52 protein-coding genes, 1 tRNA gene, 1 other RNA gene and 1 pseudogene (1 of these 55 cut by a window edge) are annotated in these 56,869 nt (G+C 48.5%); 27 read left to right on the forward strand and 28 right to left on the reverse strand.

Annotation, left to right across the window (positions count from 1 at the left end; genetic code table 11):
- The first annotated feature begins 22 nt into the window (after positions 1-22).
- Positions 23-99 (forward strand) — tRNA-Met (locus GOB58_RS10205).
- A gap of 79 nt (positions 100-178) precedes the next feature.
- Here the strand turns inward: GOB58_RS10205 and GOB58_RS10210 are convergent.
- Positions 179-538: a hypothetical protein gene (locus GOB58_RS10210; RefSeq protein ID WP_173560134.1), complete on the reverse strand. Its 360-nt coding sequence runs from the start codon at positions 536-538 to the stop codon at positions 179-181.
- 204 nt (positions 539-742) lie between these two features.
- Here GOB58_RS10210 and GOB58_RS10215 point away from each other — a divergent pair, with 204 nt between their 5' ends.
- Positions 743-1,399: a 2OG-Fe(II) oxygenase gene (locus GOB58_RS10215; protein ID WP_173560185.1), complete on the forward strand. Its 657-nt coding sequence runs from the start codon at positions 743-745 to the stop codon at positions 1,397-1,399.
- An 84-nt stretch (positions 1,400-1,483) separates the two neighbouring features.
- Positions 1,484-4,249: a M16 family metallopeptidase gene (locus GOB58_RS10220; RefSeq protein WP_173560135.1), complete on the forward strand. Its 2,766-nt coding sequence runs from the start codon at positions 1,484-1,486 to the stop codon at positions 4,247-4,249.
- 63 nt (positions 4,250-4,312) lie between these two features.
- Here the strand turns inward: GOB58_RS10220 and GOB58_RS10225 are convergent, their stop codons facing one another.
- Both GOB58_RS10225 and GOB58_RS10230 read right to left on the reverse strand, forming a co-directional pair.
- Positions 4,313-5,146, reverse strand: a complete 834-nt coding sequence (locus GOB58_RS10225) for a glycosyltransferase family 2 protein (protein WP_173560136.1) — start codon at positions 5,144-5,146, stop codon at positions 4,313-4,315.
- Positions 5,143-6,693: a CgeB family protein gene (locus GOB58_RS10230; RefSeq protein WP_173560137.1), complete on the reverse strand. Its 1,551-nt coding sequence runs from the start codon at positions 6,691-6,693 to the stop codon at positions 5,143-5,145. Before GOB58_RS10230 ends, GOB58_RS10225 begins: the two co-directional genes overlap by 4 nt.
- Before the next feature lie 349 nt (positions 6,694-7,042).
- Between GOB58_RS10230 and GOB58_RS10235 the strand changes: the two genes are divergently transcribed.
- A complete protein-coding gene (locus tag GOB58_RS10235; RefSeq protein WP_143216392.1) occupies positions 7,043-7,507 on the forward strand; it encodes a hypothetical protein in 465 nt (154 codons plus the stop codon).
- Positions 7,508-7,769: 262 nt separating this feature from the next.
- Here GOB58_RS10235 and GOB58_RS10240 read toward each other — a convergent pair whose 3' ends face one another.
- A complete protein-coding gene (locus tag GOB58_RS10240) occupies positions 7,770-9,278 on the reverse strand; it encodes an amino acid permease (RefSeq protein WP_143216393.1) in 1,509 nt (502 codons plus the stop codon).
- Positions 9,279-9,655: 377 nt separating this feature from the next.
- Here GOB58_RS10240 and GOB58_RS10245 point away from each other — a divergent pair, with 377 nt between their 5' ends.
- Entirely contained in the window at positions 9,656-10,864 is a 1,209-nt protein-coding gene (locus GOB58_RS10245; protein WP_173560138.1) for a hypothetical protein, read from the forward strand.
- On the opposite strand, the gene GOB58_RS10250 is transcribed toward GOB58_RS10245, so the two are convergent.
- Positions 10,861-11,460: a hypothetical protein gene (locus GOB58_RS10250; RefSeq protein ID WP_086555372.1), complete on the reverse strand. Its 600-nt coding sequence runs from the start codon at positions 11,458-11,460 to the stop codon at positions 10,861-10,863. The two genes, GOB58_RS10245 and GOB58_RS10250, sit on opposite strands and share 4 nt — an antisense overlap.
- 160 nt (positions 11,461-11,620) lie before the next feature.
- Between GOB58_RS10250 and GOB58_RS10255 the strand changes: the two genes are divergently transcribed.
- Positions 11,621-12,694 (forward strand): quinone-dependent dihydroorotate dehydrogenase, encoded by a 1,074-nt coding sequence (locus GOB58_RS10255; RefSeq protein ID WP_086555373.1) that lies wholly within the window; start codon positions 11,621-11,623, stop codon positions 12,692-12,694.
- Between the two features lie 28 nt (positions 12,695-12,722).
- Positions 12,723-13,565 (forward strand): TIGR01459 family HAD-type hydrolase, encoded by an 843-nt coding sequence (locus GOB58_RS10260; protein WP_173560139.1) that lies wholly within the window; start codon positions 12,723-12,725, stop codon positions 13,563-13,565.
- A 30-nt stretch (positions 13,566-13,595) separates the two neighbouring features.
- On the opposite strand, the gene GOB58_RS10265 is transcribed toward GOB58_RS10260, so the two are convergent.
- The 5 genes and pseudogenes from GOB58_RS10265 to GOB58_RS10285 form a co-directional block, all read right to left on the reverse strand.
- On the reverse strand, positions 13,596-14,432 hold the full coding sequence (locus tag GOB58_RS10265; RefSeq protein ID WP_086555375.1) for a TIGR00282 family metallophosphoesterase: 837 nt from the start codon (positions 14,430-14,432) through the stop codon (positions 13,596-13,598).
- A gap of 24 nt (positions 14,433-14,456) precedes the next feature.
- Entirely contained in the window at positions 14,457-15,044 is a 588-nt protein-coding gene (locus GOB58_RS10270; protein ID WP_173560140.1) for a 5-formyltetrahydrofolate cyclo-ligase, read from the reverse strand.
- Positions 15,031-15,186: non-coding RNA, 6S RNA (gene ssrS / locus GOB58_RS10275), on the reverse strand. The genes GOB58_RS10270 and ssrS overlap by 14 nt, the downstream gene beginning before the upstream one ends.
- A 57-nt stretch (positions 15,187-15,243) precedes the next feature.
- A pseudogene (locus tag GOB58_RS10280) lies at positions 15,244-15,534 on the reverse strand (cell division protein ZapA); the annotation flags it as partial.
- Between the two features lie 3 nt (positions 15,535-15,537).
- Positions 15,538-15,789: a hypothetical protein gene (locus tag GOB58_RS10285; protein ID WP_173560141.1), complete on the reverse strand. Its 252-nt coding sequence runs from the start codon at positions 15,787-15,789 to the stop codon at positions 15,538-15,540.
- A 236-nt stretch (positions 15,790-16,025) separates the two neighbouring features.
- On the opposite strand from GOB58_RS10285, the gene GOB58_RS12980 reads away from it, so the two are divergent.
- From GOB58_RS12980 to GOB58_RS10300, 3 genes are all read left to right on the forward strand, one after another.
- The gene (locus tag GOB58_RS12980; RefSeq protein ID WP_206752257.1) at positions 16,026-16,283 is read left to right on the forward strand and encodes a hypothetical protein; all 258 of its coding nucleotides are present in this window, start codon (positions 16,026-16,028) and stop codon (positions 16,281-16,283) included.
- A gap of 93 nt (positions 16,284-16,376) precedes the next feature.
- A complete protein-coding gene (locus GOB58_RS10295; RefSeq protein WP_086636198.1) occupies positions 16,377-17,291 on the forward strand; it encodes a class I fructose-bisphosphate aldolase in 915 nt (304 codons plus the stop codon).
- Between the two features lie 28 nt (positions 17,292-17,319).
- Positions 17,320-17,916 (forward strand): thiamine phosphate synthase, encoded by a 597-nt coding sequence (locus tag GOB58_RS10300; RefSeq protein WP_173560143.1) that lies wholly within the window; start codon positions 17,320-17,322, stop codon positions 17,914-17,916.
- Between the two features lie 18 nt (positions 17,917-17,934).
- On the opposite strand, the gene GOB58_RS10305 is transcribed toward GOB58_RS10300, so the two are convergent.
- From GOB58_RS10305 to epmA, 3 genes are all read right to left on the reverse strand, one after another.
- Entirely contained in the window at positions 17,935-19,134 is a 1,200-nt protein-coding gene (locus GOB58_RS10305) for a fasciclin domain-containing protein (protein ID WP_173560144.1), read from the reverse strand.
- Between the two features lie 92 nt (positions 19,135-19,226).
- Positions 19,227-19,643: a hypothetical protein gene (locus tag GOB58_RS10310; RefSeq protein WP_086636195.1), complete on the reverse strand. Its 417-nt coding sequence runs from the start codon at positions 19,641-19,643 to the stop codon at positions 19,227-19,229.
- Positions 19,644-19,729: 86 nt separating this feature from the next.
- Entirely contained in the window at positions 19,730-20,782 is a 1,053-nt protein-coding gene (gene epmA, locus GOB58_RS10315) for an EF-P lysine aminoacylase EpmA (protein WP_242005312.1), read from the reverse strand.
- Between the two features lie 20 nt (positions 20,783-20,802).
- Between epmA and GOB58_RS10320 the strand changes: the two genes are divergently transcribed.
- Positions 20,803-21,852 (forward strand): lysine-2,3-aminomutase-like protein, encoded by a 1,050-nt coding sequence (locus GOB58_RS10320; RefSeq protein WP_173560145.1) that lies wholly within the window; start codon positions 20,803-20,805, stop codon positions 21,850-21,852.
- 16 nt (positions 21,853-21,868) lie between these two features.
- Here the strand turns inward: GOB58_RS10320 and GOB58_RS10325 are convergent, their stop codons facing one another.
- The 4 genes from GOB58_RS10325 to GOB58_RS10340 all read right to left on the reverse strand — a co-directional run bounded on the left by GOB58_RS10325 (position 21,869) and on the right by GOB58_RS10340 (position 25,981).
- On the reverse strand, positions 21,869-22,519 hold the full coding sequence (locus tag GOB58_RS10325; RefSeq protein ID WP_173560146.1) for a DUF799 domain-containing protein: 651 nt from the start codon (positions 22,517-22,519) through the stop codon (positions 21,869-21,871).
- A complete protein-coding gene (locus tag GOB58_RS10330; RefSeq protein ID WP_173560147.1) occupies positions 22,516-22,887 on the reverse strand; it encodes a DUF4810 domain-containing protein in 372 nt (123 codons plus the stop codon). Before GOB58_RS10330 ends, GOB58_RS10325 begins: the two co-directional genes overlap by 4 nt.
- Positions 22,888-22,913: 26 nt before the next feature.
- Positions 22,914-23,576, reverse strand: coding sequence for a CsgG/HfaB family protein (locus GOB58_RS10335; RefSeq protein WP_173560148.1), 663 nt, complete (start codon positions 23,574-23,576; stop codon positions 22,914-22,916).
- Positions 23,577-23,899: 323 nt separating this feature from the next.
- Positions 23,900-25,981, reverse strand: coding sequence for a glycosyltransferase 61 family protein (locus tag GOB58_RS10340; RefSeq protein WP_173560149.1), 2,082 nt, complete (start codon positions 25,979-25,981; stop codon positions 23,900-23,902).
- Between the two features lie 849 nt (positions 25,982-26,830).
- Between GOB58_RS10340 and GOB58_RS10345 the strand changes: the two genes are divergently transcribed.
- Positions 26,831-27,241, forward strand: coding sequence for a hypothetical protein (locus GOB58_RS10345; protein WP_173560150.1), 411 nt, complete (start codon positions 26,831-26,833; stop codon positions 27,239-27,241).
- 488 nt (positions 27,242-27,729) lie between these two features.
- Here the strand turns inward: GOB58_RS10345 and ggt are convergent, their stop codons facing one another.
- The 3 genes from ggt to GOB58_RS10360 form a co-directional block, all read right to left on the reverse strand.
- Positions 27,730-29,520, reverse strand: a complete 1,791-nt coding sequence (gene ggt / locus GOB58_RS10350; protein ID WP_173560151.1) for a gamma-glutamyltransferase — start codon at positions 29,518-29,520, stop codon at positions 27,730-27,732.
- A 6-nt stretch (positions 29,521-29,526) separates the two neighbouring features.
- Positions 29,527-30,327, reverse strand: coding sequence for a type I methionyl aminopeptidase (gene map, locus GOB58_RS10355; RefSeq protein WP_086555477.1), 801 nt, complete (start codon positions 30,325-30,327; stop codon positions 29,527-29,529).
- 101 nt (positions 30,328-30,428) lie between these two features.
- Positions 30,429-31,583: a D-alanyl-D-alanine carboxypeptidase family protein gene (locus GOB58_RS10360; protein WP_173560152.1), complete on the reverse strand. Its 1,155-nt coding sequence runs from the start codon at positions 31,581-31,583 to the stop codon at positions 30,429-30,431.
- 155 nt (positions 31,584-31,738) lie between these two features.
- Between GOB58_RS10360 and clpS the strand changes: the two genes are divergently transcribed.
- Both clpS and clpA read left to right on the forward strand, forming a co-directional pair.
- On the forward strand, positions 31,739-32,119 hold the full coding sequence (clpS, locus tag GOB58_RS10365; protein ID WP_086555475.1) for an ATP-dependent Clp protease adapter ClpS: 381 nt from the start codon (positions 31,739-31,741) through the stop codon (positions 32,117-32,119).
- Between the two features lie 170 nt (positions 32,120-32,289).
- Positions 32,290-34,668, forward strand: a complete 2,379-nt coding sequence (gene clpA / locus GOB58_RS10370) for an ATP-dependent Clp protease ATP-binding subunit ClpA (RefSeq protein WP_173560153.1) — start codon at positions 32,290-32,292, stop codon at positions 34,666-34,668.
- Positions 34,669-34,712: 44 nt separating this feature from the next.
- Here the strand turns inward: clpA and GOB58_RS10375 are convergent, their stop codons facing one another.
- Together GOB58_RS10375 and GOB58_RS10380 are read right to left on the reverse strand one after the other, a co-directional pair.
- Entirely contained in the window at positions 34,713-35,195 is a 483-nt protein-coding gene (locus GOB58_RS10375; RefSeq protein WP_173560154.1) for a DUF3465 domain-containing protein, read from the reverse strand.
- A 4-nt stretch (positions 35,196-35,199) separates the two neighbouring features.
- Entirely contained in the window at positions 35,200-36,147 is a 948-nt protein-coding gene (locus tag GOB58_RS10380) for a PPK2 family polyphosphate kinase (protein WP_194299694.1), read from the reverse strand.
- 96 nt (positions 36,148-36,243) lie between these two features.
- Between GOB58_RS10380 and GOB58_RS10385 the strand changes: the two genes are divergently transcribed.
- Complete coding sequence (locus tag GOB58_RS10385) at positions 36,244-36,852, forward strand: YqgE/AlgH family protein (protein WP_369822960.1); 609 nt, start codon at positions 36,244-36,246, stop codon at positions 36,850-36,852.
- A 24-nt stretch (positions 36,853-36,876) separates the two neighbouring features.
- On the opposite strand, the gene GOB58_RS10390 is transcribed toward GOB58_RS10385, so the two are convergent.
- Positions 36,877-38,388, reverse strand: coding sequence for an alginate export family protein (locus tag GOB58_RS10390; RefSeq protein WP_194299698.1), 1,512 nt, complete (start codon positions 38,386-38,388; stop codon positions 36,877-36,879).
- A 519-nt stretch (positions 38,389-38,907) separates the two neighbouring features.
- Between GOB58_RS10390 and GOB58_RS10395 the strand changes: the two genes are divergently transcribed.
- Positions 38,908-39,936: a sulfate ABC transporter substrate-binding protein gene (locus tag GOB58_RS10395; protein ID WP_407651762.1), complete on the forward strand. Its 1,029-nt coding sequence runs from the start codon at positions 38,908-38,910 to the stop codon at positions 39,934-39,936.
- 16 nt (positions 39,937-39,952) lie between these two features.
- Here GOB58_RS10395 and GOB58_RS10400 read toward each other — a convergent pair whose 3' ends face one another.
- Both GOB58_RS10400 and rapZ read right to left on the reverse strand, forming a co-directional pair.
- Complete coding sequence (locus GOB58_RS10400) at positions 39,953-41,161, reverse strand: mechanosensitive ion channel family protein (protein ID WP_369824718.1); 1,209 nt, start codon at positions 41,159-41,161, stop codon at positions 39,953-39,955.
- A 271-nt stretch (positions 41,162-41,432) separates the two neighbouring features.
- On the reverse strand, positions 41,433-42,383 hold the full coding sequence (gene rapZ / locus GOB58_RS10405) for an RNase adapter RapZ (protein WP_086634903.1): 951 nt from the start codon (positions 42,381-42,383) through the stop codon (positions 41,433-41,435).
- A gap of 244 nt (positions 42,384-42,627) precedes the next feature.
- On the opposite strand from rapZ, the gene GOB58_RS10410 reads away from it, so the two are divergent.
- Positions 42,628-43,005 (forward strand): RidA family protein, encoded by a 378-nt coding sequence (locus tag GOB58_RS10410; protein WP_143216404.1) that lies wholly within the window; start codon positions 42,628-42,630, stop codon positions 43,003-43,005.
- Here the strand turns inward: GOB58_RS10410 and GOB58_RS10415 are convergent.
- Positions 42,959-44,776, reverse strand: a complete 1,818-nt coding sequence (locus tag GOB58_RS10415; RefSeq protein ID WP_407651761.1) for an ATP-binding protein — start codon at positions 44,774-44,776, stop codon at positions 42,959-42,961. The two genes, GOB58_RS10410 and GOB58_RS10415, sit on opposite strands and share 47 nt — an antisense overlap.
- Positions 44,777-44,787: 11 nt before the next feature.
- Positions 44,788-45,501 (reverse strand): response regulator transcription factor, encoded by a 714-nt coding sequence (locus GOB58_RS10420; RefSeq protein WP_086555466.1) that lies wholly within the window; start codon positions 45,499-45,501, stop codon positions 44,788-44,790.
- Positions 45,502-45,676: 175 nt separating this feature from the next.
- On the opposite strand from GOB58_RS10420, the gene GOB58_RS10425 reads away from it, so the two are divergent.
- From GOB58_RS10425 to GOB58_RS10470, 10 genes are all read left to right on the forward strand, one after another.
- Complete coding sequence (locus GOB58_RS10425; RefSeq protein WP_086555465.1) at positions 45,677-46,279, forward strand: nucleotide exchange factor GrpE; 603 nt, start codon at positions 45,677-45,679, stop codon at positions 46,277-46,279.
- 168 nt (positions 46,280-46,447) lie between these two features.
- On the forward strand, positions 46,448-48,352 hold the full coding sequence (dnaK, locus tag GOB58_RS10430; protein WP_086555464.1) for a molecular chaperone DnaK: 1,905 nt from the start codon (positions 46,448-46,450) through the stop codon (positions 48,350-48,352).
- A gap of 145 nt (positions 48,353-48,497) precedes the next feature.
- Entirely contained in the window at positions 48,498-49,643 is a 1,146-nt protein-coding gene (gene dnaJ / locus GOB58_RS10435) for a molecular chaperone DnaJ (RefSeq protein ID WP_086555463.1), read from the forward strand.
- Between the two features lie 99 nt (positions 49,644-49,742).
- On the forward strand, positions 49,743-50,537 hold the full coding sequence (gene dapB, locus GOB58_RS10440; protein WP_173560155.1) for a 4-hydroxy-tetrahydrodipicolinate reductase: 795 nt from the start codon (positions 49,743-49,745) through the stop codon (positions 50,535-50,537).
- A gap of 307 nt (positions 50,538-50,844) precedes the next feature.
- Positions 50,845-52,032, forward strand: coding sequence for a methionine adenosyltransferase (gene metK, locus GOB58_RS10445; RefSeq protein WP_086555481.1), 1,188 nt, complete (start codon positions 50,845-50,847; stop codon positions 52,030-52,032).
- Between the two features lie 19 nt (positions 52,033-52,051).
- On the forward strand, positions 52,052-52,768 hold the full coding sequence (gene trmB, locus GOB58_RS10450) for a tRNA (guanine(46)-N(7))-methyltransferase TrmB (protein WP_086634899.1): 717 nt from the start codon (positions 52,052-52,054) through the stop codon (positions 52,766-52,768).
- A 99-nt stretch (positions 52,769-52,867) separates the two neighbouring features.
- Positions 52,868-54,445: a bifunctional phosphoribosylaminoimidazolecarboxamide formyltransferase/IMP cyclohydrolase gene (purH, locus tag GOB58_RS10455; RefSeq protein ID WP_173560156.1), complete on the forward strand. Its 1,578-nt coding sequence runs from the start codon at positions 52,868-52,870 to the stop codon at positions 54,443-54,445.
- A 43-nt stretch (positions 54,446-54,488) separates the two neighbouring features.
- Positions 54,489-55,313, forward strand: coding sequence for a hypothetical protein (locus tag GOB58_RS10460; RefSeq protein WP_233133466.1), 825 nt, complete (start codon positions 54,489-54,491; stop codon positions 55,311-55,313).
- Positions 55,314-55,341: 28 nt separating this feature from the next.
- The gene (locus tag GOB58_RS10465) at positions 55,342-55,674 is read left to right on the forward strand and encodes a tRNA-binding protein (protein ID WP_173560157.1); all 333 of its coding nucleotides are present in this window, start codon (positions 55,342-55,344) and stop codon (positions 55,672-55,674) included.
- 114 nt (positions 55,675-55,788) lie between these two features.
- A complete protein-coding gene (locus GOB58_RS10470) occupies positions 55,789-56,472 on the forward strand; it encodes a Fe2+-dependent dioxygenase (protein ID WP_086555458.1) in 684 nt (227 codons plus the stop codon).
- A gap of 53 nt (positions 56,473-56,525) precedes the next feature.
- On the opposite strand, the gene GOB58_RS10475 is transcribed toward GOB58_RS10470, so the two are convergent.
- A protein-coding gene (locus GOB58_RS10475; protein ID WP_086634896.1) for an Ivy family c-type lysozyme inhibitor crosses the window boundary here: on the reverse strand, positions 56,526-56,869 show its 3' portion. It continues 85 nt past the right edge of the window; the window shows 344 of its 429 coding nt (coding positions 86-429); its start codon lies beyond the right edge, outside the window; it ends in the stop codon at positions 56,526-56,528.

Raw genomic sequence — 56,869 nt, forward strand, 5'->3', positions numbered from 1 at the left:
GTCTTCCAAACTACCTCACCTCCGCGGGGTGGAGCAGCCCGGTAGCTCGTCAGGCTCATAACCTGAAGGCCGCAGGTTCAAATCCTGCCCCCGCAACCAAATCATATAAATCAGCGCAAAAAATGCTCCGGTTTTAAACCTCCGGAGCAATAAACGCGTCCAGCGCAATCCCCTCAGCCTATTTGCCCGATGAGGCAGCAGCAATAACGTTTAATGACCAGCAACGTGAGGTCGGTACATTCTGATCCGACTGAGAGTTCGGCGTTGTTAAGACACACAACACATGCTGCTTCTGAAAAGACAAAGTGAATAAAATACCCGAATTTGCATAACCAGATGTCGCTATAATCTGAAAGCCCTTGTTGAGTAATGTATCAAGAGAGTCTGACATCGGCTTAAGAGTGGTAGGAATATCCTGAGGACTATAGGGCGATTTTGCTCCTGCTTCAGGTAAAAAATCATTGGTTGTTTCAGCCATGCCTGATACTGGCGTGATAAGGCAACATGCTGCGATAAGAGAAAAAAGCTGTATTTTCATAAGAAAAATAAAATCCTTATAATTTGATTTAATCAGTATTTCCTGAAGTATCAGGATAACAGATAGTTTAGTTGTATATGATGAAAAATTACATCCTGTAACATATGGCATATAGCATGCAAAAATAGTGCAGAGCTTGTTTGATTTCTTTATTCCTTTTACCCTGCTCATGTTTAATTCATGGCAGGTTGAAAAACTATGATAATGTCTGCATCTTCAAACAGCGTGGAACCAGACTATGCAGCGCTGGAGAAAGCGTTAGTTGATACTGACCCGTTTCCTCATATTGTGGTGCCGCATTTTATTGGTAAGGAAGATCTGGCACGCCTGTTTCACGCCATGCCTGAAATTTCAGGAGGGGGGTCTTTCCCACCTTCGGCATTACGTTTATCGCCTCCTGTAGCGTCTCTTGTTGAGCAGATGCAGGGGCAGAAACTTAAGCAGATTATCGCAAAAAAGCTTAATCTTGATCTTGAAGATGCGCCTTCTATGCTGACGTTACGTGGCTGGACACGTGAGAAGGATGGTCGCATTCATACTGACTCGCTGACCAAAAGAGTGACAATCCTGCTGTATCTCAACCCGGCAGGAGAGAAATGGGAAAAGCAGGATGGTTGCCTTCGCCTGCTGCGCAGTCCGCATGATATTGAAAACTACAGCCAGGAGATTATGCCGGTGGATGGTACTCTGGTTATTTTTCCTAACAGTGCTGCGGCCTGGCATGGGCACAGGCAGTTTGTAGGGCAGCGTTATACAATTCAGCTTAATTATATGACGAAAGATTTTCGCGCCCGTGCTGAGCTTTGCCGTCATAAAATTTCGGCATTTGCTAAAAGATTTTCAAAATCTCATAGTAACTAACATGCATAGCCTGTCATAAAATAAGTGGAGAGATGTTATATGGCCCGGTCTTTTTTGTCAGACAGACAATTTAAGATAAATAAAATGCAGAATAAGCACAAAGCACCCTCTTTTTTATATCTTTTGACCGGTGCTGCACTTTGTTCGCTGACAGCGTTATCAACGGCCCAGGCTCAGACTGATGCAACGGCAGTGGCATCTCAGGCACAGGTTTCCTCCGTGCCAGAAATTGAAATGACCCCAATTCCTCCGGCACTTAATAGTGCGCAGGTTGTTCGTGCAACATTGCCTAACGGACTAAAGGTCGTAATTATTCCTGACCGTCTTGCTCCTGTTGTTACAACGCAGGTGAATTATCTGGTTGGTTCAGCTGAAGCTCCTGAAGGTTTCCCTGGTACAGCACATGCGCTTGAGCATATGATGTTTCGAGGTAGCAAAGGGCTTGATAAAGACCAGCTTGCAGCAATAGGCACACAGCTGGGTGGCGGATATAACGCGTTTACTACAGAAGATGTTACGCGTTATTTTTATACAGCACCGGCACGTGATCTCCCGGTTCTGCTCAGAATTGAAGCGTTACGTATGCGTGGTCTGACCCTGAGTGACAAAGACTGGGAAAAAGAACGCGGTGCGATAGAGCAGGAAGTGTCCCGCGATCTTTCCAGCCCTGCTTACCGTTATATGGAACAGCTTCAGTCTCTGGTGTTCTCAGGCACACCTTATGCTCACGATGCTTTGGGTACCCGGCCTTCGTTTGATAAAACTAATGCAGCTTTGCTGCGTAAATTTTATGATCAGTGGTATGCTCCTAATAATGCCGTTCTTATTATTGCCGGTGATGTAAATCCCGTGACGGCACTTGAGCAGGTCCGCGATATTTTCGGTCCGCTTGAAAAGCGCACTTTGCCAGAACGACAGAAAATTACACCAAAGCAGCCTTCGGCGCAGACCTTAACATTCCCCACCGATTATCCTGTTGGTCTGGCTACCCTGGCGTTTCCGATGCCGGGGCGCACAGCCCAGGATTTTGCTACAGCAGACATTCTTTCCGATGTGCTGAGCAGCCAGCGTGGAGCGTTATATGACCTGGTGCCTCAGGGTAAAGCACTTGAAACTGGTTTTGAATACTCTCCCAAAAAATATGGAGGTTTTGGTATAGCGCTTGCAGCTTTTCCTAAAGGAGGAGATTCTGCAAAAATTCTCGCTGAATTACGCAATGTTCTGAATAATATTCAGAAAAATGGAGTACCGGCGGAGCTTGTTGAAGCCGCTAAGAAGCGTGAAATTGCACAGTTGCAGTTTGCTGCCAATTCGGTCGAGGGGCTGGCGGGAATATGGTCAGATGCTCTGACTTTTAATGATCAGGATTCGCCCTGGGCAGCTGTGAAGGCTTATCAGGATGTTACACCTGAGGCGGTCAATAAGCTTGCGGCCTCATTACTGAACTCCGCGCACACTGTTGCTGCTATTCTGACACCTGAAAGTTCGGGGAAGGCAGTTTCGGAAAAAGGGTTTGGTGGTGCAGAGTCTTTTGCCTCACCGCCGGATAAACCCGTAAAATTGCCAGACTGGGCTGAACAGGCACTGTCTGCACTTGAGGCCCCGGTAGATGAACCCGCACCTTCAGTAAAAATTTTATCAAATGGTCTGAAGCTTATTGTCTGGCCGGCTCATGTTAGTCACACAGTGCAGCTTAGCGGTATGGTTGAACACACTCCAAGCCTGCAGCAGCCAAAGGGAAAAGAGGGTATCAGTGCTGTGACTAATGCACTTTTCTCATTTGGTACGATGCAGCATGATCGTCTTGCTTTTCAGAAAGCTCTGGATGATGTGCCTGCATGGGAAGACGCAGGCAGTAGCTTTTATGTTCAGACGCAGACCCGTGATTTTGAGAAAGGTGTTGCTCTTCTGGCTGAAAATGAGCTGCATCCTGCTTTTCCTGAAAAAGCTTTTCGTATTATTCAGGCTCAGACCGCGCAGACACAGGCAGGTGTATTGCTTTCACCGGGGTATCTCTTTTCAAGGGCAATTAAAAAAGCCCTTGTACCACACGATGACCCAACCTTACGTGAAGCAACGCCTGCAAGTATCATGAGTATTACTCATGAGGATGTTTTATCTTATTATCAGCACGCCTGGCGCCCTGATCTGACAACTATTGTTATTACGGGGGATATTACCCCCGAAAAAGCGCGTGAAGTAGTTGAGAGAGAGTTTGGTGCCTGGAAAAATGTCGGGCCGCGACCTGATCTTGATTTGCCTGCTATCCCTCTGAACAAGTCATCACGTGCAACTGTGCCGGATAAAAGTAATCTTCAGGATGAGGTTATACTGGCACAGACACTTGGTTTGCAGGTCAGAAACCCTGATCGTTATATGCTGTCTCTGGGCAATCAGGTTCTTGGTGATGGTGGCTTTTCTTCACTGCTTTATAAAGAGTTACGTGTTAAAACTGGCTATGTTTATTCGGTTGGCAGTCACTTCTCATGGGGCAGAACCAGAGCAAATTACAGTATAAATTATGGCTCAGACCCGGATAAAGTAGGCAAAGCTGCAAATCTGGCGTTAAAGAGTTTGCAGAATATGCAGACTTATCCCGTCACAGCAGAAGAGCTGGCTTTAGCTAAAGCAAGTCTTTTACGCAGTATTCCTCTGCAACGTGCCAGTCTGAGTGATATTGCTGATGAGTATCTGAGCCTTGAAGAGCTTGGTTTGCCGCTTGATACAGGTAACCGCGCTGCCAGAGCTTATTATAAAGCTACAGCTGCTGATGTGCAGAAAGCTTTTAAGAAATGGTTGCGTGTAGATGGTATGGCAGAAGTGGTTAAAGGGCCTCAGCCAACATGGTAAAATAACGTCAGATTATATAATCTGAAAAAAGGCCACATCAGGAATGATGCGGCCTTTTTTTAGTTAGTCAGCTTCGATAATCCTGAGTGTCGGACCTGAATGACGTTTAGGCGGCATATAAAGCTTCTGATCCGGTGGGGTTGGGTGGCGTAGCTCCATAATCAGTTCAAGATTATCGTGTGCGCTAAGGGCATCACGGACTGTTCTTGATTTATTGTGGACACGGTAACGGCAGAGAATTTCTGGCAGATAACCAGGTTCAAGGTTGTGGTCGATAAATTTTAGCCAGAAATCATAATCTTCCCAGCCACGATCAATGTCAGTAAAACCACCCAGCTCTGCCCATATGTTTTTTCGTATCAGGGCCATGACATCAACATAGTTATTTTTTTTGAGCAGTTCAGGGTTAAAAATATCTGCCCGTCCTATACCGCGGCGCTCTCCAAACTCTTCAAGCTGGCTATAGACAGCAGGAAACTGACCATTGTTCAGAGCCGCATAAAGCTTTTCAAGAGCGGTGGGGTAAAGTGTATTGTCAGCATCAATAATAAAGACACTCTCTCCTGCAGCGTGCTGAAAAGCCAGATTGCGTGAAAAAGAAGGGCCCTGGTTAAATGCGTTAGCCAGAAAGGTAATTTTGTAAAAGCGTTTTTTATGTTCTGTCAGCCATGACAAAATAATCTCATGCGTGTCAGCTTCGTCAGATGCATCATCTATAATAATCAGATCAAGTGCCTCATGTGTCTGTGCAGCCAGAGATTCGAGGCATTCTTTTATAAAGTTGGCATAATTATAGTTTGTCAGGCAAATGCTGATCAGGTCTGAAGGAACAGGTGTTGCTTTGCAGAAGGAAAAAATCTGGTTGGGAGCAGGGTCCCATGGTTTGGGAGAAATCATTGTACGGTGCTCCAGACAGAAGCAAGATAGCTTCTGATGTCGTTCAATTTGGAAAGAGCCAGAGATTTATTAGCAAAAACTCTGAAGCAGTTTTTTTGTATACGTGCAGCTTCAGCCATGCCGTCATCTGTATTCAGCAGCCATTCGATCAGATTAGGAATGTGTCGTGCAGATTCACTCAGATAATGTGTACCATTTTTATAAAGCGGATGAGGGAAGCATTCTTCGGTAACAACAACGGCTCCTGATGCCATATTCTGCTGGACGAGGCGGTGCCATTCAAAAAAACCAAAATCATCGCGGTGAATATTGAGTGCGATCTTGGAGCGTTCAGCGATGTAGCGTGGAAAATTTGCAGGAACAGAGTATTTATCAGAGTGGGTCAGTGGTCCATCTGTTTTTCTGTAGTATAAAAAGCAGGAGTATTCGGTAAAAAATTCTGTATTATGACTGAAGAAACGTTCTCTGTTACCAGAGGTGTTTCCAAAAAAGCTGATATCAAGAGGCCGCTCTTCTAATGGGCATAAGGGCGAGGATGAATTCTTAGTTTCTTCAGACAATACTCTGAAGAAAGGATGTTTTTTTTCTGTTTGTGTCAGTGTTGTTTTTTTGACAACTGGCAGAGGGTCGAAGTGAAAAACATTAAGCCCTGTATTTTTAAAAGATGCCATATTCTGATGGCAGATATCAATAACGCCAGCTGACATCAGACAGTAAATCAGTCCTCTGGTGAACCAGAGTGTATGTGGCTGCTCAGTATTGAACATAATTGATGACGTAAGAATATCCTCATTTTTCCAGTGTTCGCTTCCTCTTAGAAAGAAGAATTCATGAGGTGCGCAGAAAATGCATAGTTCCGGCCGTTCAGAAACGGGCGTTTTTTCAGTCATTAACTGCACATTTATTTTGCTTCTTTTGATGTAATTACAAAGTATTTCAGCTAGTTCCTGAATAAAGATGTTTCCTTCAGAGTGGTAAAAAACACCAACACTTTCTGGCAGAACAGCTTTCCCCGATGGTTTTGCGGGTGTGTAAGTCAGTTGCTGTTTACATTCCCAGCCCAGATGTTGCGCAATATGACGTGGTGAGAGAACGGTGCGCCCTTCACCAATGCCGTATAACAGAGCATGACGTGTTGCTGAGATACCTTCAAATTTTATATTGGGATTAGCAGCCTGATAATATTCAGGGTTAAAATATGGATATTTTTTAATTTTATTCAGGCAGTTTAAAAGAACTTCGTGAGAATTATTTTGTAATAATCCTTTTTCAAAGAAATAAAGATTTTCATTGTGTCTCAGGTAATGTGCAAATGGGTTTTCATCTTTTTCAAAAGTGCTCTGAAAAAGATTTTTATAAGTTTGTGTATTAAAGGTGTCATTAGGGTTTTTATTTTCATGACACCCAAAGAGAACGTAATGAATAATTGGATCTATTCCGGAATTTTTAACATCCGGGTAGCTGGTGAGATAAAATTCTGCATTAAATAACTGAGAACTAAGGATCGTTTGAATATCCTTTTTGTTCATAAGTGTTAGCGTGGTCATATGTATTCCTGCTGATCGTTTTATATCATCGTATCAGAATGACAGGAGTTTAGCATTTTTTAAGAGAATATCGGCATATTAAAGATATGCATCGGGTATTTGTCAGGATCTTCGGACTTCAGGATCAGTCTTGCTTTTTCATTACATTCATTAAATATTATTAATATAAAATACAAAAATTTAAAATTAGTTAATTAAATTACATTTATTAAATTAATTAACCAGTAATAAATAACTTTTTTATAATAATTAAGTTTTGAATAACTAAAATTATCTGGACATATATCATAAAAAAAGCCTAAAGGAGGCGCAGAGTTGCTCATTACATTTAGTCAGGTGAAAAATGAAAGTGATTAACAGTAAAGCCCGCGTTAAACAGCCTGCGAAGCAAGCGGTTAAACAGCCTGCTAAACGTAAAGCAACCGTTGCAGCTAAAAAGCCTGCGCGGAAAGATTTTGTGCCCGATAAAATTTCGAGCACAGCCGATTTATCAGATATTGCTTCTATGTCAGAAGTTTACTTTACTAATTTTTCTGATGATGACGATACAACTTTGCGTCATGTAAGCGAAGCAGAACGCGCTATCCATTTTGATAGCGTCTGGTATTTGTCAGCTTATCCGGATGTAAGAGATGCCGGTATTGAGCCTGTAGAGCATTTTCTTCAGCATGGTATGCTCGAAGGGCGTAGCCCTAATGCAGCATTTAATGCTGAAAGCTATGTTAATGCTAACCCTGATATTGCTGCATTTCCATTTGGTCCGTTTATGCACTATGTCTGCTTTGGTTATCGCGAGAAAAGAGCGTTACGCTAACCCTTTTTTTGTAACTAAGAGTGTTCGCCCGGATATCTTTCCGGACATTCTCTTTTTATACAAAGGTTTTTTGTAGTCTGCTTATCTGATTCTACACAGAGTAAGCAGGTATGAAAATGACTTCAGTCAGTTTGTTGCCGGATGATATCCCTCTGCTATTCAGTAGGGGGATATTTTTTTGATAATAATTCAGACTATTTTTTGATATATTATTTATAGACAGAGCAGTATCAACGCATATCGATAATGCTCTTTTTTATAATTATGGGTTTTTATTTGAAGAAGATTTTTCTGCCTCAGGAGCATCAATAAGATCTTCTGTGAGTTTAATAGAATAGGCAGTTTGAGGAACAGCCTCGTGAGGTGGAACTTTACGGAAAAATTTCCAGCCGATGGTAAGCAGGCCTGCAATTATGGGGATTGAGCAGAAACTGAAGGTGCCTTCAGGGTAGTTAAACGCCATAAGAAGTAACACAGCAATGAAAAATGCCAGAGTGATCCATGAGGTAAAGGGTGCACCAGGCATAGGGAATGATGTTGGCGGAATTTTACCAGCATTAATCGCCTGTCTGAGTTTGATCTGAGACAAAACAATAAAACACCATGTGCCCAGAATGCCGATGGAGGAAAGACTGATCACTATTTCAAAGATTTCTGACGGCAAAAGGTAATTCATAAAAACGCCGACAATATAAACCGCTACAGTTGTAAAAATAGCAGCAGCAGGCACGGCACGTTTATTCATTTTTGTCAGGTAACGTGGTGCTGAGCCATCAAGAGCCAGTGCTCTGAGGATGCGGCCTGTTGAGTAAAGACCTGAGTTGAGGCTGGAGAGAGCTGCTGTCATGACGACAACATTCATAAAACTGCCAATACCTGAAACACCCAGACTCGAGAAAAAAGTGACAAAGGGGCTGACACCGGCTTTATAGCGGCTCCAGGGCAGAAGCAGCACAAGCAGGGTAATCGTGCCAATATAAAATAAAGCGATGCGCCACATAACAGAGTTAATTGCTTTGGGGAGTATTGTTTTTACATCTTCACACTCACCTGCTGCTGTACCAATCAGCTCAATACCGGCATAGGCAAAAATAACACCCTGAACGAGTACAAGGGTTGGCATGACTCCATGAGGGAAAAAACCACCATTTTCTGTAATCAGATGCAGGCCGGTTGTCTGATGCTCTACCGGGATACGCAGCCCGAGTACAGCAGCGCCAACAATCAGAAAAATAATGAGCGAACTGACTTTTATAAGAGAAAACCAGAACTCCATTTCGCCAAACCAGCGCACTCCCACAAGGTTCATGCTTGTAATCAGCACAAGTGCCAGCAAAGCAAAGATCCATTGTGGCACACTGTGCATGGGCCCCCAGAAGCGCATATAAAGTGCGACGGCTGTAATGTCGCCAATACCTGACATGGCCCAGTTAAGAAAAGCCATAGACCCTGCGACGTAAGAGGCTTTAGGACCCAGAAATTCCTGTGCATAAGAGACAAAACTGCCGCTTGTGGGGCGATACATTACCAGCTCGCCCATAGCGCGCAGCATCATAAAGGCAAAGAAACCGCACACCAGATAAATAAGAGCCAGTGCCGGACCAACGGCCTCCAGCCTGGCGCCAGCGCCAAGAAAAAGCCCACTGCCAATGGCTCCCCCGATGGAGATCATCTGAATCTGTCGTTTATTCAGTCCGCGGTGATATCCTTCAGAGGTCAGTTTCCCTGAAGAAGGAGTAGCCTCATTCAGGTCAGGAGGTGATGCTGTCATCCGGTTGTCCTTAGGCTGTGATTTCTGATGATACAGGAATTTGTAATCTGAGGCTTTTAAAGCCCAATAGTAGAAAAATACAGATAGTGATGCAGTGGAGATGTGTTTTTCATGTCGTTAAAATCTTCTGAAACTGTTCACCTGTGGTGTTATTCTCTCATTGTTATTTGTATATGATTCTAAATGAAGGATATAAAATCATTTCTTTGTTTAAACGATAATGGAAACATTTAATTTTTTAAAGCATCTGAAAAATACATTCAGGCTTATATCATGGGCAGAATATCCGCATAAAACATGCATTCTCTGCGTGTGTCATATTATTATATTTTTTAGTTATCCGGGGAATAATGGCTTTATCAGAGAAAAAAACTGTCTTGTCGGTCATTATCCTGGCAGGTCTGATAACATTTTTGCGCTGGCCTGAAATTTTGTCTGATGCACAGTTCTGGGCTGAAGACGGTATGTTCTGGTGGCCTGAGGCCCGGGCAAAAGGGCTGGCTAGTCTCTGGTTGCCTCATACCGGCTATTTTCAAACGGATGATCGCCTGGTTGCCCTGCTTGCTGTGTTCTTTCCTCTGGCATGGGGTCCGGCTTTATTTGCCTGTGCCGCGTTGTTTTTTGAGGTGTTACCGCCTGCGTTCCTGGTATCATCACGCTGTGCCGTAATATGTCCGTCTCTGCTGCTTCGCAGTTGCCTCGCTCTGGCATGGTGTGCGCTTCCTAATACATGGGAGGTGCATGGCAATCTGACCAACAGTCAGTGGCATCTGGGGCTATTATCTTTTCTCATTGTTATGTCATCACCGCCGCAAACCCGCAGATCCTGGATATTTGATATCTTTTTTCTGGGAGTAAGTGCCGTTAGTGGTCCCTTTAGTATTCTGCTTACACCTGTTGCCGCGTTACGGGCCTGGTGGCTGCCTTCAAAAGCCAGCATAACGAGGGTGATAATTCTGGGGGCAGGGGCTCTGATTCAGGCCGTGTGTATTTATATGTCTCAAAGAGGGGTGCCACCTCTTCTGGGGGCTACGCCGATGAATTTTGTGCGTCTTATGTCAGGGCAGATTATTCTGGCAACTATAGTGGGGTGCCATCATTTGCCCCACTGGTACGGGCTGGCCATATGGCGGTATATGGTTTTGCCTTGCCTTCTTTTTATTGCTGCTGCCTGGTTGTGTCTTAATGCGGCATATCGCTGGTCTTCTTTTCGTTATGCGCTTTTCTTTACGGTGCTGATTCTGGGGGCTTGTCTTTCGCATCCGTTACCTCTGTCGCATGGCGAGCAGGTATGGGTCAGAATGAGAATGCCTGACACCGGTATGCGTTATCTTTTTTTACCCCTTGTTTTCTGGGTCAGTGTGGTGGTGGCTCAGGCTCTGGCCGCCCCCCGGGGCTGGACCAGAAATCTTGCTATCGTTTTTCTGTTTTTAATTATGTGTGTTGGTGTTCCGCGCGACTGGCGTTTTATGCCTGAGGCTGATCGTCAGTTTTATGACATCGCACACTATTTTGATCATGCACCGCCTGGCACCAGAGTCACTATTCCTGTGCGCCCTGGTGCAGAAGCTGTTCTGATTCGTTAGGGAGAGGCCATAGCCGGGTGAAATTCGTCAGTGACCGGCCAGTTTACCGTAACGGGCGAGGTGTCAGGCCTGTGCCAGCGTTGCCGGAGGGAGAGTGCTGCTCCACTGGTTATTCTGAGTTGTGAAATGGCCGCTGCAACGGGTGCTTTATTACTAAGCGGCGCAGGTCGGACAGCACGTGAAGAGAGCCAGTATCCAGACCCGGCCAGACATGCACTCAGGGTTGTCAGCGCAAACATCATTCGCTCGAGTACTGAAGGGAATGGTAAGAACGTGCGCAGCAGAGAGCGCGCTTCATGTTCGCGTTCGTTTTGCGTGGCCTCAGTCGCCAGCAGGAGTTTATTTTCTGTGGTAGTGAGGCTCAGTATATTGTCAGTGCGAATATCCAGAGCGGGTAATTTAAGAGCTGTCATGCCCGACAGAGCATCGCGAAAGGCTTGTGATACGGTCTGAAACTCCTGCTGGAAGCAGGGAAGGAAAAGGGTCGCAGGTCGTTTGCATGGTGTCGTGCTGCGACTGGTCAGGCGGCGAATGGCCCATACGGTCAGGCGCTCACTACTGGTCAGGTCCGTCAGATAAACTGCTGAATGTGTCATGGCGTTCTTTCTGAGGGCGGTCCCTCAGCCTCTGAAAACTGCGTCTGCTCTTTCTTAGATGATAATGATTATTAATTGCAATATAAAACTGACGCCGCCAGTGCTGTGAAATGTATTTTCTGCTTTTCTTGTTCACAGGCTTGAGGCAGTACATAGAGCTATGTCATTCCTTACACATCTCTCCCTTCCTCTTCTGCGCAGGCTTGATCCTGAAACCGCACATGACATTGCTCTCGATGCGCTTACGCTCGGGCTGTCCGTGCCGGTAAAACGCCCGGTGGATGACCAGGCACTGGCTACGCATGCTTTAGGTTATCGCTTTTCGAATCCGATCGGTATTGCCGCAGGTTTTGATAAAAATGCCAGGGTGATGCGCCCTCTTGCTCAGATGGGCTTTGGCTTTGTCGAGGCCGGAACTGTCACGCCTAAAGCGCAGCCAGGTAACCCCCGGCCTCGTCTGTTCAGGCTCACTGAAGACCGTGCCGTGATTAATCGCATGGGGTTTAACAATCAGGGGATTGATCGTTTTGTTATAAGGCTTGCACGTCTTCATCGTCCGCTGTCGTCCGGGCGTGCAGGTGGTGCAGGTGTTCCAGCTGGTGCAAATCTTGGTATCAATAAGACAGGAGCTGACCCTGAACGCGATTATCCGGCACTTGTCGGGCGGGTGAAGGCTTATGTTAATTATATTGTCATTAATGTTTCTTCTCCCAATACACCAGGCCTGCGCGGCCTGCAGGATGCGGCACGCCTGAAAAGCATTCTTGATGCGATTATGGAGCGACACCCCGACAGCCCGCCGCTGCTGGTAAAGCTCGCGCCAGACCTTGAGGATGATGCGATTGCTCCTGTAGTTGAAGCGGCTATTGCCGGTGGTGCCCGAGGGTTTATTATTTCAAACACGACGCTGGCGCGTCCTGAATCGTTGCAGAGTGAGTTTAAGGCCGAAAGTGGTGGTCTTTCAGGCCGTCCTTTGCGCTCACGTGCAACGGATATGCTGCGCCTTGTTGCTCAGGTTTCCGCAGGGCGCATGACACTTATCGCCTGTGGCGGTATAGAGAGCGGCGCTGACATTCTTCAGCGTATTCGCCTTGGAGCGCATCTGGTTCAGGTTTATTCAGCTTTCGCGTATGAAGGGCCACCTCTGATCAGCCGTCTGAAAAAAGAGATGCTGGAGCTTATGCAGGCTGAAGGTATCAGGTCGCTTGAGGAGATTCGGGGGCAGGACCTCTGATGGCACAGAAACAGTCCGGGAGTATAAAATGACAGGAATATCGTCTGTTGCTGACAGATACAACGGTTATGTTGTTGATTTGTGGGGCACCGTGCATGACGGGGTGCAGACTTACCCTGGTGTTATAGCCTGCCTTGAGGCGCTGCGCGCTGCAGGTAAACGGATTGTTCTGCTGTCAAATGCCCCCAGGCCTGCTGATGTTGTGCACCAGCAGTTGCAGAAATTTGGTGTGTGTGCCTCTCTTTACGACGGTATCGTGACCAGTGGTGAGGTCGCCCGGTCGCTGTTGCGTGAGCGCACAGACCCGTGGTGTGCCCGGCTGGGGCGCAAAGTGCTGCATTTAGGCGGTCTGCATGATCTGGGCCTGTATGACGGACTGAACCTTGAGCAGGTGAGTGATGTTGAAGAGGCCGATTTTATTCTTAATGCCGGGCCGGATATCGAGCGCGGGGTAGAGGCCATTGACCCTTATTTGCCTGAGCTGCGTGCTGCTTTGACACGTGGCCTGCCGATGCTGTGTGCTAACCCTGATATGACCGTTATTAAGGGCGGGCAGAGAATGATCTGCGCTGGTGCACTGGCTTTGTTTTATGAGCAGGAAGGAGGCAATGTGCGCTGGGTCGGCAAGCCGTATGCTGAGGTTTATGATCCTGTTTTTGAGCTTCTTAACGTACCTAAAGAGCGTATTCTGGCCGTTGGTGATGCACTGGCAACAGATATACGCGGTGCCACTGTTGCTGGTATTGATGGCGCCTGGATTCTGGGCGGCATTCACCAGGAGCTGCTCGACGCAGGTGATGAGCGGGTGGCAGAAATTGCCCGTGCGGCAGGTCTGGCCCCTGCCATTACGCTTAAACGTTTTACCTGGTAATTAGACTCGTATAATGTTGCACCTGCCGGTTCAGGCAGGTGCACATGCAGTTTTAAAATCAGGGAGTGTCTGAGCCAGAAGGCCGCCCTGTCGCAGTGGGGCAACCCGTCGTGCCAGACCTGTTGAATCATCTGTTTCAACCATAATGCCACAAATTGTTGCTTCACCCGTTGCAGGTTGCAGGCGCTCGCCCGGCATTTTGCGCATAAACCGTGTTACAGCCGCGTCTTTGGTCATGCCAATGATGCTGTCGTAGTCACCGCACATGCCGGCATCCGTCTGAAAGGCAGTTCCGGCAGGTAAAATCCGATGATCAGCTGTGGGTGTATGGGTGTGTGTACCAACGACGAGTGAGGCTCGTCCGTCCATTGCGTTGCCAAAAGCCCACTTTTCACTGGTGGCTTCAGCATGAATATCGATCACAATGGCCTGGGTTGTCACGCCCAGGCGGTGGCGTGTCAGCAGCTCATTGGTACAGCGAAACGGGTCATCCAGCGGGTCCATAAACAGCCGGCCCATGACATTAATGACCAGGGCTTTACGGCCATCTGCCAGCTCAACCTGCACGCTGCCATTCCCCGGTGTGCCCGGAGGGAAGTTCAGGGGACGGATAATGCGGGGAGCTGTGTCGATATGTGGGATAAGATCGCGCCGGTCCCAGCTGTGGTTGCCCAGAGTGATAACGTCAACACCGCCCTTAAACAGGTTTGTCGCGATATCGGGTGAGAGACCAAAACCGTGGCTGGCATTTTCTGCATTAACAATAACCAGATCGAGAGAGAGCGTTTCACGCAGGCCTGGCAGACGTTCAAGCACGGCATCACGACCGCAGCGGCCAACAATATCTCCCAGAAATAAAATTCTCACACAATTGCCTTTCTGTGTCTCTCGTCAGTCAAAATATAATGTCTCCTTTTCTGTCACAATACAGGAAAGGGGTTTGTCATAGGTGCCGGTGGGCACTTTTTCTGTTTCCTGTAATGACAGGGCATATCCGATTGCCGTGACACCGGGCAGGGCAGCCAGTGTACGGTCATAATAGCCACCTCCGTAGCCCAGCCTGTTCCCCTGGCGGTCATATCCTACAAGCGGCACGAGAATCAGCTGGGGTTTGCGTTCTGGTCCGTCTGGCACAAATGTACCAAAACGCCCGGGCAGGAGGGGGGTGTCGGGTGTCCATACCCGAAATGTAAGAGCATGGCCACGGGGGGGAGTGTCGGGCAGTACAACACAACGACCTGCATTGCTGAGAGCATGGCAAACCGGACGGATATCCGCCTCATGCGGGAGAGGCCAGACACAGGCGACGGTCGCGCCGTGCGACGCCAGCAATACCGCTGACAGGCGCTGACACAATGCATCATCCTGAGCCGGGGTGTGCGCCTTCATAGCGCGCAGGCAATCAGCCCGCAGGTGCTTTTTTTCCTGTGTAAGTTCGTAAGAATCAGACATGAAAGGAGCAGAGTGCGGAGCCACCATGACCGTTGGTCTTTTCAACCTCCAGGACCTGCGAGTGCAGGTGGGCACCGGGTAATGTGACCAGGATCACAACAGAGCCAGCTCCCTAGGAAGTGCTTATCGGCCCAGGGGATGACATGCCTGACGCGTCGGGCAGCTCAGCACCTTCATTGTACTCCTGCTCGATCATTGTTGCAAGACTTTCTGCGCGTTCAGCAAGGTCAGCCAGGCGGGACTGAGTAAAGTCATGCCTGGTGCGCATATATTCAGCTTCCTGTAGTGCAGCTGTTGTGGCTTCAGGCAGAACCCGCTGTGAGAGATCTTCAATTTCGTCAGCCATAACCAGGGCTACCAGCGCCAGCAGGTGGTTATCATTCGTAAAACCCAGGGAACGAAAGTGCCTGACACGTTTTTCGACAAGCTGGGCCATAGCCTGAAGGTGGCGTTCCTGCCCGTCTTCACAGCCCACCTGGTAGCTGTGTCCATTAATACGAATTGAAACAGTCGCCATAGTTCAGAGGTCTCCTGTCGCGTTAATCTCGTCCAGTGTATCACGTACGCGACTGATCAGGTGATCAAGGTGAGTCACGAGTGCCTGCGTTTGAGGAGGGTTGTCCCGATATGTGCGTTTATTATTTTCCAGTGCGAAGGAAATTCTTTGCAGTGCACGATCAAGACGGATAATCGGGTCTTTCTGCTCACCAGAATCGTCTGTGGAGGATGGGGTGTTCTCTGTTTGTATAGTGTTTGAGAAAGACTGCGCCACTGCCTGAATCCTGCATAATGTATGATTATTCCGACTCCTCAAAGGAATCACCCGCAAACACAATAACGTCAAGCGTAGTTATGAAAACCAGTTTATTTTTTTCGGCTAAAAGGGATACTCTCTCATGGCTTACTCTTCACAATTTCGCTAGCGGGGTTGCTGCCTGTCAGCAGGCGAAGGAGCTGAGACCACATCCGGCTTTTGGTTTCATATCAGCGCCAGGTGCTGCTGGGTTTATGGGGACAGGCTGGTGGCAGGCCCTGATTCGCGCCGTGCAGGAGCAGAGTGGCTATGACTGCCCGCATATTCTCGACTGTGGCGCAGATCCTGGATACGCATTGTTTGCGGCCTCTCAGGGGCAGAAACTGATAGTGCTTGAAGCCCCATCTCCGGTGCTTGAGAGCGTTAATGAGGTTTATGAACGTCTGGGGGGACATGTTTTTTCCATGCGTCCACCATCATTTGACCTTATCAGCACGTTATCAGGCGTATAGGACCTTGCCGCCGTTTGGCAGCAGGGCTATTCGAAAGAATACATTCCAGGAGATGTCGCCCTGGAAGACTGATGTCATAGAAAGGATTTCATAATGACGCTTACCCCCACGGTTAAGGCTATCCTTAATCAGTATGAAAGCGATAATCCTGGAACAAAAACCAACCTTGCTCGCTTTCTGAATGCGGGAAAGCTGGCGGGTACAGGTAAGCTTGTTATTCTGCCTGTTGACCAGGGCTTTGAGCATGGTCCGGCACGTTCTTTTGCAGCTAACCCGGCTGCATATGACCCACACTATCATTTTCAGCTCGCTATTGAGGCTGGCCTGAGTGGTTATGCAGCTCCTCTGGGCATGCTGGAGTGTGGTGCTGCAACATATGCAGGTGAGATTCCTCTCATTCTTAAATGTAACAGCTCCAACAGCCTTGCCACTGAAAAAGACCAGGCCGTAACAGGCACGGTCGCTGATGCGCTGCGTCTGGGCTGTGCTGGTATTGGCTTCACGATCTATCCTGGTTCTGAATATTGCTTTGATCAGATGGAAGAGCTGCGTGAACTTGCGGCTGAAGCAAAATCAGTTGGTCTGGCTGTTATCGTATGGAGCTACCCCCGCGGGCCGCTGCTGAATAAAGCTGCTGAAACCGCGGTAGATGTTTGTGCTTATGCTGCACATATGGCCGCTCTGTGTGGTGCTCATATTATCAAAGTGAAACCCCCGCAGGAACTGGTTGCTCTTGATGCCTGCAAACCAGCTTATGAGCAGAACAAAGTCGACGTTGCTACTCTGGCAGCACGTATTCGCCATGTTGTTCAGTCATCTTTTGCCGGCCGTCGTATTGTTATCTTCTCTGGTGGTGATAAAACCGGTACAGACAACCTGCTAAGCACCATTCAGGGTATTCAGGATGGTGGTGGTTTTGGTTCGATTATCGGCCGTAATGTGTTCCAGCGTCCAAAAGCTGAAGCACTCGAGCTGCTTGATAAAATCACGACTATTTTTAAAGGCTGAAAAGCACAGGGGCAGAGGGAGTAAGACGATGACAGAGAGCCTGTATCTCTCTACCCCGGTTTTATACAGAGAGGCGGGCTTTTTGCCGCGCCTCTCACAATGTGTGGCCGATTACACACCCGCAGCAGTTTTGCTGCGTCTGGCTGATGATTCTGAGAAAAATCTCTGCGATTTCATTGCGCAGGTTTGTCCTGTTGTGCAGGGCACTGGTAGTGCGCTGATCCTTGAAGACCGGCCTGCACTGGCTCAGGGTACCGGGTGTGATGGCGTACACCTCTCTTCTGCTTTTACGGGCAGAACTATAAAGGACGTGAGGCGCCTGCTGGGAGATTCGATACAGCTGGGCGTTGCCGCTGGTATCAGCCGTGATGTTGCTATGTGTGCAGGTGAGGACGGAGCAGATTATATTCTGTTCGGTGAAGACGCTCCGCAGAGTGCCGCAGCCATTAAGGAGACGCAGCAGCTTATCAGCTGGTGGTCAATGATGATGGAATTACCCGCCGTGGCTCTGGTGCCTGCGCCACGGTCTCTGGCAGGTTTTGTTGCTGCCCAGCCAGATTTTATAATGCCAGGCACAAACTTCTGGGAACAGCAGGAAGAGTGGAATCTCTCATCACTGGTATAGTGTTTACTGAAGTTTGCTTCAGGGCAGTTTCAGATCAGGTGGTGAGGAAAGAGTTTTAAGAGATTTTCTGGTGGTGCGGTGCCCTGGCAACGGCTGCGTTGCATTATCAGAGGTCGTTTTTTCCTGTGATGTGGGCAGCTTTATATTCTGCGTATCAGAGGCAGATGGCAGCATAATATTTTGTTCGTTGAGTGATGGTGCCGCAGGTAACTCAGCATTCTGCACGGCTACATTGCTGGCTGCGGCTGGTACGCTGCTGACAGCAGGCGTGGCAGATACGGCGTGCGTTGCTGATATGGCGGGCTTATCTGTATTTTGTGATATCCCGGCTGAAGGTGCGGGTAATGTCACGCTTTGTATTCTGGTTGCCGGTTTTACGTTCTGACTTTTTTTATTTTTAATTTGCCCGGTTTTTGTAGTTGCATCTGATTTTTTACGGGTGACAGGTGATGGCGTGACCGGAACCGCAGGCGGCTGAATGAGTGACTGGGTAAAGTAGAGTACACCATTAGATTGTGGAATACCCGTGACCCACAGACGGGACGACATGCCCGCACCATTACTGATAATAATCTGCGGCGCCGGTGATGCTTCAAGGCTGACAAGCAGAGGTCTGCCATATACTGTTGGCAGCTGTACTGTGTGTCCTGGTGTGGTCTGTATAGCGGTTTTCAGCTTTTGCAGCGGCCACTTTCCTGTGACAATAGTATATGACAGAAGCTGTCTGAGTGCCGGCTGGCTCTGAGGGGACATTAATGTGCCTCCCGTCTGAGCCGAGTATGTTTCCAGTGCTGAGTTAGGAATGGCAAAAACCGTGTAAGGTCCTTCACGCTGAAGTAAATTCAGCAGGCCGGTATTTTGCAGACCACGTGTATAATCTGCCAGTTCAATAGAGGTTAGCAGAGTTTCTGCAATGGGTCTGTCGCAATAGGCAGGTGTTTCGGGGTCCGGGTAGGCAATAGCACTGTCAGGCGGAAGCTTAGATTTGTCAGCTTCAGATTTGCTGGCTGATGCAGCAGGATAAGTGCGGGTACCTGAGACCGTTGGCATCATATAGGCACAGGTCGACGACTGGGTTGTAAACACATCCTGTCGGGCTGAGCTCTGACATCCGGTAAGCGTCAGAAGACCTGTTAATGCAGGCAAAACAGCAGCAGGTTTCATCAGACCAGCAAAGGGCTTGTATTTAAAAAAAGTAAGAGCGTGTGTTTGCCCCATAATGGTCTCCAGAATATCATACCCGATACAGTTTCTGGTCGGGTCTGTATAATGAGACGACCAGGACAAACACATGAAGTATTTATTAGTGGTTAGCAGCCATTTCCACGCAATGTCCAGCCTGTCACGACATTATTTACTACATCAAAGAGTGTCTGACACGTGTAGGTATAGGCTGTTGATGAGTAACTGCCTCCACCCCATCCTGGTCCGCCCCAGCCCCATCCTGGTCCGCCCCAGCCCCAGCCGCCCCATCCTGGTCCGCCATATCCCATGCCACCATATCCCATGCCGCCTATACTGTTATAGTCGGTCTGCTGGTCAATATAGGCATAAAAAGTATGACCATCGACCTGGAATTCGCGCGTGGGGACACCAAGTACCTGAACAATCTCGACAGGGCTTTTCCCGATCAGAGAGTTATATACATGGCGTTGTTTAGCAGAGGGCACCTGGCATGCCGCCAGAGGGAGGATGCTTGCCAGGAGAAGACATTTTTTATAGGACATCGCCATATTCCTAACAGGGAAACCACCTCACTGCCTGTGGAACAGGCAGGGGTATGAGATACTGACAGATTCTTTGATTTACAGTGTCATGCGCCCAGCCACAAGACATCCTTTATACGCTGCGTGCCACAGGCCAGCATAATCAGCCGGTCAAACCCAAGGGCAATACCCGAACAGGGGGGCATGTGGGGCAGGGCAGCCAGTAGTTTTTCATCAGATGACCAGTCAGCGCGCTCAGGGTAGTGCCTGCGTCTCATGCTCCGGTCAGCTTCAAAGCGCACGCGCTGCTCAACCGGGTCGGTTAGTTCCTCAAAAGCATTCGCAAGTTCGAGGCCAGCAGCATAAAGCTCAAATCGCAGCGCCGTAGCCGGATTCGCAGGGTCACGACGTGCAAGAGCTGCCTGGCTGGCGGGCCAGTGCGTTAAAAACGTTGGCTGCGTGCGCCCGATAACGGGCTCAATACGTTCGAGCAAAAGGCGAAAAAACAGATCTTCCCATGTTTCATTCTCTCGCAGTGAGCAGTCTGCGGCGTCAGCAAGCTTTTGGGCGTTCCCTTCGGTTGGCAGCAGGTCGATATTTGCGTGACGCTGAAAAGCTTCCGCCATTGTCAGACGTTCAAACGGACGTGTCAGGTCGAGTGTTATGTCCGGGCCGTCAAATTTCGGACAGGTCAGAGCAGGAGGCAGCACTGCCTTGAGAAGGGCTTCGGTTTCATCCATCAGACCATCGAGGTTCAGGTGAGGATGATACCATTCAAGCATTGTAAATTCTGGCAGATGCAGGTTGCTTTGCTCGCCATTCCGCCATACACGGGCAAACTGAAAAACAGGCAGACCAGTTGCGGCAACGATGCGCTTCATCGCAAATTCCGGGCTGGTGTGCAAAAACAGCGTCTCACGGGTACCCTGCGGTGTTTCCCGCATGGTCTCAAATGGGTAGAGATGCACTTCCTCTCCGGGCACGGTAACGGCACAGGGGGTTTCAACCTCAAGATGTCCACGGCTTTCGAGAAATGCCCTGATTCCCCGTTTTATCAGGTCGCGGCGATAGAGAAAGGGCAGGCGATCGCGGATGCGGTCAGGGTCAGAATCAGGAGTGAGGGGCTGTGGCTGGGCGTGCATGAGGAGAGAATCAGACATGGTAAGAGGAGGACAGTGATATGGCAGAGAACGATAAAGCGGGTGTTCTACCGCGTAAGCTGCTCCGTACGCCACAGGATCTGATTATTGCAGGCTTAGCACCTGCTGAACAGCGTGACGCGCTGGAGGCTGTGGCCCGGCAATATGCGACAGCGGTGCCGCCGGCGTTTCAGGCATTAATAGAAACGCCGGATGACCCGATTGGTCTCCAGGTTATTCCCTCTCCTGAAGAGCTGCTGATAACACCTGAGGAGCGCTCTGACCCCATTGGTGATGAGGCACTTTCACCCGTGCCGGGCATTGTACATCGTTATCCTGACCGGGCGTTGCTGAAACCGCTCCTTGTATGTCCGCTTTATTGCCGCTTTTGTTTCAGACGTGAGCATGTCGGTCCCGATGGTGGTGTGCTTGATGAAGCAGCACTTGATGTCGCATTGAACTGGCTGAGTGAGCACACGCAGATTCAGGAGGTTATTCTGACGGGGGGAGACCCTCTGATGCTTTCGCCCCGCCGGCTTGAGAAGATTATGCAGGCTCTTTCAGCTATGCCTCATGTTACGACGATTCGTCTGCATACGCGTGTGCCGGTTGCGGCCCCTGAGCGAATGACACCGGCTATGCTTGATGCGCTGGAATCTGATAAAGCTGTCTGGATAGCGGTGCACATTAATCATGTACGTGAGATGACCCCCGCCGCGCAGGATGTTCTCAAACGTCTGGTCAGACAGGGTATTCCGCTGCTCGGGCAGTCTGTTTTGCTACGTGGTGTGAACGACAGCACAGAAGCACTTGAAGCTTTGTTTCGTGCTATGGTTGCTGTGCGTATGCGCCCTTATTATTTGCATCAGCTGGATCAGGCCCCGGGTACGGCGCGTTTTCATGTGCCGGTTGAAGAGGGACAGCGTCTTCTGGCTGGTTTGCGGGGGCGTGTTACAGGCCTGGCATGGCCTGTTTATGTACTCGATATTCCTGGTGGCTACGGTAAAATTCCGCTTGGCCCAGGTTATGTTGATGGCCCGCTTGAGGTGCGTGATCCCTTTGGGCAGAGCCATCATCTTGACCGGCTTTAGGAGCTGAACGGTTGTATTAATCAGTGCCGTAGCGGGGGTTTCTGGGGCCGTAGAGAAGACCATCAGGGGGGCCGGCAGAGAGCAGGCGAGCATCTGTCACACGGGCGACTGAAAAGCTCTCGTCACTCAGAGAGCCAATGGTTTGTTTAATCAGTGCACCCACGATACCGTTCATCTGAAAGCCACCTGCATCCTGATCAGTGGCGCTGGCAGAGCCACTCCATAAAATACTGCCGTCTTTCAGGTCGACCAGCCTGGCTGAAACCGTGACAATCGTATTACTGCTCAGAATATTGTAAGACGTGCCGTAAGAGGTGACTGTGCTGTAGAGCGCGGCATCGGCACCGAAAATGGCACGTAATTTTGCAGCAGGCACCTGCATAATGTCGTCTGGCGCATCCAGTCCGTTATGGCGGAATGTCTCCATTTCTACAGCTACCGGCACGACGTAGTAACCATCTTCCGCAATTGGCATCGTCATTTGAGACATGACACCTGCCGTAGCCTTGATATCGTTTGTATGGTTGATCGGCGGCATAACCAGAACAGAACGGGGCCTGGCGTTACGAAATGCTGTATAGTCAGGCGGAGACTTGCTGGCGCAGGCAACCAGAGTAAGTGTGGCAGACAGGCTGGCGCATAGTCGCAGGGCGCGTGAGAATGTCATGAAGATGCCTTTTGCGTCGGCCGGCCAAGATTTTTTAGCAGGAAGTCCATGTAGGTCGTGGATTCAGGAAACTGCATTTTTTCTTTATTCAGCTCCTGTTGTGCCTGGTTAGTTTTACCATCCGCAGCGTAGAGCATACCCAGATGCGCATGAAACCCGGGTGGCAGAGCCAGGTTTTTTGCCGTTGCTTTCTGCTCGTCTTTTTCCAGATCGAGAATCTGCTTTGTCGGGTCGGTTGTGCCCTGCATATAAACATATTGCCGGGTCTGAAAATTCTGCCAGCTATACAGGGGCGGTGTGCTCTTGCCACAGCCTGCCAGCCCCGACAGCAGCAGCAGGCTGGTCAGTGTTTTTTTTGATAGTATCATGTAGTGTCAGAGCCCGTTGCTGAAAATTATCGCATCTGTCCGGCATCGACCTGCTGCGCCAGGTGGTTCACCGCATCCTGAATTGCCAGGTCAAGCACCTTGCCGTTGAGCGTTGAGTCATAACCAGCCGTGGTGCCAAAGCCAATGATATCGCGGTTTGTCAGTTTATATTCAGCGGCTCCTTCACTGGTGGCCACAACCTGTGAAGTCAGAGGGTTAACAATCTGTATACTGACTTTGGCATATGCGATCTGATGGCGGCCATGACCAAGAATGCCAAACAGCTCCATATCACCGGTTTCTTTACGGCCAAAGGCGGTAACATCACCTGTAATCAGATAGTTTGCGCCTTTAATTGATTGCTGTTCTTTTAAAAAGCCCGCTTCAAGCTTGCCTTCTGTCAGGTTGTCGCGGTCCATTACATTAAAGCGCCCGCTTTGCTGCAAACGTGTCAGAAGGATGGTGCGGGCCTGGTTGCCAAGACGGTCAATGCCATCAGAGAAAATACCGTTCATATAGTTTGAACGATTGGCAAATTTACCAGCAGCGATATTAACGCGTGGTCCGTTATAGGGGGGCTGGGCGCTTGCAACGACAGGCACCGGGACTGTGTGCGATGATTCGGTTGCACATCCCGATAACAGCAAACCAGCCAGCATGAAGCTGCTTACACACCGTATTGAACGCAAGGCTTTTACTCCGGGGATAAACATTACATTTTTGTTTATATACATGATTTTAAATTAATCCAGAATGTAATTTGGTCCTGTTTCTTAAAGGGTTCTCTGATCTGCTCTTCCGTAAAACGACCACGTCTTATCTGTTCGTGCCCGTCGCGATCGGAGACTATTTTTAAACGGCTACATTACCGGGGGAGGGGGTACATTAGTATTTGTTTGCCAGTTTTCGTCGGCTGGAACAGTGTGACAACTCTTCTAGCCTGAAAATTATCTCCATGAGAGGTCAATTTAAGCCTGCAGACTTAAAGATGACAGCATCTCCTTTGATTTGCTTATTGTCTGTACATTTCCCTGGGAGCTATTAAATTCATTTTTTTTTCTTCATGTCGTTCTATTTCATCAAAGAATAATTTTATTTTTTCTTCTTTTATTGAGAAATAGTAGTTATTATTTGAGTCAACACTGGTTTCATCGTGATAGCATAGAAAGTTCTTATCATTATAAATTCTTCCAAGGTTAACCTGAACTTCCGTTAATGGATTTAAGGTGCCGATGGTCATGCCATAAGAGTTAAAAACAGATGCATGCTGTGCTGATCCATGTTCACCTACCTGACATGAGGTATTCGCCATAAGATCGATTTGTTCTTGTATAGGAAGTGTTTCAGGGCGTACAATCGAGAAGCCTCTTGATGTGGCCATTTCTTCAAAAAAGTCTTGTTGTACAAAAATCCTTTGATTGTTTTTATTTTTTTCCCAGGATTTTCTTGATAGACAAATACGTTTGAATGGTCTGTCAGAAATCATATTTCTGGGAATATTATCATAAAACTCTTTTATGAAGCCATGAAATTTATAGTGTCGGCTTGGAAAAGACGAAAGAATAACATTGTTTAAATGAAAAATATCATTTTCATGGTCAAAAAAGATTAAGCTTTCTTCTTTTATTCCCAAAAGATAATTTAACAGATCTATGGCCCATTTAGGGGTCTTTTTTGGTATTATAAATTTTTTATTATAAAAATCATCTCCAATATGTTTTTTTATGGCGCCTAAGCGTGGAAGGTCGTCAACCAGATAATGACCATAACATCCATAACCTGCACTAAATGCAATTATGACTTCGTCATCTATAACACGTGTTATGCTATCTTTTTCCGGCTTTTTCCAAAATCCATTTTTATATTCGTCTTCAGCGACAAAAGATAAATATGTTTCGAAATTAATTAACCGGCCATTTGACCATATGCAGGCATGGCCAGATAAAGCTATATTTTTCATTCTGACAACATCTATAGATGATATAGCATATGAATGTTGAGACTGGCCAGATATAACGGGATTGGCGTCGTTTCCAATGACAGATATGTTATCATTTCTATTAGATATATAATTATCAGAAACTATTGTGTTTTCATAAAATATAGAATCATTTTTTACCCAGCTTTCTTTACTTAATGATTTAAAGCTAATGGCTGATGATTGATTGTCATTCGATAGCTCCTCCTCGGAAATTCCATCGTGTACATAAGATTTAAATAAATCTTCAGGTAAGAAATTTATATTATTTTTTTCAAAAAAATCTATATTAAGTACATAAAAATCCAGTATAAAATCATTGAAGGCATTTCGACTTGAAAATCTGTTGTAATCAAAATTACTACCCATATGATCTAATTTTTCAATGAGATCATATAAATATTCTTTAAATAGTTTGTTGTTTGATTTTGAAAATAAAAATCTTTTATTAAATCCATAACCATCAAATGTTATCGAAATATCGCTGGATTTTATAATATTACTAATGTTTGATACACATATTGAGCAAACATCTGAAGATACTCCGCCTTCTTTATATAAAGACGCTATAAGAAAAAAGTCAGACTTCGCTTGCGCTACCGTAATTGAATTATATACTTCTTTCATTTCATTGCTAAATTCATTTTTTAAATAATCAGATGACATGTTATCATCGTAGCATTTATATAGAAAGTTCTTGTTTTTATTATAAAATCCAATATTTACAATTGAATTATATTCATATTTATTTTTATCAGGGCGGCACTGTCTGATTATGTTGTTATAAGAACCGTCATTAAAATCAGAATAAAATAAATTTTTATTATTTTCGTTTTTTATGGAGTATTTTTGACTTAAAAAGTCAAATAAACCCATCCATAAAAAATCAACTTTTCTTTTAAACACATAATAAAATGCATTTATTAAACCGGATTCTTTATTTTCACTTATTAATTTATTCATATATTCTTCGCTTATATCAATTGAAGAATTATTTCTTATAAAATTATCTAGAGAATTTTTGCCACTTTCATCTAGATATTTACATAGATTTATGTATTCTTTTTCAATGAATTTTTTTTTCCAATTTATAATTTGCAGTTCATTAAACAACATTTAAACATCCTGAGGAAAATTTATAAAGGTTCTTATATTCTAATTCGAAGTGAGAAATTTGCAATAAAACAAGAGAGTGAAGGATACTGTCAAATAGAGAGACCGAAGAGCCTGTGGTCATGTCACATTAAGTGAGGAACGAAAGTCTGTTCAATAAGTTATAAGCGACACCGTTCTCCAGGTGAAGTTATCGCTCATGCGGTCTGTTTGTGTTGTCAATTTTCACAAAGCTAATGCCTTGTCATATTATATAAAACGATCCGTCGGTGGTGCTATGAATCCGGTCTGTCCTATGCTGCCAGATGGAGCTAAAAACCGCCAATTGAAATTCCTGAATCCTGTTTTTGAGGACCAGCTGAAATAGTATAGTATCGTCACTTTTTCAGCCTGAAAATTAGCCGAATTATCATCAAATGTAACTCGTTAGACTGAAAAAGACAGTACCCCAGCAATTTTCTTAACGACACAAACTTAACATGATGGCATCGTGTTAACCTGACGGCATCCTCTGAGAAAATCTACATTTTTAGTTTTTAAGCAAACAGGTAATACGAGTCAGGAAATGATGATAAATAGTAAATTGAAAAAATAAGTGTTTATATATCAATGAATGGTTTTTCCTGGGCTAAAGAAAATTCAAGTGTGGAATATAGTAAAAGTCTATCAATTGAAAATTCCATAATGTTTAAAAAATACAAAGAGGTAAATGGTAATTATTCTTTATATCCAGTAAATTATCTTATTAATAATTTACCTTAAAAAATATTTTATTGGTATATTCAGGGGTATGAAACTATTTTATTTGGCGCTTATCCCGTATTTATTAAAGATGAAAATGCAAAAGACATAGTGTTTATTCAGCATTATTCTTTAAGCATTTGGAGTGGCCCATATGGCTCTTTTGGTGCCGGGTGCTCGTTATGTGTTTTTACGTCTGGAGGGAGTGCTAATGGAGGAGATGGACAAGCCGCTCTCTCGGGCCTTGACCCACGTCTTGGAGCATTCTCTATCGCTAATGGTGATAATGCTATTGCGGCGTTTTACATTGGCCAGACTAACAATTTAACCCGGATGGTTTTGCGTGTAAAAGCGTTTGATGCTCAGGGCGGAATGCTTGAGGAACCTTTAACATTTGAACAAATTAAAAAACTACATCATGGTATGTATATAAATACAAATATAATTTCTCCCGATATAAATTTAAAAAATAATTATGGTGGTTTTAATAGTAATAATTATACAGAAATTAGTAGTGAATAGAATAATAATAGAATTAATTTTTATGGATGGCCAATTCTCGGTTCAGCAGTGATAAAAAATAGAAAATATAATAAAAAATCAATAGTGCCAGATACACAATTAAAAAACGGAAAATGGAGCAATTTTGATCAATTCTCTTCTTATACATCACCGGATTTATATAGATAATGCTTCAACCTGGCGTAGTGATGATGGGTTCATTGCCAAAGACTAGCATTACAGCTCTATTTTATGGTGGCTTCTGAAACTACAGGAGCCCGTGCTCAGGGCTTCATAAAAGATGGAGCGCTCTCTGAAGAGATACTGGAGTTGTGGGTATCTGAGGCTTCGGGAGGAGGAAGGTGTCAGTTGATAAAAATAAATCAGCTGCACAGTCCTTCTCAGAAAATCATTCCTTAAAAAATGAAGAGCCCGATAGTGACGGAAATGATGAGCTGAGTTCTGTTGTGTAGCAGATGCAGGGTTTCTCACCTGCTACATAATAAGTTTTACTCGCCTGCTGCACCGCCGCCTTCATGGCGCCGGTCAAAGCCACCATAGTAAAGCGCATTGCCTTTTTCGTTAAGTTTAGCACCGCCTGCCAGAATCCCTTCAGGAATACCCCAGGGAGCATGCGGGGCAAAACTATATCCCTCCTGTTCAAGGGTTTTTTGTACCCGGGGTGACAACGCACCTGCCTCAATCTCAACGGGTTCAGGCAGCCATTGCTGGTGCAGGCGTGGCAGATCAATAGCCTGCTGAATAGTCAGGCCATAATCCACCACGCCAAGAATAACTGACAATACAATAGTTGGAATGCGCGAGCCACCAGGGCTGCCAATGACCATAACTGGTGTATTATCGCGGGAAATAATGGTGGGTGTCATAGATGAAAGGGGTGTTTTGCCAGGGGCAATAGCGTTGGCTTTGCTGCCGACAATACCAAACATGTTGGGAGCCCCAGGTTTGGTAGAGAAATCATCCATCTCATCATTGAGAAAAAAGCCGGTATTGCCCGCAATTACCCCTGCGCCAAACCATCCATTGAGGGTGTAGGTGGTCGAGATAGCAAAGCCATTTTTATCGATGACTGAGAATTGCGTGGTTTCATGTTTTTCCGGGCTGGCGTCGCCTTCTTTCAGGCTGGCGGAGGGCGTAGCTTTATTTAATGGTGTATGAGCACGAATGCGTGCAGCATAAGCCGGGTCAAGTAGTTCTTTTACCGGGTTTTTAACAAACTCGGGGTCGCCCAGGCTGCGGCGATCAGAATATGCATGTCGCATGGCTTCGATCTCACGCTGTAATGCCGGTGCTGTATGCAGGCCCAGTGCGTGCATATTGTAGCCTGAGAGAATATTCAGCATTTCGCATAGTGCAACACCGCCACCACTTGGCGGAGGGGCTGTTTCAATCAGATACCCCCGGTAGTGACAGCTCAGAGGAGACAGTTCACGTGTTTTGTAACGCGCGAAGTCAGAGAGTTGCAAAATACCACCATTCTGTTGTGAAGCATCAACGATGGTTCTGGCAATTGAATCTCTGTAGAAAGCATTCGTCCCCTGATCGGCAATAAGCTGGAGTGTATTTGCCAGGTCTTTTTGTACCAGCCGGTCACCTTCCCGCAGGGGCGAACCGTCAGGGCGTAAAAAAATTGCCCGGGCCTGCGGGCTTTTGCGAAACATTTCAGTTGAGGTACGTAAAAGCTCAATATCGCCTTTATGCAGAATAAAACCAGCCCGTGCGAGTCTGATGGCGGGAGCCATCACATCCTGGCGTGACAGGCTGCCCCAGTCGTGCAGAACCCGGTCAAGGCCGGCAACGGTGCCTGGTACGGCAACGGCCTTCCATCCGGTTACAGACTCTCCGGTTATGACATTACCCTGCTTGTCCAGGAACATATCTGCCGTTGCAGCCTGAGGTGCTTTTTCACGAAAGTCGAGAAAAATAGCTGGTTTGCCTTTAGGGCGCAGCAGCATAAAACCGCCACCGCCAATGTTTCCGGCCGCCGGGTAAACAACAGCCAGAGCATATCCCACCGCCACGGCAGCGTCGGCAGCGTTACCACCCTGCGCCAGAATCTGCGCACCGACATCAGAGGCCAGCTTTTGTGCTGACACAACCATGCCATGCTGACCAGGCGTTGCCTGAAGCGGAGGCAGGTTATCAGGCTGTGTTGTGCCATAAGCCAGCGGGTCAGGTGCAGAGGCAGGTGCTGCTGCCAGGGTTATTCCTGGTTGCAGCAGCGTGCCGCAGAGAAGGGCAGTGCCGATTACAGAGCGAGAGAGGTGGCGGCGGTGCATGCGCTATCAGCTTTCTGTTGTATAAGGCGGGCAGGTATATCCGGCAGGAGAGAGGGTGAATATTTCATAGCCGTCTTCTGTTACGGCCAGCATATGCTCAAACTGAGCAGAAAGAGAACGGTCTCGTGTGACGGCAGTCCATCCGTCATCAAGAATTTTAACGTCATGGCGGCCAATATTGAGCATGGGTTCAATGGTGAACACCATGCCGGCTTCAAGTTTCATGCCGTGCCCGGGGCGTCCATAATGCAGCACAGTTGGTTCAGAGTGGAAGGTGCGCCCGATGCCGTGTCCACAGAAGTCACGCACAATAGAATAACGGTGACCTTCTGCCAGGGTCTGAATGGCGTGACCAATATCGCCAAGAGTTGCACCGGGTTTAACAACCTCAATGCCGCGCATCAGGCAGTCATAGGTTGTTTTAATCAGTTTTGCTGCTTTTACGGGAATACGGCCGACCGGATACATGCGGCTGCTGTCGCCATACCAGCCATCAAGAATAGAGGTCACATCGATATTAACGATATCACCTTCCTGCAGGCGTTTTTCACCTGGTATGCCATGGCAGACGACATGATTGATCGAAATGCAGCATGATTTAGGAAAGCCGCGGTAATTCAGCGGGGCAGGTGTAGCACCGTGTGCAAGGGTATAGTCGTGAATAATCTGGTTGAGTTCTTCAGTCGTCACGCCGGGCTGTACATGGGGCGTAATCATATCAAGGGTTGCTGCTGCGAGCTGTCCTGCTGCCCGAAGCCCCTTAAAGTCGTGTTCAGTATGCAGAACGATGCCGTGTCTGCCAGCCATGAGTTTCTTCCTTACATTTCGCGGGGTCTTAAAAAATACAGAGGCCCGCAAAATGAAGGGCTATACGCTGAAAGGCAACCCGCTTTTACTCAAACAAGTATTCAGGTGCGGTGTCGGGCAGAGCCGGAGTGGTGCAGAGTGGTATGTGTACCTGTTGTGGCCTGACGTAATTTTGCACCTACAAGCTGTACGTGATGATGGCCTGCCGTAACAGGTTTTGCATGAGCACGCCGGTGCGATGAGAGAGGTGCTTCTGCCACCTCTACGACCTGTGATCCCCGCCCGCGACGATGAGCAGAAGCCAGCATGAGCAGCTGATGTTTGTGCTGACGTGTTGGCACAGTATGGCGAGCAAGGATGAGCGGGCGCTCGACAGGCGCAACACCTTCAGCATCAAAACCACGGTCAAGCTGGCTGGCCATAACAATATTGCGCGAATTATTAGAAGGAGCGCCAAGCACGACACCAATCAGCCTTACGTTGCTTCGCATGGCAGAGGTCACAAGGTTATGCCCGGCTTCCTGGGTATATCCTGTTTTCATCCCATCCGCTCCGGCATAACTTCTGAGCATCGGGTTGTGATTGGGAATGACCCGGTGGTGAAAGTAAAAACTCTCAGTAGAGAAGTAGTGATAATATTCAGGGAAGTCAGCAATCAGGTGACTGGCAAGGTAAGAGAGGTCTCGCGCAGTAGTGACCTGGTCAGGATCGGGAAGTCCTGACGCGTTACGAAATGTGGTGTTCTGCATGCCCAGGATATGTGCCTGCTGTGTCATCATGGCAGCAAACTGTGGTTCACTCCCACCGCCCAGAAATTCGCCCAGAGCACAGGCCGCGTCATTGGCAGATTTAGTAACAAGAGCAAGAATGGCCTGCTCGACCGTCAGCATGGTGCCAGGTGCGACTCCGAGCTTTGAAGGTTCCATCGTTACAGCATGTATGGACACCGGCAGCTGCTGACTGAGAGATACTGTGCCTGCCCGTAATGCTGAGAATGCCATATAAAGGGTCATCAGTTTTGTCAGGCTTGCCGGGTAGCGGCGCAGGTCGGGGTCAGTCTGGGAGAGAACTGCACCGGTTCTGGCATCTACGACAATTGTGCTGATCTGATGCGTATATTGTGCAAAAGCTTCCTCTTTCGGGATCAGAGTGCCAAGAGAAGTACACGTCAGAAGACACGTCAGCGCAGAAAGACGAGTCTTTCGTTTGTTTGTTTTCTTAAGAGGAAACAGAAAGCTGAGTGCGGAGTTTTTCACGGCTTTGCCTGACGTTTGTACTGCTGGGGCTTCTCTGACGTAGTTTTACACTGTGCGACTTAAATGTAACAGAGCACAACACTTTTATTTCTGAAAAAAATGTCGATATTATGTGTTGTGAATTTTCCAGGCGCTTTGTGCGAGGTGAAATGTTGATGGGGACCTGTGGCGTGGCTGTTCTTACTGCTGGTGGAGGACCGTTATGGTCTCAGAATTCTGATAATGATCCGGACAAAAACGGAGCAGATATTGATGTGGTCGTGCATGTGCGGCCAGAAGTACGTAAACCGCCTATGTATAAAGTTCTGATGCTCAACGACGATTATACGCCTATGGAATTTGTTGTGCACGTACTTGAACGGTTTTTTAGTAAAAACAGAGATGAAGCTACAAATATTATGCTCAACGTGCATAAGCGCGGCGTTGGTGTCTGCGGGGTTTTTACCTACGAGGTTGCCGAAACAAAGGTAACGCAGGTGATGGACCTGGCACGTCAGAATCAGCATCCTCTGCAATGTACTATTGAGAAAGATTAAGGGCGTTAAAGCGGCGTTAAAATAGTCGGGCGCTCATTTTTTTTATAATATTTATTTTCGGACTCGCAATTCTCTTCAAAGACGCCAAATATAACTTCTGGTGTGTCAGATCAGGCAGGTTGGTCTGCCTTGTTCGGGCACTGAACTGAGGTGAGAAGGAGCGTCTCGGCATGTTGTCACGCAATCTGGAACGGACGCTGCATCAGGCTCTGATTTTAGCGGGTGAGCGGCACCACGAATATGCCACGCTGGAGCATCTGCTTCTGGCTCTGGTCGATGATTCCGATGCTGTTACGGTATTCAGGGCCTGTGGCGTGGATCTTGAACGTCTGCGCACTGACCTGACTGGTTTTCTGGATAAAGATCTGGCAGGGCTTGCGGCAGAGCGTCCTGTTGAACCCAAACCAACGGCAGCTTTTCAGCGTGTTATTCAGCGCGCGGCGATTCATGTACAGTCAACCGGTCGCGATCAGGTGACGGGGGCTAATGCTCTTGTTGCTCTTTTTGCAGAACGCGAAAGTCATGCGGTTTATTTCCTGCAGCTTCAGGATATGACGCGTCTTGATGCGGTTAACTTCCTCTCACACGGTATAGCGAAAGCCCCTGATCGTTCGACCCGGCGTCCCCCCACGGGTGCAGGGGAGGGAGGTGACTCTGGCTCCGAGAAAAGTGGTGAAGGTGAAAAGCCCGAGGGCGGGCGTGGGCAGAAAAGTAAGGATGCCCTTTCAACCTACTGCGTTAATCTGAACCAGAAAGCTGAGGCGGGTAAGATTGACCCTCTCATTGGCCGTGACAGCGAGGTTGAGCGTACTATCCAGATTCTCTGCCGCCGTACAAAAAATAATCCCTTGTATGTAGGTGATCCGGGCGTTGGTAAAACAGCGATCGCTGAAGGTCTTGCCCGGCGTATTGTTGAGGGGGATGTGCCGGAGGTGTTGCTCAAAGCAACAATTTATTCTCTTGATATGGGAGCGTTGCTTGCAGGTACGCGCTATCGCGGGGATTTTGAAGAGCGCCTGAAAGCTGTTGTAACAGAGCTTGACCAGGACCCGCATGGTATTTTGTTTATTGACGAAATCCACACGGTTATTGGTGCAGGGTCTACATCAGGCGGCGCGATGGATGCGTCAAACCTGCTCAAACCGGCACTGGCAGCCGGTACGCTGCGCTGCATCGGTTCGACAACCTATAAAGAGTATCGTCAGCATTTTGAAAAAGACCGTGCGCTTGTTCGCCGGTTTCAGAAAATTGATGTGCCTGAGCCTTCAGTTGAAGATGCTGTAAAAATTTTACGAGGCCTGAAAACTAATTACGAGCAGCATCACAAGGTTCGTTATACTGAAGAGGCTATTCGTGCAGCGGTTGAGCTTTCGGCTAAATATATTCATGACCGGAAATTGCCTGATAAGGCGATTGATGTGATTGATGAGGTCGGTGCTTCGCGCATGCTTCTGCCTGAAAGTAAACGCCGTAAAACCGTTAATCTGAAGGATGTTGAAGACGTTATTGCCCGCATTGCCCGTATTCCGCCCAAAAGCATCTCTACTGATGATAAGGAGGTACTCCGTTACCTTGAACGTGATCTTCAGGGGATGGTGTTCGGGCAGGACAAGGCGATTGAAACTCTTTCTGCTGCGATTAAGTTGTCGCGGGCCGGGCTGCGAGATTCTGAGAAGCCAATAGGTAACTATCTGTTCTCTGGCCCGACGGGGGTTGGTAAAACAGAGGTCGCCCGTCAGCTTGCCTCAACACTTGGCATTGAGCTTATTCGCTTCGATATGTCTGAATATATGGAGCGTCACTCCATCTCGCGCCTGCTGGGTGCTCCGCCTGGATATGTCGGGTTTGACCAGGGTGGCCTGCTGACAGATGCTATTGATCAGACTCCTCATGCAGTATTGCTGCTTGATGAGATTGAGAAGGCACACCCTGATCTTTATAATGTGCTGTTGCAGGTTATGGATCATGGTCGTCTGACTGATCATAATGGCAAGACGGTTGATTTCCGTAATGTTATTCTGATCATGACGACTAACGCAGGTGCTGCTGACCTGAGCAAAGAAGCTATTGGTTTCGGGCGGGAAGCACGTTCAGGTGAGGATGAAGAGGCGATTAAACGTTTGTTTACGCCGGAGTTCCGTAACCGTCTTGATGCGATTGTGCCGTTTACGCACCTTGCTCCTGAAACAGTAGGGCGTGTGGTCGAGAAATTTGTACTTCAGCTTGAAGCGCAGCTTGCAGATCGTCATGTTCTGTTTGAAATTTCTTCTGCTGCGAAGGAATGGCTGGCAGAACGTGGGTATGACCGCTTGTATGGTGCACGTCCCCTGGGGCGTGTGATTCAGGAAGAGTTGAAAAAACCTCTGGCTGAAGAACTGCTTTTTGGCAAACTTGCGAAGGGTGGTACGGTTAAAATCGGCCTGAAAAATGCGGCACTGACATTTGATATTATACCTGATGCCGCAGCAGGTGAGGTGACACCTGCCGCAGTAAAAGAGCGTAATCGTAAGCCTAAAAAAGCTGCTCCTGACAAAGAGTCAGCTGAGTAAACTGTGAAATGCTGACCAGATATATTTCGTCTGGTCAGTATAGTTTACTGATATTTTTTGCCGTTAACGATGATATAACCGGGGGTGTGCCATTCACGGCCTGTGCCGTGATGTGTCCAGTCAACGCCCTGGCTACGCGCAGAGTCGTAGTAATAGCGTCCGACAATATCAACTGAATCACCTTTTCTGACCCACGGCCATGAAGGTGCATTCATGCGTTCAAGCCCTGAAACGATTCTGATCGAAACATGAGGGGCAATGAGAACGTAAAAATAACCATGCCGACCGCTTCTGGTGTGCTGTACTCTTTTTTTAACGCCAATAACGGTGCCGCAGATATGTACAGGTGAATCAGCCGTGACTGTACCATTTTCGTAGGCCTGCTGCCTGGCAAGAAAGGCCTGGTTATTGCAGCTCTCACCCTCTGTAGTGCTGGCACCCTGTGCGTAAACACAGGGCGATGCTAACAGTGTTGCGGCAAGAAAAAATGCGCCGCCTGCGTAAAAATTACGCATTAATTTCAGCATGGGTTCAGTCTTTTTCCCTGAGCAGATGTTCGCGATAGTCATCAATATATTTGTTAACTTCCGGGTCAGGTTTAGGCAATTCCTGATGTAAATTTTTCAGGGTCCGGATGATGGTGCCTATGACAACAAGGCGTGCATACCATTTGCGGTCTGATGGTACGACCACCCAGGGAGCATGCGGGCTGGCTGTGGCAGAAATGGCATCCTGAAAAGCCTCCTGATATTTATCCCAGAATTCACGCTCACGTAAATCAGCTGAAGAGAATTTCCAGCGTTTTTCAGGAATATCGAGGCGTTCAAGTAAACGTTTTTTTTGTTTTTTACGTGAAATATTAAGGAAGAATTTTATAACAACAGTACCCTGTCGTGACAGGTAATGTTCGAGATTGCGAATGTCATCATAGCGTCCCTCCCAGAATTCCGGGGTGTTAAGCGGGCCGCTCAGATGCTCTTTCTCGAGCAGTTCGGGGTGAACTTTGGTTACCAGCACATCTTCATAATGACTGCGGTTAAATAGCCCGATATGGCCTGCTTCAGGGGCGGCGGCGTGAATACGCCACAAGAAACCATGCGCCAGTTCAGAAGAGCTTGGGTTTTTGAATGAGGCGACAGAGACGCCCTGTGGATTTACTCCTGACATAACATGCTTGATGGTGCCGTCTTTGCCAGCTGCATCCATGCCCTGTAACACGATAAGAAGGGAGTGGGTTTTATTGGCATAAAGCAGCTCCTGCAGCTCCTGCAGCAGGGCTTTTACTTCTTTAAGCAGAAAAACACCGTCTTCTTTTTTTAGTCCCAGCTTCCCGTCATCGTCGGGTTTATAGTTTTTTAGGTTGAAGGTGCTACCGTCTGTTACGCTGTAGCTGTCGAGAACATCCAGAAATTGGGTAAGTTTACTCACAGGCTTCTCCTCCCGATACTTCTGATGACTGTAGAGGAGAAATGTCTTCATGTAAAAATAAGATATTTTACAGAACCTGAAAATAGTTTTTGCATGAGTCCTATAATGAAGTTTTAAAAGGTTGCAAAATAATGAAAGTAGTTTCATATCGAAGAAATGGGTTCACATAGTTCTTTACCGTCAGTAGTGCGCTTTGCGGAGTCTCTTACCGGGAAGCTTCTTATTGCTTCTCCTGTAATGGTCGGAACGCCATTTGCCGGAGCTGTTATTTATATTTGCGCGCATTCTGATGAAGGTGGCGCTATGGGTTTTGTTATTAACCACCATTTACCAAAGAAGGTGGTAGATGATCTGCTTGAGCAGCTGCAGATCGCTCAGATGTCATCAGTGCATCGTGTTCTTGTCAGTGCAGGCGGACCCGTTGATATAACACGGGGATTTATTTTGCATTCGGGGGAGTGGCAAAGTGAGGACGGTTTATCCGTTACGCCTGACGTTACGCTTAGTGCCAGTATCTCTGTTCTGAAAGAGATGGCTGAAGGGCATGGCCCTCGTCAGGCATTGCTGGCTATGGGGCATGCGAGCTGGGTACCCGGACAGCTTGAAGAAGAAGTTCTTTTGCAAAATTCCTGGCTTATCGCCCCGTTTTCACGTGATATTTTATTCGGTAAAGATTTTGAACAGAAGTGGCGGCAGGCTCTGGCAAGTATCAATCTTGATCCGTCGCAGCTGACTGGCCAGACGGGGCGTGCGTGAGCTGTAATTCTGTCAGATCGCTTTTCAGAAGCGAAATACAAAGTTTGACTGGTAATATGTACCGCTTGAGCCTCCTGCTTTATTGAGCGCATGCGAGGTCATGAAGCGTGACACATATTGCGTCCATGACAGGTGGTCGGTGATCTGCCATGCCAGTGCGGCCTGTGGGGCCATGCCAATAAATTTGCCATTAAAATCCTGAGTGAATTTATAAAATCCTGAAGATTTATAAATCGGGTCCTGAGTGCTGTAGCGCCAGAAGAGTGGATATTTTACCTGTAAACTGACAGATTTAAGGAACGTTGCTTTGATAAGCGGCGCAAAACTGATCAGGTTTGAACCTGTCATATAGGTTGTGGTGTCGAGATAGTTGGTTTGCGGGTTAAATGGAGAAATATAAGTACCAATGGTGCCGCTGGTTTTATTTTTATTGCCACCTGAATAGACGTCAGTCTGAAGGCCCAGAAAAGTATGGAACGGGTTTTTGGGAATACGGTATCCGACCAGTGTATTGATAGCATAGCCGCTGACATTACGTGCCTGGTTTGTACGGGCGTATCTGAAAACACCTCCCTGCCAGATTCCCCCTAAAGAAAACTCAAAGGGGCCAGCCAGTCCGTGCCAGCGTACGCCAAAATTATTGCGTGTATTAAAGCCCTCGCTGCTGCCATTCGTGGGCGTTGCTACAGCACTGTTGCGCCCTGCGAGTTTGTAGCCAATATAAAAAAGATCGAGGAAGGAATAAGTGCGGTCGTGCATAAAACGACCGTCAGGTGGCGCCCAGGTAAAATTAAAACCGTAAAGGCGATTATTATAGTTCTCGCCATCATGGAACATTTTATTATGGCTGTCATCGGTTTGCACAAAGTCCCAGCCGTCAATTCGAAAACGGGGCCAGACCATGTACCCTCTGAAACCGTTCCATGAGAGTGGCACATTGGGTGTCTCACGGTTATACATCATGTAAGAGGGGGCACCGACAAACTGTTGCCGTCCAAATAGAAAGCCACTTTTAGCATGTAGCATAGTCCATTTGAATTCAATAAAGGCCTGCTGCATATCAAGCTTTTTACGGTATGTTGAGCCATAGCTGTAGGGTCTCCACCCGCCGGCGTTACCATTAATCAGCTGCCCGAACAGACGTACATGTGACCCCAGGTGCAAATCAGCCCCATAGAGATTTCTGACAGCAAAGCGTCCTGAATCGTTAACTTTCTGTGTGCCCAGTCCGGGGCGGCTTTCAAACCAGTTACGCGCCCGGGTTTCTCCTGAGAAGCTGAGCCAGACTGAACCGTCTTTATTAAGAGGAATGAATTTGAGAATATCGAAAGGGTCAGAGCGTTTGCCGGTCTGTCGCAGGCGACTCCAGTCTTCAGCCCATGGAGCAATGCCATAACGGCCTACTGGTCCGAACCCTGCGGCTTCACCGTTGCCACGGTTGAACACACCCCAGTCATATTGTCGGCCATATAAGCGCCCCTGCGCGCCGGTGGTTCTGACAGGTTGTCCTACCGGTGTCGCATGTGGGTAGATCATAGTGGGAGAAATAGGTGCGATATGTACAGTAATCTGTTCTTTGGGGACGGTGGCTGTGCTGGTCAGGCCGTCAGATAATGGTGTTGCAACCCGAGGGGGGGCGTTCTGTTGTCGTGCAACGTGTATGTAAGGGGTATGACGTGGAGTACTGCTATTTGTGGTGGTGGCAGGTGTGGCCTGAGCAGATGTGATGATGCAGGATGTCAGCAGCAGACTGGAAAGAGGGTATTTCTGAAGACGCAGAGGCCGGGGAGATGCTGACATGGGTATTGATGCCACTTAAGAAGAATGATTTTATAAATCACTATATAAAACGTATATTTTGAATATTAAATATAACGATACGTAATTGTTATACAAATAATTTTTTAATTTTAACGAAAAATTGTGTTTTTATCCTTTGGCCTTGACGCATAATTTACAACTGTTATCGTGAAATGAAGCTGCCTTTATCCGGTCTCCCTGTTAAAAAGTGAGCTGAAAAATGGTAGCCTTATAAGCGGCAAAGGTTAGTAAAACGTGTCTATTCGTCTTTCGCGTCGTACACTTCTCGGTGGTATTTTTACAGCAGGCGCACTGGCTGCAGGTGTAAGCGGGTATCAGCATCCGGCACTGGCACAGACATCTCAGTTACTTAATGTGTCTTATGACCCGACACGAGAGCTTTATGCTGAAATTAACAGAGCTTTTGCCGTAGTTTATCGTAAGCAGAAACCTGGTAATGCTGTTTTTGTCCGTACGTCTAACGGAGGGTCAGGTGCACAGGCACGTGCTGTGCTTGAAGGTGCGCCGGCTGATGTTGTTACGCTCGGTCTGGCTCATGATATTGATGTGCTGGCCGAACGCGGATTACTGAGTGCAGACTGGCAGAAACGCTTTCCGCATAATTCTACACCTTATACCAGTACAATTGTATTTCTGGTGCGTAAGGGGAATCCTAAAAATATTCACGACTGGCAGGATCTGGTGCGAGATGGTGTACAGGTTGTGACACCTAATCCTAAAACATCAGGTGGCGCACGCTGGAACTACCTTGCCGCCTGGGGCTGGGCTTTGCGCCAGCCTGGTGCGACGGAAGATACCGCCAAAGCTTATATGAAGCAGCTGTTTAAGCACGTACCTGTCCTTGATACCGGGGCGCGGGGTGCAACGAACAGTTTTGTACAGCGTGGGTTAGGTGATGTGCTGCTGGCCTGGGAAGACGAAGCACTGCTTGCGGCCAATGATATTGGCCCTGATCAGTTTGAGATCGTTGTGCCAAAAACAACTATTCTGGCTGAACCACCAGTGGCTGTTGTTGATAAAAATGTTGCGCAGCATGGCACGCAGGAGGCGGCTCAGGCTTATATTGAGTTTCTGTTTTCACCTGAAGGGCAGCGCATTGGTGCAAAACATTATTTTCGCCCGGTTGACCCTGCCGTTGCAGCAGAAAATGCCAGTCGTTTCCCTCAGGTAGAGACCTTTGATATCGCCAGTCTCGGTGGATGGACGGCTGTGCAGAAAAAGCACTTTGCTGAGAATGGCATTTTTGATCAGATTACTCAGTAATGCCTGGTGGTCAGATTCAGGCCTGAGGGCCTGAATCTGACGGTGGCTGAAAAGCGCCTTCAGGGCCGTTCATAAATCCTGGAGGAAGTGGAGGCTCCCCTGTGCGGGTCAGTGCCGGCTGTGCATATCCCTGTTCGGCAGGTGTCATGGCAAAGCGTGTTTTGGGCAGAGCTTCGGGACATTCCTCACACATCCAGCGAATAATTTTCTCTCTTATTTCACAGCGCAGATCCCAGCTGCGAATGGCCGTGCGTGCACTGGCCGTGACACGAATCATCATGGTTTGCTGGTTGCAGTCAGCGACCTGTGCGCTGAAGTCTTTGCCGGTCCATTGTGGGCATCCGCGAACAATTTCTTCAAGTTTTGTGCGTATTCTGTCCATCGGGGCGCGATAATCAACATGCAGATAGACAGCACCAACCAGTTCAGCCGAGTTGTAGGTCCAGTTTTCAAAAGGGTTATCAAGAAAATAAAGAATAGGCACAATGCGTCGGCGCCAGTCCCATGAGCGTAAAACAACGTAGGTTGAGGTGATTTCTTCAACCCAGGTCCAGTCACCGTTAAAGACAATCAGGTCACCCATACGAATGGGCTGCGTCATGGCAATCTGTACACCGGCGAACAGGTTGGCCAGAACCGGGCGGGCGGCCAGACCTAGGATAAGAGAAGCCGCACCGGCAGAGGCAAAAAGACTAACCCCATATTCTCTGACGGGTTCAAACGTGACAAGCTCGGCACTGACTGTCAGTACGCAGATAATAATTTCTGTCAGACGACGCAGGAGCCTTATTTGTGTCGCGTGTTTACGCGCCAGAATGTCATCGTCCTGGTCGGCTTCAGCAAAGCGACTCAGGTAAGTATCTGAAAGAGTGCGGATCGTAATAAGAGTGCCATAGCCCATCGTAGCGATAAAACAAATGAGCAGAATATGCCCGATAGTGGCCTGTAATGAGTTGCTGAGGCCACTGACAGGTAAAGTAATGCCGACAGCAAAAAACATAACCATGAGCCGCACAGGGCGGCGCAGTGATTTTGTAAAAAGACGGACCAGTGCCCCGCGCTTGGCCCCCGGTATGCGCATGAGAATACGGTCAGTGACAAGGCGGCTGAAAAGTGCAGCGAGCAGCCCTATTACGGACAGAACGATAAAAGAAACAACAGGCGCAGGCAGCCAGCTAAGCCAGTTTCTGACTTCGGTTAGAACAGGTGCTAATTCATGCTGAATATAGACGGCAAAGGGGTCATGTATTGGCGAAGTGAGTGCGGGCGAATGGACAGAATCAGACATAAGGAAAAAATATTGCCTCGTTAAAAAGCCATGCAGGCCGTTTTTCGGGGGCAGACACACAACAGAGCGTGGGGGAAAGAGTATAAAATACGACTTTCGGTGTGGTCTGCAAATTACAGAAGTGTTTCTGAGCATGAGGCAGAAACAGATAAGTTCCACAATGTGGAACTATTTATGATGGTAAGTCCAGCAATAGTGACACAAACACTCAGGGGCTGGTGGGTTTGCGAGCCCAGCGCCAGGAACTGAGGCCCTGCCGCACTAATTCGCGGTGAATGACCATAATGGGCCACTGACCAGCTTCTTTGCACTCTTTTATACTATCTGGTTCAGAGAGTGTTCTGGCCAGATTTTCAATTAATGTGACAGATCTGTGCATCCCTCCTGAGCAACCTATTGCGATTGTAGCATATTTTTTTCCTTCACGCACGAAGCGGGGCAGGACGAGTTTGAGCATGGCCAGAACAAGCTCAAAAAATGCATTGTAATCAGGGTCTTGTGCGACATAGTTCGCGACATCAGGAGAGATACCGGTTTGCTGTGCCAGCTCAGGCTTATAATGTGGGTTTTGCAGAAAACGTGCATCAAGCACAATATCAGCTTCACGGGGTAAACCGGCAGGGAAAGCAAAAGACATAAGTGTGACGGTCAGCCCCTGACCTGTACTGGCCTGCCACGGACTGAAACGACTCTCAACGAACTGGCGCAGGTCAGGAGGTGGCATGTCCGATGTATCAATGACCAGGTCAGCTGCGGCTCTTAACGGAGCGGTCAGAGTTGTTTCCTCGCGTATCCCTTCAGCGATGTTGCTGTGTGGTGCAAGGGGGTGCCGCCGGCGGGTTGCTGTAAAACGACGGAGCAGAATATTTTCTTCTGCCGTGGCGTATATCAGTTCAACTCTGAGCTCAGGGTTCATACGCAGGTGCATCAGCGTTTCAAGCAGGGCAGAGACATTGAAACCACGTGTGCGTGTATCAACACCAATAGCCACAGGGCCTGACGCTCTTGCAATGATATCATCAAGCATACCCAGCGGGGCATTATCAATGACCTCATGTTCAAGGTCTTCGAGAATACGCAGAATAGACGATTTACCAGCCCCTGACAGACCTGTCACAATAAGGACAAGGCGAAGTGCTGACGTTTCATCTGCACGCATGGTGCGGGTTTCCTTCACAGGTCATGTGGTGCACTGCATTGCTGTTACAGCATGTCGAATCTGATGCTGACGTGAATCCTATTATGCCTGGCAGTGTTATGACAACGCAACAGGTTCAGCAGAGATCGGTTTGCTGAAGGTGACTTATGCGCCACACGCATGACAGCTTCTGTTGCCTGTGTTATACCGGTGCCGTAATAAAAAGCATTGTTTTTCTGCGTGCAGTAAAGAGGTGCAGCCTGATATGTCTAAGCGGAATTTATTGAATCAGGTGTCTGCTGCACCGGTCGCTAAGGTTGAGCGCAGATTAAGAGAAATCAGAATTACGGGTTTATGTGCTGCTGATGGCAGCGGTACAATGGCTGACCAGTGTCAGGCTGCTCTGGAACAGGGGAGAATGCTGCTGGAGGCCGAGCAGCTTACGATGTCAGATGTTACCCGCGTTGCATATCTGATTACAGATGCCGATGAATTTTCTGCATGTGTGCCTGTATTCCGGCGAATGTTTCCTCAGATGTTACCGGCTCTGACTTTTACCTGGGCAGGCAGCGGCACTCTGAGTGTGCCGCATGCTGTTATTGAGCTTGCTTTTTATGTTGAGCGCCCTGAGGCGTTTTTGTAACGCTTGCACGAGGCAGGATGACATAAAAGCAGGCCCCGATAATCTCTCCCTGCTTATTGTAGCGATTTCTCGCTGTAATTTTACCATGCATGGCCTCAAGAATCTGGCGGCTGATGGAGAGCCCCAGTCCTGAATGCTGGCCAAAATTTTCTGTCTGCGGGCGTTCTGAGTAAAACCGCTCGAAAATTGAATCCAGTTTGGCCGGTGGAATTCCCGGTCCTTCATCACTGACAGACAGCTCAACCATGTTGCCTTTCGGCTCACATCTGAGAATAATTTTGCCATCTGGTGGAGAGAAGGAGAGGGCATTGCCGGTCAGGTTGTGCAGGACCTGCACGAGCCTGTCTTCAACAGCCATAACCTGCAGCGGATTATCGGGAGTATCGCCGGCAGATTCTGTGAGAATAACAGGGTCGTGCTCTTTACGGGTCGCCTGCTGCATTTCGGCCAGCAATGCAAAGAGAGGTGTGACAGAAATGGGTTCGGCCTGAGCCCGTGAGAGCTCTGCATCCAGGCGGCTGGCATCTGAGATATCGGTAATCAGCCTGTCGAGACGTCTGACATCCTGGTTGATAATGCTCAGCAGGCGGCGTTGCTGATTGAGGTCTTCAATACGCAGTAAAGTTTCGATTGCTGAGCGAATAGATGAGAGAGGGTTCTTAATTTCGTGGCTGACATCAGCAGCAAAGCGTTCGATAGCGTCCATACGCTTCCACAAAGCCTGAGCACTTGCCTGAAGAGCCCGGGCAACGTCGCCGATTTCATCGCGTCTGCCCAGCAGGCGTGCAGGCACGGTGCCTGTTCGGCCTGAAGATTCACGCATTACGCGTGCTGAGGTTGCTAAGCGCAGGAGTGGCCTGGCGATGGTCATGGAGAGATACCATGACAGCATAATGGTGATGATGAGCACCATAAGAGATAAAGATAGAATGGAAGAGCGAATAGCAAATACGGCCCTGTCGACCTGTGCTGCAGCACGTGTAACCTGAATAATACCAACAGTTTTTCCGTCATGAATAACGGGTTCAGCAACTGTAATGATCAGATGGCCATCCGCTGTGCGGCGAATATAGGGTGGGGTTTCAGGGGGAGGCGGCGAACTGCTGTCACTTCCCGGGGCATCAGCGGGACGTTCAGGGTCAGCGGGAATATCTTCTTCGTTTGTATCCAGTGTGACGATGCTGGAGCCATAGCGCGAGGGACCCCATGTCATAAGACGTTCGAAAAAATCTGGTTCTGGCAGCATCGGAGGGGGGATGCGTCTGGGGGAGTTTCTGTGATTGTGCTGATGAGGGTGGTTATTTTGATCTGTCAGGTTCTCAGTGATGAGTTGCCCGTCGGGTGCAAAAAGACGGGCATGAGCATTGGGGCTGGGTTCTGTCAGGCGTAGCAGCAACCTGCGGGCGATCGGGGCATCAAGTGTAAAATTTTCTGCATTATCAGCCATGCGGGAGCGATTTATGTGTACGGCACTTTCGCCCAGAGCGCCGGCATAGATGCGGGCCTGCTCGCGTAGTGCTGTGACCTCAGTGACCAGGAGGCTGTCACGAAACTGATTGAGGAACAACATGGTAATTGCCAGCAGCAGCAGTGGCAGAATGTTAACCAGCATAATGCGCCGCGTAAGCGGAGAAATAAGCCGTTTGTAAGAGTGATCATCCAGAGGCTGATCGTCCTCCTCCGGATGATTGTCGTGCAAGCGACCTTTCCGGCCCGAAGGTCCGGGCCGGCGGAAGTGAGAGAGAACTGACATGCGTGTGTGGCGGTTCATGAGAACAGAGCTCAGTCTTCCTTATAGCGGTAACCAATACCGTAGAGGGTTTCAATCTGATTAAAGTTATCATCAACCTGACGAAATTTTTTTCTTACCCGCTTGATATGGCTGTCAATTGTTCTGTCATCAACATAAACGGTATCGCCATATGCGGCATCAATCAGCTGGTCGCGTGATTTGACCAGGCCAGGGCGCAGCGCAAGTGTTTTGACCAGAAGAAATTCTGTGACGGTGAGAGGAACATCCTCGTTATTCCATGTGCATTTATGGCGGAGTTCATCAAGGGAGAGAGAACCACGTACAAGAGTGCCTGCACTGGGAGCACCGTTTGCTTCTGCCCGGCTGACATCGTTACGGCGGAGCAGAGCGCGTATGCGCTCAAGCAGCAGGCGCTGAGAAAAGGGCTTGATGATATAGTCATCGGCCCCGAGGCGCAGGCCCATCAGCTGATCGACTTCCTCATCTTTTGATGAGAGGAAGATAACAGGCAGATTAGAGCGGGTGCGCAGGCGCTGCAGCAGCTCCATGCCGTCCATACGGGGCATTTTAATGTCCAGCACTGCCAGGTCTGCCGGATGAGCGGTCAGGCCCTGTAGTGCAGATTCGCCATCAGTATATGTCCGGACATAAAATCCTTCGGCCTCCAGTGTCATCTGAACTGAAGTCAGAATGTTGCGATCGTCATCAACCAGAGCAATGGTCTGCTTGGTGCGCTCTGTCATTGTGTACGTTATCCTTACTCTGTCAGCAGTAATCGGGGTACAGACATACGCTGTTCCTTACGTTTTCACCACAGACTTTATGCAATGCGTCGGCTGAGAGGTGTTGCAGATAAGTTTTTGAAAATGATAAATGTGGGTCTTGCCGAGTGTGGTCAGGTTGCCTACTTGATAGATTATGGTTCACGAAACAGAATTACCTGAAGGTAACCGGCCAGCTGGTTCGGTTGACGCTGAGCAGGAATTTTCGCAGCAGGAAGCGCTTGCTCCTGAGGCGGAAGCACAGGCTGATGTAGTACAGGACGAAGAAGGAGAGACTTCTGGTCCCGAGCGCGAAGCTGCTGAGTTTAAGGAAAAATGGCTGCGGGCTGAGGCTGAGAATCAGAATCTGCGTACCCGGGCACGTCGTGATGTGGAAGATGCACGCCTTTATGCTGTGCAGAAATTTGCACGTGATTCTGTCGAAACAGCTGAAAACATTCACCGTGCCCTGACAAGCCTGCCTCCTGCACAGGAAGGCGAAGACGGCGTAATTGCAAAAATGCGCGAAGGTCTTGAGGGTATTGAGCGTTCGTTTGTGGCTATGCTGGAGCGGCACGGCGTTAAAGCTTCAGATCCGCAGGGTCAGGCATTTGATGCAAACCTGCATCAGGCGATGGCTGAGCAGCCAAGTGCGGAACATGAGCCCGGGACAGTAATGCAGGCCTGGACGCCAGCCTGGACACTGAATGGCCGCCTGCTTAAACCGGCTATGGTTATTGTTGCGAAAGCAGCAGAATAAGAAGCTGATATTTTTCTTGATTCCTTTGCTGGCTGCTACTTGAACTCATATCGGGTGCATCATACATCATGGATATTCCCGCTGTCAGAGACACAAGAAGGCAGTGAATTATTTTAGGATCCCGTCTGGTGCTTCGGGCCAGTCAGGTTCGCTGAAGGAGAGTAATAAATGAGTAAAGTTATTGGTATTGACCTTGGTACGACTAACTCCTGCGTTGCTGTGCGCGAGGGTAATGAGACCAGAGTTATCGAAAACAGCGAAGGCACGCGCACAACCCCTTCTATGGTAGCTTTTACCGAAGGTGGTGAGATGCTGGTTGGCCAGGCTTCAAAGCGTCAGGCTGTAACCAACCCTGCGAACACGCTGTATGCGGTAAAACGTCTGATTGGTCGTCGTTTTAATGACGCGGCTGTGCAGAAAGATAAGGAAATGGTTCCTTACGCCATTGTTGATGGCGATAACGGCGATGCATGGGTTGAGGCCCGCGGTAAAAAATACGCGCCTTCTCAGATCGCTGCCTTTGTGCTCGGCAAAATGAAAGAAACAGCTGAGGCATATCTTGGCGAAAAAGTGAGCCAGGCTGTTATTACTGTTCCTGCATACTTTAACGACGCACAGCGCCAGGCGACAAAAGACGCCGGCCGTATTGCTGGTCTTGAAGTTCTGCGTATCATCAACGAACCGACAGCGGCAGCTCTGGCTTATGGCCTTGAAAAAAAGAGCGGTGGCACGGTTGCTGTTTATGACCTTGGTGGCGGTACTTTTGACGTCTCAATTCTTGAGATTTCTGACGGTGTCATCGAAGTTAAATCAACAAACGGCGACACGTTCCTCGGTGGTGAAGACTTTGATAACCGCATCATCAGCTACCTGGCAGATGAATTCAAACGTGAGCAGGGCATTGACCTGCGTGCAGACAAACTTGCTCTGCAGCGTCTGAAAGAAGCAGCTGAAAAAGCAAAGATTGAGCTGTCTTCTTCTAAAGAGACAGAAGTTAATCTGCCGTTTATCACAGCTGATGCTTCTGGTCCTAAGCACCTGATGCTGAAACTCAGTCGTGCTAAACTGGAAAGCCTGGTTGATGATCTGATTCAGCGTACTCTGGATCCATGTAAAGCTGCGTTGAAAGATGCCGGTGTGTCTGCTGCTGAAATTGACGAGGTTATCCTGGTCGGTGGTATGACCCGTATGCCGAAAGTCATTGACGCAGTTAAGCAGTTCTTTGGTAAAGATCCTGCACGTAACGTGAACCCTGATGAAGTTGTGGCTATTGGTGCTGCTATTCAGGGTGCCGTTCTGAAAGGTGATGTTAAAGACGTTCTGCTGCTCGACGTGACACCGCTGTCACTGGGTATTGAAACGCTGGGTGGTGTCTTCACACGTCTGATCGATCGTAACACGACCATTCCGACCAAGAAGAGCCAGACCTTCTCGACAGCTGATGACAATCAGAGTGCCGTGACCATTAAAGTGTTCCAGGGTGAGCGCGAGATGGCTGCGGACAACAAGCTGCTGGGTAACTTTGACCTGACAGGTATTGCGCCTGCACCACGTGGTGTGCCTCAGATTGAAGTTACTTTCGATATTGATGCGAACGGTATTGTTTCTGTCTCTGCTAAAGACAAGGCAACCGGTAAAGAGCAGCAGATTAAAATCCAGGCATCTGGTGGTCTGTCTGACAGTGATATCGACAAAATGGTTAAAGATGCTGAAGCAAATGCAGCAGCAGATAAAGCCAGACGTGAGCAGGTTGAAGCCCGTAACAGTGCAGAAAGCCTCGTTCACCAGACAGAGAAAGCTCTGACAGAAGCCGGTGATAAAGTTCCGGCCGCTGATAAGGAAGAAGCTGAAGCAGCGGTTGCTGCTGTTAAAACTGCTCTTGAAGGCAGTGATGCAGAAGCAATTAAAACGGCTACTGAGCGTTTGACGCAGGCTTCTATGAAGGTTGGTGAAGCTGTTTACAAAGCAAGTCAGGCAGAAGGTGGCGCAGCTCCGGAAGCTGAGGCTGCTAAAAAAGAAGACGAAAATATCGTCGATGCAGACTTTGAAGACGTAAACGACAAAAAGTCCTGATCGGGCGTTTTGCATAAAACACGGGAGTGCGCTCCCGTGTTTATTTTTCTGGCGTCCGTGCTTTGTAAGAGGCGGACGCCATTGTTATATCAGGGTACAGGCTGCGCTCATTTTTAAGAGGCAGAATTTTTAAGAGGTTTTTTTCATGGCCACGCAGGTTGATTATTACGAAATTCTTGAGGTCACTCAGACAGCATCCGCTGATGAAATCAAGAAAGCCTATCGCAGGATGGCCATGAAATATCATCCTGACCGTAATCCGGGGGATGCAGCAGCTGAAGAGAAATTTAAAGACGTTAACCATGCCTACGATATTCTGAAAGATGAGAATAAACGTGCGGCTTATGACCGTTATGGTCATGCGGCATTTGAAGGCGGCGGTGCTGGCCCAGGCGGGTTTGATTTTGGCGGCGGTGCCGGTGGCGCCGGCCTTGGTGATATTTTCGAGCAGATGTTCGGCGATATGATGGGAGGAGGGCGTCGTGGCTCCCCTCGCGCCGGCAATGACGTGCAGGCTCATGTCGTCATCACTCTTGAAGAAGCCTTTACTGGTGTAAAAAAAGACCTGCCTGTCATAACGCGTGTGAGCTGTGAGTCCTGTGAGGGAACCGGGTCTCAAAACGGTGCGGCCGGCGTTGATGTATGTCCGAGCTGTCACGGGGCTGGTAAGGTCAGGGCTGCGCAGGGTTTCTTCGTTGTTGAGCGCCCCTGTCCGACCTGTCATGGTGCTGGTAAAACTGTAAAGAACCCCTGTGGTGCTTGCCATGGGCAGGGTACGGTTGAAAAAGAGCGCATTGTTTCTGTTCAGATTCCTGCCGGTATTGAAGACGGTACACGTATTCGTATGACCGGAGAGGGTGAAAGCGGCCCTCAGGGTACGCCTCCAGGTGATTTGTACATTCAGGTTTCAGTTAAAGAGCATTCAATTTTTCAGCGTGATGGCGCCAATATTTTTTGCCGGGTGCCACTGAGAATGGGGCAGGCTGCCCTTGGCACAGAGGTTGAAGTGCCGGTTATAGATGGCAACCGTGCAAAGGTTAAAATTCCTGCCGGTACACAAACCGGGAATAATTTCCGCCTGAGAGGGAAAGGATTCTCTGTCCTGCGTTCCGGCGCACGCGGCGATATGTATGTTCAGGTTTCGGTTGAAACACCGCAGCATCTTAACAAGCGTCAGCGTGAGCTTCTGGAAGAGTTTGAGAAAGAAGCCGGAGAAAATATTAAGAGCAGCCCGGAACACACAGGTTTTTTTGCCCGGGTAAAAGATTTTTTTGAGGGTAAAGCAAACTAATATTCTGCTACATAACATCTTACTCTTACTATAAAATGTGCCGCGACCGGGCATGATCTGGCAAAGAGTAAGATGCAAAGCAGATAAGGTGAAAAGATCATGACAGTGCCATCGCTTAAAATAGGGATTGCCGGCATCTCCGGTCGTGTTGGGCGCCTGCTGGCAGAAGAAGTTATTGGTGCGGGTTTTATACTTGCTGGTGGCAGTGCACGGCACCCTTCTTCGGTTAAGGGGCTTCTGGCTAATGTGCCGCTTTTCGCCGATTTTTCGGCTTTGGCAGATGCCAGTGATGTGGTGATCGATTTCACGCATGCTGATACTTCAGCACGGCATGCTGAAATTCTGGCAGATTACGGCAAAGCCCTTGTTCTGGGCACAACAGGTCTTTCTCCTGAGCAGGAGGCAGCGGTTAAGACCGCGGCTAAAAAAATTGCTGTAGTCCATGCTGCTAATTTCTCACCTGGCGTGACTCTGGTGCGCCGTCTGGCCCGTATGATGGGGCAGGCGTTACCAGCAGAATCCTATGATGTTGAAATTGTTGAAATGCATCATCGCCAAAAAGTCGATGCTCCTTCAGGCACAGCTCTGGCAATCGGCGAATCTGTTGCTGACGGGCGGGGTGTGAGCCTTGCTGACGTGAAAGATAGCGGACGCGATGGTCATACCGGTGCACGCAAAACAGGTGATATTGGTTTTGCAGCTCTGCGTGGTGGTCAGATTGTGGGGGAGCACGAAGTACTGTTTACCTCAGCTGATGAGCAGATTCGCCTGTCACACCGTGCGTTTGACCGCAGAATTTTTGCAACCGGGGCTGTGCGTGCGGCCGACTGGGTCAGAAATCAGCCTGCAGGCTATTTTGGCATGGAAGATGTACTGGGTCTGCCTCCTCTGTGAAGAGAGATTCTACCTGGAGCGATAGTGGAAAAGGTTATTTATCAAAAAATTCCTTTTCCATGCGCAGGTAAAAATAAAAAAAACAGTTCCTGTCGCTTTTTGTATTATGTGTGATTATTATAATATAATTAAATAAAATCATAGTGTTAGGTTGTATTCTGTGTGGTGTGCCGGCATTCAGCCCATGGCAGCCCTGTGCTACGATACTTGACCATTGAGCACTATTAAGCCACACGAATGCGGCGCCCTGACAACAGGCGACACTCACAATTCCTAATTCACAGTGCGTGAGGCGGACGGCTCAATTATGCGTAAAGACGGCGATTTTCTTTTTACTTCAGAGTCAGTATCTGAAGGTCATCCCGATAAGGTTGCAGACCGTATCAGTGATACTGTTCTCGATGCCTATCTTGCTGCAGATCCAGAATCCCGCGTGGCCTGTGAAACTCTGGTGACGACGAACCGTATCGTCCTCGCTGGCGAGGTGCGTGGCCCGGCTTCAGTAACATCTGAAGGACTGATCGAGGCAGCACGTCAGGCTGTTAAAGATATTGGTTACGACCAGGAAGGCTTCTCATGGCGCAACGCTGAGGCCGCAAACTATCTGCATGCTCAGTCAGCTGATATTGCAGTTGGCGTTGACAGTGCCGGCGATAAAGACGAAGGCGCTGGCGACCAGGGCATTATGTTTGGCTATGCGTCAAACGAAACAGATACGCTTATGCCTGCGCCACTGTATTATGCGCACCGCATCCTGCACGAAATCCGTGATCTGCGTCGCGCAGGTGACCCGCGTGCTGCTGGCCTTCAGCCAGATGCAAAAAGCCAGGTGACACTTCACTACTCGAATGGCCGTCCGGTTAAAGCAACTTCTGTTGTTATCTCTACCCAGCATGATGCTGGCGTAAACCAGGAAGAGCTGCGGGCGCGTCTGGGTGGTATCGTTCGTGACGTTCTGCCAGAAGGCTGGATGCCCGAAGAAAAAGAATTTTACGTTAACCCAACCGGTATTTTTGTTATCGGCGGGCCTGACGGTGACTGTGGTCTGACTGGTCGTAAAATCATTGTTGATACTTACGGTGGTGCAGCTCCACACGGCGGCGGTGCATTCTCAGGTAAAGACCCGACGAAGGTTGACCGCTCAGCAGCTTATGCCTGTCGCTACCTTGCAAAGAATGTTGTGGCTGCAGGCCTTGCCGATCGCTGCACCATTCAGCTGTCTTATGCTATCGGTGTTTCTCACCCGCTGTCTCTGTATGTTGACCTTGATGGCACCGGCAAAGATGTTGATGAAGCCCGTCTGGGTACTATCCTGCGTGAGGTAATGGACCTGACACCGCGTGGTATTCGTAAGCACCTGCGTCTGAACCGTCCGATTTACGCTGAAACAGCAGCTTATGGTCACTTTGGTCGTAAGCCAGATGCAGCACGTGACAACTTCACATGGGAACAGGCTGATCTGGTCGATTCTCTGCGTAGTGCACTGAAACGCTGAGTAGCAGGACGCATCTCTGATGACAGAAGGCGGCGTTCGCGTATCAGACGTCAAACCTCCGCCGGAGCGCCTTTACGGGCGCCCCCGCGGGCATACGTTGCGCCCTCGTCAGGAGCGTTTGCTACAGGCTGCGTTGCCCCGGCTGCGCTTTCCTGTAGAGAAGGCCTCTGACCCGGCTTCTGTTTTCGGTAAAATACCTGATCAGATATGGCTGGAAGTCGGGTTTGGCGGGGGCGAGCATTCTCTCGCCCAGCACGACGCGCATCCTGATGTTGGCTATATTGCTTCAGAAGTGTTTGAGAATGGTCTTTGCTCTTTGCTGAGCCGGGTCGTTCCTTCAGGGCAGGAAGAAACATCGTCTGTCCCTGATATGCTGAAATTGTGGGATGATGATGCAAGGGTACTGCTGAAGGCTTTGCCTGAAGCAAGTCTTGACCGCATGTTCCTGATGTTCCCCGACCCATGGCCAAAAGCCCGCCATGCGAAGCGGCGTTTTGTTCATCCTCATAATATCGCTCTGGTTGCGCGTGCGCTTAAGCCCGGTGCGGTGTGGCGCGTCGCGAGTGATGACCCGACCTATCAGCAGTGGGTTGAGGACGTGATGGCTGAACAGACGTTTTTTATAACAGCCCCGCCTGCGCAGGAACGGCCGGAAAACTGGTTCCCGACACGCTATGAGGCGAAGGCTATTGCTGCGGGTCGTCAGCCTCTTTACTGGACCTTTACCCGCCGCTGAGTGGTTTAGTCGTTTTCAGGGCGGTTGCTCTGTGAAAACAGCTCGGGTAAGGAGCCCTTTTTTACAAGCTTTTTATCCGTGCGAAAGGTTTTCTCGCTCATGAGCCTCTCTTCGTTGCCTGTACGTCGTGCTCTTGTCTCCGTTTCTGATAAAACAGGACTCCTGGATCTTGGTCGTGCTCTGGCTGCCCATAACGTAGAAATTCTCTCTACAGGCGGTTCTGCCAAAGCTCTGCGTGATGCCGGTCTGCCCGTAACGGAAGTATCAGATTACACTGGTTTCCCTGAGATCCTTGACGGGCGCGTTAAAACCCTGGTGCCCAAAATTCATGGTGGTATTCTCGGGCGCAGAGATTTGCCTGCTCACGTTGCGCAGATGCAGGAGCATGGTATCGGTCCGATCGACCTGGTTGTTGTCAATTTATACCCTTTTGAAAAAACGGTAGCATCCGGTGCAGGTGCAGAAGACTGCATTGAGAATATTGATATTGGCGGCCCGGCTCTTATTCGTGCAGCGGCTAAAAACCATGATCATGTCGTGGTTTTGACAGATACCCGTCAGTATGATGGTTTTATCGATATGCTGAACAAAGGTGGTACCACGCGGGCACAACGCTTTGCTTATGCAGGTGCTGCATATGCTCGTACAGCTGCTTATGATGCCGCTATTGCTGCCTGGTTTGCTGCTCAGACCGGGGATTTTTTACCAGATTCGTTTACCGTTTCTGGTCAGCGTGCTGAAGTTCTGCGTTATGGTGAAAACCCGCATCAGCAGGCTGCTTTTTATAAAAATGGCAGTGCGCGTCCGGGTGTCGCAACAGCGGTGCAGGTGCAGGGTAAAGCCCTTTCTTATAACAATATTAACGACACGGATGCCGCCTTTGAGGCTGTTGCTGAGTTTGATAAACCAGCAGTCGTTATTGTTAAGCATGCAAACCCCTGCGGTGTTGCGGTTGCCTCCTCGCTGACACAGGCATGGAAAAATGCTCTGCGGTGCGATTCTGTGTCTGCTTTTGGCGGTATTGTGGCACTTAACCGCACACTTGATGCCGCTACAGCGGAAGAGATTGCAGGTATCTTTACCGAAGTGATTGTCGCCCCTGATGCGGAAGAAGAAGCTAAAGCTGTTCTTGCCCGTAAGAAGAATTTGCGTCTGCTGCTCACCGGCGGTTTGCCTGACCCGGCTGAAGCCGGGGTGGTTGTGCGTTCGGTTGCTGGTGGTTTCCTTGCGCAGACTCGTGACTGTGGGCGTATTACCTCTGAGACGTTAAAAGTTGTGACAAAACGTGCACCGTCACCGCAGGAGATGGAAGATCTGATCTTCGCATTCCAGGTGGCTAAGCATGTTAAATCCAACGCGATTGTTTATGCTAAAGATAAAGCAACAGTTGGTGTTGGGGCAGGGCAGATGAGCCGTGTTGATTCAGCCCAGATCGCAGCCAGCAAAAGTGCGCAGGCTGCGAGAAACGCAGGGCAGGACACCCCTCTGACGCAGGGTTCAGTTGCGGCCTCTGATGCATTTTTCCCGTTTGCTGATGGTCTCGAAGCTATTGTTGCAGCGGGTGCGACTGCGGTCATTCAGCCAGGTGGTTCAATTCGTGATGATGAAGTCATTGCGGCAGCTGATGCCGCGGGTATCGCCATGGTTCTGACAGGTATGCGTCATTTCCGTCACTAACATGCTTATCCGGCTCTTGCCGGACTGATTTTTTTCGCAAAGAATGGCAAAAGTTTTTCATAAACTTTTGCCTGTTGCGGGCCTCTCTGAGGCAGGAAAAAGTCAGTTTACTGGTAAAGCCATGCGCGTTTTTCTTTCTGTTTCTGCTTTGTTTCTGTTGGTATCTCCGGCATTTGCTGCACCGCCTGTAAAACAGACTGTTAAGGCAACTTTTGCATCACATCAGACTGTCACTGAGAAACAGGCTGCTGGTGTGTATGATCTCTCTTCCATGTCCGCCTTTAGTGGTACAGTAACCCAGTTTTTGCCTGCCCCTGATGGTGGGGTGCTGGGCCTGTTGCTGAACGGGGACACGGAGGTGCTGGTTTCTCCCGAGATCGGGCATACACTGTCTGGCCTGATTAAGGTTGGTGACCACATTTCACTGCGTGGTGTTAAAGCTTATACTCTTCCTGTTATTCGGGCTTTTGCAATCACCAGTCCGCGTGGTCGTAGCGTGCAGGATTCGCTGATGGCTGTGCCACAGCATTCACCTGAAATGATTATTGGCCCTGATATTGTTGTACATGGTGAAATTGCGATGCCTTTGTACAATCTTGGCGGGCAGGTCTCAGGTGTTATTTTAAAAGACCATACACTGATCCATCTTATTCCTCGTGAAGCTACACGTCTGGCAGCCTGGCTTAAGCCGGGTCAGTCTGTTTATGCTGTGGGTACAGGGAATAATGGTGTGCTTGGTACGGCGATTAATGCGCGTGAAATTGGCCCGGCTGCCGATCGTAAAGAGGCTGTTGCTATCAGCAATGTACCACTTAGCGGGCCGGCAGCAGGTAGCGCAGGTTACGATGTGATTTCCGGGGCTGAGTGAGGCAGGACCGCAGGGCAGGAGAGGCGTTATGCAGACGGTGCCATGGAGTGATTTTCAGAAAATTCTGATTGTTGCAGGTACTATCACCCGCGTTGAGGCTTTTCCTGAAGCGCGTAAACCCGCCTTTAAAGTATGGGTTAATTTTGGTTCTTATGGTGAGCGTAAAACCAGTGCACAGATCACCAGACTTTATACAGTCGATGAACTGATAGGACGACAGGTTATCGGTATTCTTAACTTTGAAGAAAAGCAGATAGGCCCGTTTCGTTCACAGTTTTTATTATCAGGGTTTGAGACGGAAAATGGTGTTGTTCTGTCTGCCCCTGAACGTCGGGTGCCCGATGGCACGCGTCTGAGCTGACAGAAAGCCTGCTGCACCCAACTGAGAACAAGACGCATTTGCTTTTCTGACTAATTGCCTTAAAATAGCGCTTAAATCAGGGCATGTGCCCGGCTGTTATAAGAGGGAAACAGGGTGCTTGTTTGTATAGCTGAAGTTCTGACGCCTGATGAGGTTGCTTATTGCCGTGAAGTGCTGGAGGCAACGGAATGGGTTGATGGTAAAGTTACCGCCGGTGAACAGTCAGCAAAAGCAAAGTTTAACTTACAGGTGCCAGAGCAGTCGCCGCAAAGTCGTGAGCTGAGTGAGCTGGTTTTAAAAGCACTTGGGCGTAACCAGACTTTTGCCAGTGCCGCGTTGCCGTTGCGGGTTTATCCGCCTCTTTTTAATCGTTATGATGAAGGTATGCGTTTTCATGCGCATGTTGATAATTCAATCCGTGCTTTACCAGGCACAGGCTTTCGTATTCGTACAGATGTGTCCAGCACGCTTTTTCTGAGTGACTGTGATGAATATGATGGCGGAGAGCTGGTAATTCAGGACACCTATGGCACACAAAGCATCAGGCTGCCTGCTGGGCATATGGTTGTTTATCCCTCATCCAGTCTGCATTCTGTAAATCCCGTTACACGAGGTAGTCGCTGGGCCTCTTTTTTCTGGACACAGTCAGCTGTAAAAGATGATGGGCAGAGAACACTGCTTTATAATTTTGATATGTCGATTATAGAGGCGCGTAAGACGCTGCCGGATGATCACCCGGCAGTACTGGGGCTGACAGCAACTTACCATAATCTTATCCGGCAATGGGCTGAGCTGTAGCGCTATGCAGGGTCAGGCGCATTTAGTGCAGCGCCTGACGTGGGCAGGTTTTATTATGTCGGGCTGCCTGGGTTATTGTCCTGAAAGTTTTTTGTCAGCGCATTCATAATAGCATCGTCTGGCTCCCCAAGTGGCAGCTGATAAAGTTTGCTGCCACGAAAGGTTGAGAGCAGGCCCCAGGCTTGTTTACCGTCTTTTGTGAAAATGAGATTGAGCTGGTGGTCGTGGCAGTTATGTGGCTCACAAATGTTTGTCACGAGATAGGCTTTGCCCTCGATTGTTAATGGCTTAACAATTTCTGATGTGCCCTGGCCGGTTCTGACCCATGAGGGAAGAGTGAGCATTTTTTGATAGGATTTAGAAAATACGGGCTTTTTAATAAATTCAGACGCGTAGG

Source organism: Acetobacter thailandicus (assembly GCF_011516655.1).
GTDB classification, from domain to species: Bacteria; Pseudomonadota; Alphaproteobacteria; order Acetobacterales; family Acetobacteraceae; genus Acetobacter; species Acetobacter thailandicus.

What these genes read in the sequence shown, in the direction of transcription:
- GOB58_RS10210 (WP_173560134.1), bottom strand. Translation starts at nt 538, where the DNA reads ATGAAAATACAGCTTTTTTCTCTTATCGCAGCATGTTGCCTTATCACG.
- GOB58_RS10215 (WP_173560185.1), top strand. Translation starts at nt 743, where the DNA reads ATGTCTGCATCTTCAAACAGCGTGGAACCAGACTATGCAGCGCTGGAG.
- GOB58_RS10220 (WP_173560135.1), top strand. Translation starts at nt 1,484, where the DNA reads ATGCAGAATAAGCACAAAGCACCCTCTTTTTTATATCTTTTGACCGGT.
- GOB58_RS10225 (WP_173560136.1), bottom strand. Translation starts at nt 5,146, where the DNA reads ATGATTTCTCCCAAACCATGGGACCCTGCTCCCAACCAGATTTTTTCC.
- GOB58_RS10230 (WP_173560137.1), bottom strand. Translation starts at nt 6,693, where the DNA reads ATGACCACGCTAACACTTATGAACAAAAAGGATATTCAAACGATCCTT.
- GOB58_RS10240 (WP_143216393.1), bottom strand. Translation starts at nt 9,278, where the DNA reads ATGACAGCATCACCTCCTGACCTGAATGAGGCTACTCCTTCTTCAGGG.
- GOB58_RS10250 (WP_086555372.1), bottom strand. Translation starts at nt 11,460, where the DNA reads ATGACACATTCAGCAGTTTATCTGACGGACCTGACCAGTAGTGAGCGC.
- GOB58_RS10255 (WP_086555373.1), top strand. Translation starts at nt 11,621, where the DNA reads ATGTCATTCCTTACACATCTCTCCCTTCCTCTTCTGCGCAGGCTTGAT.
- GOB58_RS10260 (WP_173560139.1), top strand. Translation starts at nt 12,723, where the DNA reads ATGACAGGAATATCGTCTGTTGCTGACAGATACAACGGTTATGTTGTT.
- GOB58_RS10270 (WP_173560140.1), bottom strand. Translation starts at nt 15,044, where the DNA reads ATGGTGGCTCCGCACTCTGCTCCTTTCATGTCTGATTCTTACGAACTT.
- GOB58_RS12980 (WP_206752257.1), top strand. Translation starts at nt 16,026, where the DNA reads ATGGGGACAGGCTGGTGGCAGGCCCTGATTCGCGCCGTGCAGGAGCAG.
- GOB58_RS10295 (WP_086636198.1), top strand. Translation starts at nt 16,377, where the DNA reads ATGACGCTTACCCCCACGGTTAAGGCTATCCTTAATCAGTATGAAAGC.
- GOB58_RS10300 (WP_173560143.1), top strand. Translation starts at nt 17,320, where the DNA reads ATGACAGAGAGCCTGTATCTCTCTACCCCGGTTTTATACAGAGAGGCG.
- GOB58_RS10305 (WP_173560144.1), bottom strand. Translation starts at nt 19,134, where the DNA reads ATGGGGCAAACACACGCTCTTACTTTTTTTAAATACAAGCCCTTTGCT.
- GOB58_RS10310 (WP_086636195.1), bottom strand. Translation starts at nt 19,643, where the DNA reads ATGTCCTATAAAAAATGTCTTCTCCTGGCAAGCATCCTCCCTCTGGCG.
- epmA (WP_242005312.1), bottom strand. Translation starts at nt 20,782, where the DNA reads ATGTCTGATTCTCTCCTCATGCACGCCCAGCCACAGCCCCTCACTCCT.
- GOB58_RS10320 (WP_173560145.1), top strand. Translation starts at nt 20,803, where the DNA reads ATGGCAGAGAACGATAAAGCGGGTGTTCTACCGCGTAAGCTGCTCCGT.
- GOB58_RS10325 (WP_173560146.1), bottom strand. Translation starts at nt 22,519, where the DNA reads ATGACATTCTCACGCGCCCTGCGACTATGCGCCAGCCTGTCTGCCACA.
- GOB58_RS10330 (WP_173560147.1), bottom strand. Translation starts at nt 22,887, where the DNA reads ATGATACTATCAAAAAAAACACTGACCAGCCTGCTGCTGCTGTCGGGG.
- GOB58_RS10340 (WP_173560149.1), bottom strand. Translation starts at nt 25,981, where the DNA reads ATGTTGTTTAATGAACTGCAAATTATAAATTGGAAAAAAAAATTCATT.
- ggt (WP_173560151.1), bottom strand. Translation starts at nt 29,520, where the DNA reads ATGCACCGCCGCCACCTCTCTCGCTCTGTAATCGGCACTGCCCTTCTC.
- map (WP_086555477.1), bottom strand. Translation starts at nt 30,327, where the DNA reads ATGGCTGGCAGACACGGCATCGTTCTGCATACTGAACACGACTTTAAG.
- clpS (WP_086555475.1), top strand. Translation starts at nt 31,739, where the DNA reads ATGGGGACCTGTGGCGTGGCTGTTCTTACTGCTGGTGGAGGACCGTTA.
- clpA (WP_173560153.1), top strand. Translation starts at nt 32,290, where the DNA reads ATGTTGTCACGCAATCTGGAACGGACGCTGCATCAGGCTCTGATTTTA.
- GOB58_RS10375 (WP_173560154.1), bottom strand. Translation starts at nt 35,195, where the DNA reads ATGCTGAAATTAATGCGTAATTTTTACGCAGGCGGCGCATTTTTTCTT.
- GOB58_RS10380 (WP_194299694.1), bottom strand. Translation starts at nt 36,147, where the DNA reads ATGAAGACATTTCTCCTCTACAGTCATCAGAAGTATCGGGAGGAGAAG.
- GOB58_RS10390 (WP_194299698.1), bottom strand. Translation starts at nt 38,388, where the DNA reads ATGATCTACCCACATGCGACACCGGTAGGACAACCTGTCAGAACCACC.
- rapZ (WP_086634903.1), bottom strand. Translation starts at nt 42,383, where the DNA reads ATGCGTGCAGATGAAACGTCAGCACTTCGCCTTGTCCTTATTGTGACA.
- GOB58_RS10410 (WP_143216404.1), top strand. Translation starts at nt 42,628, where the DNA reads ATGTCTAAGCGGAATTTATTGAATCAGGTGTCTGCTGCACCGGTCGCT.
- GOB58_RS10415 (WP_407651761.1), bottom strand. Translation starts at nt 44,776, where the DNA reads ATGAACCGCCACACACGCATGTCAGTTCTCTCTCACTTCCGCCGGCCC.
- GOB58_RS10420 (WP_086555466.1), bottom strand. Translation starts at nt 45,501, where the DNA reads ATGACAGAGCGCACCAAGCAGACCATTGCTCTGGTTGATGACGATCGC.
- GOB58_RS10425 (WP_086555465.1), top strand. Translation starts at nt 45,677, where the DNA reads ATGGTTCACGAAACAGAATTACCTGAAGGTAACCGGCCAGCTGGTTCG.
- dnaK (WP_086555464.1), top strand. Translation starts at nt 46,448, where the DNA reads ATGAGTAAAGTTATTGGTATTGACCTTGGTACGACTAACTCCTGCGTT.
- dnaJ (WP_086555463.1), top strand. Translation starts at nt 48,498, where the DNA reads ATGGCCACGCAGGTTGATTATTACGAAATTCTTGAGGTCACTCAGACA.
- dapB (WP_173560155.1), top strand. Translation starts at nt 49,743, where the DNA reads ATGACAGTGCCATCGCTTAAAATAGGGATTGCCGGCATCTCCGGTCGT.
- metK (WP_086555481.1), top strand. Translation starts at nt 50,845, where the DNA reads ATGCGTAAAGACGGCGATTTTCTTTTTACTTCAGAGTCAGTATCTGAA.
- trmB (WP_086634899.1), top strand. Translation starts at nt 52,052, where the DNA reads ATGACAGAAGGCGGCGTTCGCGTATCAGACGTCAAACCTCCGCCGGAG.
- purH (WP_173560156.1), top strand. Translation starts at nt 52,868, where the DNA reads ATGAGCCTCTCTTCGTTGCCTGTACGTCGTGCTCTTGTCTCCGTTTCT.
- GOB58_RS10460 (WP_233133466.1), top strand. Translation starts at nt 54,489, where the DNA reads ATGGCAAAAGTTTTTCATAAACTTTTGCCTGTTGCGGGCCTCTCTGAG.
- GOB58_RS10465 (WP_173560157.1), top strand. Translation starts at nt 55,342, where the DNA reads ATGCAGACGGTGCCATGGAGTGATTTTCAGAAAATTCTGATTGTTGCA.